Raw genomic sequence first — 57352 nt, 5'->3', positions numbered from 1 at the left:
TTGCTCTGGCCGTCGGCCAGCAAGGCGAGGACTTCGAGCTCCCGGTCGCTGAGGCCCGCGTCGTTGCGCGCCGAGGCATGCGGCCGTTCGTGCGAGCCGGTCTTGAACCGCCGTGCGAGCTCCATCCACTGGCGCAAGGTCGCCAGTCCTTCCGCGGATGCGGCATTCCCCCAGGACGCGAGCGACAGCGCGGTCAGAACCTGCCTGCCCATGAACAGGATCTGGCCCACGTTGCCGGTCGCCGCAACCCTCTCGATCAAGGGCTCCAATGCTCGCCAGGCGGCTGCCGGCGAACCGTCGGCGAGCTCGGCGAGCGCCAGCTGAGTCCTAACGGTCGCATCCAGGGAGTTGGTGTCGAGCATGGCCGATGTTGCTACCAGCTCGCGAAGCATCGCCAGTGCTTCGCAGACCCGTCCTTCCTGCAGAGCGAGTTGAGCCTGGAAGGTGCTCAGAACCTTCTGCATGCCGGGGTTCTCAAGGCTGGCTTCGAGCTCGAGCGCCGACACGTGCATGCGCACGGCCGGCCAGTCCCCGATGGCGGCAGAGACTTTCACGGCGGTGCCACGAAACACCAGGGCCAGATCGCTGTTGCGATCCAAGAGGGTCGTATGTGCGGCGATGGCATCGCGGGTGGCGCACACGGCCTCCTTGTCGTCGCAGATCACCTGGTGGTAGACCTTCAGACTCAGCAGGCGAATGCGCAACGCTGCGGGCTGCCCCAGCCACTGGGAATCTTCTTCGATCCTCTCGAGTGCAGCCTCCGTCTCGGCGACCTTGCCTTGCCATAGCAACAGCCAGGCTTCCATCAGGTTCGCGTTCGCCTGCAGGGACCAGTGCCTGTCGCCTGCGGCCTCCCTGGCGCCGCTGACCAGACGCCCGATCTGTGCGCTTACGCCGGGGCGGCTGATGAACATGTTCACGCGAGACATGCAGCGAAACCAGAGCTCGGCGGCGGCCCCTTGCATGAGCAGGTCGACCACTTTCGCAAGGCGATTGCCGGGCCCGTCGGCCGGGCCGTGGTAGGCCTCGTACCAGAAGTCCAGCAGCTCGGTGAGGGTCTCGGTTTCGAGGTCCATCGGCAGGGCGCGGACCGCCTGGCTCAGGCGGCGGGCATCCTGCATGCGGCCGCAGAAGAGCGTGGCCAGCGCTTGCACCGCCCGCGCCCGATTCGCATCGGCATGCCGTCCCAGCGCGTCGAAGCCGGCCGCGGCTTGCTCCATCGCCGAGCGCACCGCGCTGTACTGGTACTGCGGCCAGGCACACAGGCCGCGGGCATAGGCGAGCGAAGGCGAGCGGGCCTGGATGTCGGGAGGGAACTGCTCGACGATGCGAAGCACCTGGGCGCCTTCATCGCCGGCCAGCATATCCGCGGTGGCGTCGGCCAGGCCCTGCTGCGCCTCGTCCCAGGCGCCCGCGCGCAGGTACATGAGCGTGCGGCGCACGGGGTCTGTCTCGCCCTGGGCGGCAAGGCGCAGCAGCGCCGGCACCTCGTCGGGATGGAGTCGGCGCAGGCGCTCCTCCAGGAAGTCACGGAAGAGATCGTGCAGGCGCAGGGTCAAGTCGTCGCCGTCCAGTACGGAGACGAAGAGGCGACGACGCTCGATGTCCTCCAGCAGCTCGGCTGCGCGCGGATTGCCGCTGAGCTGCTCGCAGCGCGGCACCGTGAGTTCGGGAAGCGGCGAGCAGCGCAGAAGAAACGCTTGCAGTTCGCTCGGCAAGTCTTCGAAGACTTCGCTGGCCAGGTAGTCGAACAAATGGCGCCGGTTGTGCCAGATGCCCTTGGGGACCTTGGAGGTCGACCTCTGCGAGGCCTCGAGGCTCAGGCACAGCCCGGCGGGCCAGCCCTGGGTACGGTCGAGCAGGTGTCCCGCCTGTTCGGGGTCGTCCTGCCCGGTGGCGTGGCGCCACAGGTCCTGCACTTCCTTTCGGGAGAAGCCCAGCGTCGTTTCGTCGAACTCGGCGACTTCCCGTTGTGCACGCCAGCGCGCCAGCGTCAGCGGCGGCTCCACGCGCGTCGCGATGACGAGCGTCCAGCGGTCCGGCAAGCCTTCGAGAAGATGGTTCAGGAACTCGAAGACACGGGCGTCGGCGACGGCGTGCAGGTCGTCCAGCACGATCACGCCGGCGGCCGTGTCCGTGGCTTCGATCGCGCCGTGCAGAGCAGACGCCGCCTCGCGCAGCCGGCCCTGGGCGACCAGGTCCAGCAAGGCCTCGGGGGCCAGGCGCCACGGCGGATCCAGGGGTTCGAGTGCTTCGATCAAGCAGGAGAAGAGCCGGGGGAGATCGTCTTCCTCATCCACGGTGACCCACGCGACGGCGCAGCCGGGCGGCAGCCGCTGCAGCTGGCGCGACAGCGCGGCTGTCTTGCCGTAGCCGGCGGGCGCCACCAGCAGCACGAGGCGACGGCTGCTCATTGCATCGCCGAGCTGCTGTTCGAGCTCGCTGCGTTCGATCAGTCCGCCGCGGAAGCGTGGGGTCTGGATCTTGGCTCTTGCGAGGCTGGCGGACGGCATGGGTGAAGCGGACTATAGACCTGCAAACCACGGCTTGCGATAACGATCGCAGCCCCTGCGATAACGGTTTTCCGCCCGTTCAAAGGCGAGAGAAGCCGATTTCGTTGCCAGCTCGCCAAGGGCTGGCGGGGCCTCGCAGATCCCTGCAGCGCAGCGAACCGCGCGATCCCGGCACATGGGTAATTCCCTGCGTCCGAGGCGATGCGGAATGTGAAACTCGGCGTCCTGCGTCAAGAGGAATCCGAGATGAGACTTCCTTTCCTTGCCTGTCGCCGCACGGCACTTGGCATGGCCGCCGCCGGCGCGTTGCTGGTGGCCGCCGGCCTTGCGAGCGCCCAGGGGACCTGGCCGGACAAGCCAGTGCGGATCGTCGTGCCCTTCGCGCCGGGGGGCACGACCGACATCCTCGCGCGTGCGATGGCGCCAGAGCTGTCGAAGGCCTTCGGTCAACAGTTCATCGTCGAACACCACACGGGCGCCGGCGGCAATGTGGGCGCAGAGATGGTCGCCGAATCGCCCCATGACGGCTATACGCTGTTGATGGGTACCGTCGGCACGCACGGAATCAACCGCGCGCTCTATCGCAAGCTGCCTTACGACCCGATCAAGGACTTCGCGCCGATCACGCTGGTGGCCGTCGTGCCGAACGTGATGGTGATGAACGCCGAGAAAGCGAAAGCGCTCGACATCGACAACGTGGCGAACTTCATCGGGTACGCCAAAGCCCACCCGGGCAAGCTCAACATGGCCTCGGGCGGCAACGGCACCTCGATGCACCTGGCCGGCGAGCTCTTCAAGACCATGAGCGGCACCTTCATGGCGCACATCCCGTACCGCGGCGCGGGGCCGGCGTTGATGGACCTGGTCGGCGGCAATGTCGACGTGATGTTCGACAACCTGCCTTCGTCAATGCCGCAGATCAAGGCCGGCAGGCTCAGGGCGCTGGCCGTGACCACTTCGCAGCGCTCGTCGGCGCTGCCTGATGTGCCGACGGTGGAGGAGGCCGGCGGGCCTGCGCTCAGGGGCTACGACGCCGGTTCGTGGTTCGGCCTGCTGGCGCCCGCCGGCACGCCGCCCGAGATCGTGAATCACCTTCAGCAAGAGGTCGTCCGGATTCTGCGCACCCCGGGCGTCAGCGAGAAGCTGCTGGCCCAGGGCGCCATCCCCAGTGGCATCACGCCGGCCGAGTTCGCCAGGATGATCGCCAGCGAACAAGTGAAGTGGGCGAAGGTGGTGAAGTTCTCTGGGGCGCACGTGGATTAGAGGGCCCGTCGACGCAGGCTAAAGCAGCCACTCGATCGGCAGCAGCGACAGGAAGTCCACCCACAGGCGCCGCAGCCCGCGCGTGTCCGGCTCGCTGCCGTAGCGCATCTCGCCCTCGGGGCCGCGCTCGATCCACTCCATGGTGCCGCCTTGCCGGGACAGGCGCACCTCGTAGGCCAGCGTCGGCACGACCTCGTCGATCTGCACGCTCAGGCGTCGCGCGAGGCTCGGGCTGTCGATCACCACGCCCATCTCGGTGTTGAGGTGCACCGAGCGCGGATCGAGGTTGAGAGAGCCGACGAACACGCGACTGCGGTCCACCGCGAAGGTCTTCGCATGCAGGCTCGCAGCCGAGCTGCCGCCGGGATTGCGGCGCTTTTCCTCATCCGGCCGCGGCGGCGCAGCAGCGCTGGGCTTGAGCTCGTAGAGGATCACGCCGGCGGCCAGCAGGTCCTCGCGGTAGCGGGCGTAGCCGGCATGCACCGCGGCGACGTCGGTCGCGGCCAGCGAGTTGGTCAGCACGCGCACCGTCACGCCGCGCCTGGCCAGCGCGCCGAGTTCCTGCGCGCCTTGCGCGCCGGGCACGAAGTAAGGCGACACCAGGTCGAGCTCGCGCCGGGGTTCGCCCATCGCTTCCTTGAGAAGGGGAAACATGAGCTGCGCCTCGCGCCCGTCCGGCGACGCCTGCACCTTCGACGGCAGGTCGCTCACCACGCGTGCATCGGCCCACTCGAAAGCCAGGCGGCGCGCGGCCACTTCGCGCATCAGCGGCGTCTGGCGCACGGCCTCGAGATAGCGCTGCGTCTCGGGCTGCCCGCGGATTTGCGCCCATTGCGCGAGCAGGCCTGACGCGGCATCGGGCGCCGCCCTGGGGAGCAGGGCGGCCACGGGGTACGCGGCCTCGCTGTTCCAGTACAGGTCGAACTCGCGCGAGACCTCGCGTACCACCGGCCCCACCGTGACGACGTCCAGGTCCTGGAAGCCGAACTGCTGGTCCGCGCCGTAGTACTCGTCGCCCACATTGCGTCCTCCCACGATGGCAGCCTGGTTGTCCGCGGTGAAGGACTTGTTGTGCATCCGGCGGTTGACGCGCGAGAAGTCGAGCGCGAAGTCGCCGGCGCGCAAGCGGCGGTTGGCAAAGGGATTGAAGAGCCGGACCTCCAGATTGGGATGCGCATCGAGCGCGGCCAGGGTGCCATCCAGCCCGGCGGTGTTGTTGTCGTCGATCAGCAGGCGCACCCGCACGCCGCGCTCGGCCGCCGCCCAGGCGGCCTCGAACAGGAGCTGGCCCGTGGTGTCGCCGCGCCAGATGTAGTACTGCATGTCCAGGCTGCGCTCGGCAGCCTGCGCCAGCGCCATGCGCGCCGCGAAGGCCTCCTGCGCGGCGATCAGCGGCAGGATGCCTGAGCGGCCCGGATGCGCGGCCAGCTCCGGCGCAAGCGCCTGACCGAGGCGGGTGTCGTCGGTGCTGGTGAAGGCCGCCGAGGGCGTGCGCTGCACCGTCGCCGGCAGCGTCGCGCAGGCCGCGAGCAGGCAGGCCAGCGAAAGAGCGAGAAGAGCGCGCACGAGCCGCATGCCCGGAGCGTAACCGGGGCGAGGCCGTGCGCCGGCGCTCACAGCTTCGGGATGCGCAAGGTCTTGCTGATCATCAAGGTCCCCGAGAGCGCGAACAGCAGCGTCAAGGGGTGCAGCACCCAGGGCCCGAGCACCCATGCGCCGCCCCAGACCTCATCGCCGAGGCGGCCTTGCCAGGCGGCCCAGGCCAGCACGGCGACCAGCACCACGCTGGTCGGGATCGGCGTGCCCTCGAAGTACTTGACCTTGGCGCCGCCGTCCGAGAGTGCCTCGGCCGTGACGTTGTAACGGGCGAGCCGGCTCACGCCGCAGCACACGAAGTAGGTGAGGATCAGGCAATCCCAGCCGCCCTCCAGTCCGGCCGCGAAGCCGAGGGCGGCGGGCGCGACGCCGAAGGAGATCACGTCGGCCAGCGAGTCGAGCTCGCGCCCGAGGGCCGACTGCGTCTGCCGCCAGCGCGCGATGCGGCCGTCGAAGACGTCGAAGACGAAGGCGGCTGGCGCCAGCGCGGCCGCCCAGAGGAAATACGGGAGCTGCTGGCTGCGGATGTAGGCCATGGCGAGGAAGACGACGCCGACGCCGCAGGCCGCATTGCCCAGCGTGAAGACGTCGGCCAGGTGGAAGCCGCGGATCATCGAGAAATGCTTGCGAGGCCGCGCCGCGATCGGGGAGGGGGTGGACATGGCTGTTCTTCAGTTGGACAGGATGCGACGCACCTTAGCGCAACTGCCGCACCCCGGATGTAGTCGCCGTTCGACGTTGGCGTGGGGGATCAGGCCGGCGCTGCCGCGGTGGCCTGGTGCGCTTCCGCGATGCAGGCGAAGCGCCGCAGGAGGCCGGTCGAAGCCTCGGCGTCCGCGACGCGGGCGCGCAGCGCGTCCGGGTCGGCACCGCGCTCGCGCAGCTCATCTGCCGTGCGGTCGATGTAGTAGCGCATGACTTCGGCGTCGAACTCGGGATGGAACTGCAGGCCCCAGGCGCGTGGCCCGACACGGAAGGCCTGGTGAGGTTCGAAGGCATTGCCTGCCAGGCGCACGGCGCCTGGGGGCAGCCGCACGGCGCTCTGCCAGTGCACCACATGGGCATCGAAGCGCGCGGGCATCTCGCCCAGCAGCGCGTCGCCGGCGGCTTCCGCCGCCAGTGCGATGCCCACGGTGCCGATCTCGGGGCCGCCGGGATGGCCGCCGGCCTCGCCGCCCAGCGCATGCGCGAGCAGCTGATGGCCGAAGCAGATGCCCAGCAACGGCGTGCCGTGCGCGACCAGCTGCGCGAGCCAGGCGCCGGTGGCCTCGGACCAGGGCTCGCGGTGCGACACCATGGCGTGCGAGCCGGTCACGATGGCGCCCGAGATCTGCTGCGGCGCGGGCAGCGTATCGCCTCGGCGCGGATCGAGCACCACCACCGGCAGCCCGATCGGACCCAGGCCGGCCAGCACCCAGTGCTCGAAATCGCCGCGCTGCTCGCGCAGCGGACCAAAGGTGTCGCCGGCCTTGATGATGGCGAGCGGTCGGGGGGTGGCGTCATCCATGGCTGCGATCATGCCGCACCGGGGCCGGCGTTCTCCAGGGCCTGGATGGCCGCGGGCACCTGCTGCGCCACCCGCAGCACCACGTCGCGCCGCTGCGGCGCCTCGCGCCAGCGCAGCCGGGTCTCGCTGTCCCAGTCGGGGTGGCTGCGCGCGGGCTGCGCGGCACGCACCAGTTCGGCCAGCGGGCGCCGGGCGCCTTCCAGCTCGTCCGCCGGCGCGCCCGCGGCAATGCGATCGACGGCCGCATGGCCGCGCTGCTCGAGCGCGCGCAGCAGTTTGAGCTGCCAGGCGGCGAGCACCACCAGCACGCTGTCTTCGACGGTGAGCTCGTGCACGTCGCGCAGCTTGTTGGCGAGCTTGCGGCCCAGCGGCCCGAAGCCCTGCGAGAGCGCGCCGCCGATGGCGCCGCCCAGTGCCGCGCCGGCCCCCAGCGACAGGCCGGCGAGCGCGAGGTCGGCCACCACGCCGACGGCGGCGCCCACGGCCACGCCCTTGCCGAGGAGGATGCCGGCATGCTTCAGCGCCTCGGGATGGAAGAAGTCCATGGTCCAGCGGCCTTCCACCAGCGTCAGCGGCGCCTCGTCGGCATCGTTCTCGCGAAAGCCGTAAAGGGCCAGCAGGTCGGAGGCGCAGCGCTGCGCCTTGTCGAACAAGGCCTTCCGCAGGGCGGCGATCAGTCGCTCGCGGCTGCTCTCGATCTGGAACTCGACGGCGGAGGCCGTGCGCCGCATGGCAGCGGCATCGACCAGCAGCTCGGCGATGCGCTCGCCGGCCGCCTCGCGACGACGGGCGGACTCCGCGTCGAGAAAGGCGGCGATCCGGTCCAGCTGCGGGCGCCGCTCGCGCAGCAGGGTGGCGAGATCGCGGTAGAGCTCGCGCTCGGCGCCGACGAAAGGAGCCGCCGCGTCGAAGCGCACCACGACGTGCAGACCGTAGGCGGAGAGCAGCTCCTTCCACGCGCCTTCGCGGCTGCCGGCTCCGCGCAGGAAGTTCAGCACCGGCAGCAAGGGCCGCGCGCACGCGCCGAGCAGCTCGATCTCGGCGCGGAACTTGGGCAGCACCGGCTCGCGCGCGTCGATCACCAGGAAAGCGGCATCGACCTCCAGCAGCGCGCGCAGCACCTTGGCCTCCTGCTCGAACACACCGTGCGCCTCGGGTCCGGCCAGGAAGCGGCGAATGCGCTCCGGCGGGGTGAGCTCGCCGCGTGCGTCGAAGCCATCGATGTGCTCGCGCAGCGCGACCGCATCTTCCAGCCCCGGCGTGTCGAGAAAGCGCACGGCGGCGCGGCCATCCACCCGCAGCTCGATGGCTTCGACGTGGCGCGTGGTGCCGGGCTGGCGCGACACCTCGCCGAAGTCCACGCGCCGCGTCAGCGTGCGCAGCAGCGAGGTCTTGCCGGCGTTGGTGTGGCCGACCACCGCGATGCGGATGGGTTCTTGTGCGCTCATCCGGCCATCGTCCATCCGCGCAGCGCGTCCTGGGGTTCGTCGCTGGCCTCGATGCGCTCGAGGCCGGCATCGGCGAGCCAGGCATGCCAGCGGTTGCGCGCTTCCGGCGTGGCGCCGCCACCCTGCAGCCAGAGCCGGCATTCGGTACTGAGCGCAGCCACCTCGCGCAGGAAGCGCTCGGTGCCGCGGTCGGGAGTGGCGGCGGCGTTGCAGCCGACCAGCACGCGGCGCGGCCGCAGCCGCGCCAGCAGGTCCAGCGCCTCGCGCCGGCCGCTTGCGCTGCCGTCGGTGCGCAGCGTTTGCGCGCCCGCCGCGTCGAGCGCGGCCGGCGGCCAGGGCAGCTCCTCGGGCAGCTCGAAGCCGATCGCCATCAGCATGTCTCGGGTCTGGTCGGCGGCGAGGCCGGCCAAGGCGCCGCGCCGTGCGCTGCCGGGGTCGTCGTCGACGATCTGCCGTGGCGCCAGCGCTTCGAAGCGCGCCAGCAGCCGCTGTTGGTAGGGCTGCGAAACATCCGGCTGCAGTGCCTTCCGGCGCGCGCGCCAGACGCCCGCGCACAGCAGCGCGAGCACGAGGCGCGGCAACAAGCCGTAAATCAGAATGCAACCCGCGAGCCACAGCGCCCAGTCGCGCTGGCCGGCCGCAGTGGCCTGCGGCGACAGCACGGTTTGCGCATCCGGCACAGGGAAGCCCAGCCACGAGGGCGCCCGGCCCAGCCACTGCACGGCCTGCACGAAGAAGTCCGGTGCGAGGATGGTCGTTTCCCAACTCAGCGTGTAGCGGCGAAAGGCGAGGTCGAACAACAACACCGCCAGCACCACGAAGAAGGACAGCGACCAGATCGCATGGCTCACGAAGCCCAGCGCCCAGGGCGCGAGCCGCGCGCGCACCAGCAGCCGCGTGGCCGCGCGCAGCAACAGCGGTGCCTGCCCCCGGCGCCCGCCGGCGACGCGCGCGGTGAGCGCCAGCCAGAGCCAGCCGAAGGAGAGGTTGAGAGCGCCGAGGGGCAGCACCAGCCCGAGCAGCCACAGCAGCAGGGTCAGCAGATGCAGGCCCAACAGGCTGGCCAGGGCCACCACGACGTTGATGCTGCGTTCGCTGCCGCCGACCACGCTGCCGGCGAGCGTGAGGCCGCCGAGCACGATCAGGGCCACCAGGCCCAGCAGGATCCACGGCGCCCAGGCGCGGGCGCGTGCCAGCTCGTCTTGCAGTCCGATGCGCTGCCCGAGCAGGCGGGCCCGCTCGACGATTCGGCCGGCGCCATCGGTGCGAAGTGCCACTGCCTCGCGCACCGCCTGTGCATCGTCGAGCGGGCCGGCTTCTTCGACCAGCTGCACCGCCTCGGCGATCGTTGCATCCTGAAAAGAATAGGGGAGCGCTCCGGGGTTCAACGGCTTCCTTCAAGGAGAGCGCGGAATTATGCCCGGGGGCCCCTGATGAAAAACGGGGCCGCGAATGGCCCCGAGATACCTGCCCGCAGGGTCAGGAACATGCGGCGCTGGTGGTTTCAGCGCAGCCCGAAGAAAGACAGGACGGCCACCACGACCACGACCAGACCGACGATGTAAATGATGGAATTCACGGCGCAGACTCCTCTTGCATTGAAGACAATTCCAGACTGCCAGCAACGGGGCCGCGTCCTGTAGTCGCCTGACCTCGCGTACTGTAGGACTTGCCAGGGATTGCGGGTCCATGGTCCTCGTCGCCCTCGTCGTCCTCGCCCAGGAAGCCCCCGCTCTGGTGCGCCCAGAGCCGCGCGTAGAGCCCGCCGCGAGCCAGCAGCGTCGCGTGGTCGCCCTGCTCGACGACGCGGCCCTGGTCGAGCACGATCAGCCGGTCCATGGCCGCGATGGTGGACAGCCGATGCGCGATCGCGATCACGGTCTTGCCTTCCATCAGCCGGTACAGGCTGGCCTGGATGGCGGCCTCGACCTCGGAGTCGAGCGCGCTGGTGGCCTCGTCGAGCAGCAGGATCGGCGCGTCCTTCAGCATCACGCGGGCGATGGCGATGCGCTGGCGCTGGCCGCCCGAGAGCTTGACGCCGCGCTCCCCGACGTGCGCTTCGTAAGCACGGCGGCCGGTCGCGTCGCCCAGCGTCTGGATGAAGTCGTGCGCCTCGGCGCGCTCGGCCGCCGCGCGGATCGCCGCCGCGCTCGCATCGGGCCGGCCGTAGGCGATGTTGTCCGAGACCGAGCGGTGCAGCAGCGAGGTGTCCTGCGTCACCATGCCGATGTGCGTGCGCAGCGAGTCCTGCGTGACGTGCGCGATGTCCTGGCCATCCACCAGGATGCGGCCGCTTTCCAGGTCGTGGAAGCGCAGCAGCAGGTTGACCAGCGTGGACTTGCCGGCGCCGGAGCGGCCGACCAGGCCGATCTTCTCGCCGGGCGCGACGGTCAGCGTCAGGTCGTCGATCACGCGGCGGCTGCCTTCGTCCGCGTCCAGCCCGTAATGGAAGCTGACGTGCTCGAAGCGCACCTCGCCGCGCGGCACCGTCAGCGCGACGGCGTCGGGCGCGTCGAGCACGGTGCGTTGGCGCGACAGCGTCTTCATGCCGTCCTGCACGGTGCCGATGCTCTCGAAGAGGCTGGTCATTTCCCACATGATCCAGTGCGACATGCCCTGCAGCCGCAGCGCCATCGCGGTCGCTGCCGCCACCGCGCCGACGCCCACCGCGCCTTGCGACCACAGCCACAGGCCCATGCCCGCCATGCCGGCCGTCAGGCCCATGCTGAGCGTGTGATTGGTGATCTCGAAGGCGCTCACCAGCCGCATCTGGCCGTAGCCGGTGCGCATGAAATCCTGCATCGCCGCGCGCGCGAAGCCGGCCTCGCGGTGCGCATGCGAGAACAGCTTGACGGTGGCGATGTTGGTGTAGGCGTCGGTCACGCGGCCGGTCATCATGGCGCGCGCATCGGCCTGGGCCTTGCCGATCTTGCCCAGCCGGGGGACGAAGAACAGCAGCGCGCCGATGTAGAGCGCAATCCAGATCATGAAGGGCAGCATCAGCTGCCGGTCGAGCACGGCCGCCAGCACGATCATGGTGGCGATGTAGACGGTCATGGCCACCAGCACGTCGGCCAGCACGAAGAGGGTGTCGCGCACCGCCAGCGCGGTCTGCATGACCTTGGCGGTGATGCGGCCGGCGAATTCGTCCTGGTAGAAGGCCATGCTCTGGCCCAGCATCAGGCGGTGGAAGTTCCAGCGCAGCCGCATCGGCAGGTTCACCGCCAGCGTCTGGTGCTTGACGATGGTCTGCAGCGCCACCACCGCGATGCTGGCAACGAGGGCGATGCCCAGCCACATCAGCGTTCCGCCGCGCTCTTCCCACAGCCGCGCCGGGGACTGGTCGCCGAGCCAGTCGACGATGCGCCCCAGCATCGCGAACAGCAGCGCCTCGAAGGCCGACATGGCGGCCGTGAGCAGCGCCATCGCGGCGATCTTGCCGCGCAGCCCGTCGGTGCAGGCCCAGAGAAAGGCGAAGAAGCCGCGCGGGGGCAGGGCGGGTTCGGTGGAGGGGTAGGGGTGGAGGAGTTTTTCGAAGTAGGTGAACAAGAGGGACTGTCTCCAGAGAGGCGTCACTGTAGCGGGGTGCACATGCTTATGCGTCCTGCAAGGGCTTCGCCAGCCGCTCCCCCAGAAAGTCGATGAAGCTGCGCATCTTCGGCGCCATGTACTGCCGGCTCATGTAGACCGCGAACAGCGTGATCGCCGGCGCCGTGTACTCCGGCACCAGCCGCAGCAGCCGGCCCGCTTCCAGGTCCTCGTCCACCAGCCACTCCGGCAGAAAAGCCATCCCCATGCCCGCGCGCACCGCATGCAAGGTGAGCGTGGTGTCGTCGGATTTCATCACCGGCTGCAGCCGCAGCGGCGCCTGGCGTCCGCCTGGGCCCTTGAGCGTCAGGCCCTCGATGTTCACGTAGCTGGGCACGATGGCGTGGAGCTTCGCCAACTCGGCCGGCGTCGCGGGCCGACCGGTGCGCGCGAGGTAATCGGGCGCGGCCACCAGATGGAACTGCAGGCGGATGAGCGGCCGCGCGATCAGCGCAGGCGAGGGCTCCTCCGTGGCACGCAGCGCGAGGTCGTAGCCGTCGGCCGCGAGATCGACCTTGCGGTTCTCCAGGTGCATGTCGACCAGCACCTCCGGAAAGCGCTCGCGGTAGTCGGCCAGCACGCGGGCGATGCGCGGGGTGGCGCACCACACGGGCGCGCTGACCTTGAGCTGGCCGCGCGGCGCCTCGTTGCGGCGGCTGATCGCGGCCTCGGCGGCGTCGAGCAGGTCGAGCGCGCGCCCGCTCTGCGCGTACCACGCCTGGCCGGCCTCGGTCAGGCTCAGGTGCCGGCTCGAGCGGTGCAACAGCCGCGCGCCCAGCGATCGCTCGAGCTGCGCCACATGCTTGCTCGCCATCGGCGCCGAGATCTCGAGGCGGGCGGCAGCGGCGGCGAAGCTGCCCGCCTCGACGACCTCGCGGAAGACGCGAAGGCTGGTCAGTCGGTCCATGGTCGATTTCCCCTGAGGAAAGGATTCGATGCATCCTAGCCTGTCGATTTCTCCATGGGAAATCCCTAGACTGGCAGCCAAGGAGCATTCCATGACCATGAGCATGAGCACGACCACGACGCGCGACACCCTTCCCACCTATTTCATCTCCCACGGAGGTGGCCCCTGGCCGTGGATGAAGAAGGAGATGGGCAATGCCTACGCGCAACTCGAAGCCGCACTGGCCGACATGCCACGCCAGATCGGCCGCACGCCCGAGGCCATCCTGATGGTCTCGGCCCATTGGGAGGCTCCGGCCTTCACCGTGATGAGCAACCCCAAGCCGCCGATGATCTACGACTACGGCGGCTTCCCCGAGCACACTTACCACGTTCACTACGACGCCCCTGGCTCGCCCGCGCTGGCGCGCCGGGTGCAGGGCCTGGTCGAGGCGGCCGGCCTGCCCGCCGCCTTCGACCCCGAGCGCGGCTTCGATCACGGCATGTTCTCGCCGATGGCCGCGATGTACCCGAAGGCCGAGGTCCCGGTCGTGCAGCTGTCGCTGCGGCGCGGGCTCGATCCGGCCGAGCACGTGGCGCTGGGCCGTGCGCTGGCGCCGTTGCGCGACGAGAACGTGCTGATCGTCGGCAGCGGCCTGAGCTACCACAACCTGCGCAACTTCGGCCCGCAGGCGCGTGAGCCGTCGAAGGCGTTCGACGACTGGCTGACGGAGACCGTCGAGGCTGCGCCGGCGCAGCGCATCGAGCGCCTGCTGGCCTGGTCGCAGGCGCCCGCGGCGCGCATCGCGCATCCGCGCGAGGAGCACCTGATCCCGCTGATGGTCGCTGCCGGCGCTGCCGGGCCGGATGCGGGCGTGCGCATCTACCACGAGGACGCCTTCATGGGGGGGCTCGCGGTATCCAGCTATCGCTTCGGCGCCGCGGCGGGCGAAGCGGCCTGAGCTGCAACCGCGCGAGGACTGCACGAGGACTGCAAAATGGGCCGGTGAGCGATCTACTTTCCTCTCCCGACTCGGAAGCCGATGCCGCCGCGCACCGGCTGATCACGCGCATCGCCGCGCTCTCCACCTCGCACGATGTCCTGCACGCCGGCCGGCGCGTGCGCTGGCGCCGCTTCGGGGGCGCCGACACGCAGCCGCCGCTGGTGCTGCTGCATGGCGGCCATGGCAGCTGGATGCATTGGCTGCGCAACATCGGGGCGCTGGCGGCCGCGCGCACGCTGTGGCTGCCGGACCTGCCGGGCTTCAACGATTCCGACACGCCGCCGCCGCCCTCGGGCGGCCAGACCGCGCTGGACTCCTCGCTCGAGGCGCTGGCCGTCACGCTCGACAGCCTGGTCGGCGCCGGCACGCCGATCGACCTGGGCGGCTTCTCCTTCGGCGGGCTGGTGGCCGCGAAGTTCGCGCTGCGGCGTGGCCATGTACGCCGACTGGCGCTGCTCGGCAGCGCGGGCCATGGCACGAAGCGCCGCATGGCGGCGGAAATGATCAACTGGCGCGCCGCGAAGAACCGCGAGGAGGAGCGTGCCGCGCTGCTGCACAACCTCGGCGCGCTGATGCTGCACGACCCGGCCGCGATCGACGCGCTGGCCTTCGCCATCCACGACGCCTCCTGCCACGGCACGCGCTTCCGCAGCAAGGACGTCTCCATGGCCGGCGGACTGCAGCCGGCGCTCGACGCCTTTGCCGGACCGACTCTGCTGCTGTGGGGCGAGCATGACGTGACGGCCGACGCGCGGCCGCTGGTGGCGCAGCTGGCGGCTGGCCATCCGCGGCGCGAGGGCGTCGTGGTCGACGGCGCCGGCCACTGGGTGCAGTACGAGCGCGCGGACGAGGTGAACGCGCGGCTCGCGCGGTTTCTGGCGCAGCCTTAGAGCGGCATCGGAGGTCGGCAGGCGGGGTAAGGGGGAAACCCGCCTGGCTCGCGGGTTTACAAATCAAATGAAGAGGCGGGCTGAGAAAACTGTATAAAAATACAGTTACTCGATCATCATGGGCCTGCCTTCCTTCGACTCCTTTTCCACCGCCGCCCGCCACAAGGTCTGGCGCGGGGACACGCTGGGCCTGGCCGATGGGCAGGTCATCGGCACGGGCCATGCGGCCCTCGATGCGCAGCTGCCCGGTGGCGGCTGGCCGGTGGGCGCGATGACCGAGCTGCTGCAGGCTGCGCCCGAGGCCCATGCCTGGCAGCTTCTGCTGCCGGCGCTGGCGCAGGCCGTGCAGGGGGGCGCCGGGCCCGTCGCGCTGATCGGCCCGCCGCAGGAGCCCTTCGGTCCCGCGCTCGCGGCCCAGGGCTTGCCGGTCGAGGCGCTGCTGTGGGTGCGCAGCGAGGCACCGCCCGCCGCCGAGCCGCCCCAAGGCGGGCGCGGCCTCCTCGGGGGGCAGCGAGGACACGCAGTGCCGAGCGTGGGGGCCCATGTGGCGAGATTGTGGGCCTGCGAACAGGCGCTGCGCTGCGCCGAGGTGGCCGCCGTGCTGGCCTGGCTGCCGCAGGCGCGCGTGGGCGAACTGCGGCGGCTGCAGCTCGCGGCAGCGCAGCACGATCGCCTGCTGTTCGTGTTCCGCCCCGACACGGCGGCCCATTCGGCGTCGCCGGCACGGCTGCGCCTGCGGCTTGCTGCCTGCGCCGCAGACGCCGCGAAGATCGATGTCCATATCCTCAAGCGCCGCGGCCCGCCGCTGGCGGCACCCCTGCAATTGCCGGCGCGCAGCGAGCGCATGACGGCGCTGCTGGCGGCCGGTCAGCTCAGGCGCAAGCTGCGCCAGCAGCAGGAGGGCGGGCTGCCATCCAGGACCGAGGGCGCGAGCGTGCTCCGCCTCGGCCTCCATCCCGAGCAAGGCCATGCACTGGATCGCATTGCGCTGGCCGCCTGAGATCGCGGCCGACGCGAAGGCGCTGCTGCCATCCCCGGAGGCACTCGGCTGGTGGGCCCTGCAGTTCACGCCGCGTGTCGCGTGGGTCGACGACGAAGCCCTGCTGCTCGAAGTCTCGGCCTGCGAGCGGCTGTGGGGCGGGCGCCTGGCCCTGATGCGCGAGATCGCGCGGCTCAATCCGGTGCCGGACGTCCCCGTGCAGCGCGCGCAGGGCGCCACCAGCCTGGTCGCGCTGGCGCGGCTGCGCATGTTCGCGCGCGGCGAGCAACCGCCGTACGAGCTGCCATCCGGCCTGCCGCTCGACACCTTGAGCGCAGCGCGCGACCACCTGGAAGTGCTGGCGCATCTGGGCTGCCGCAGCTGGGGCGATGTCGAAAAGCTGCCACGCGGCGGCCTCACGCGCCGTTTCGGCAAGGCATTGCGCACGGCCCTCGACGTGGCTTACGGCCTCGTGCCCGACAGCCATGAGTGGCTGCAACTGCCCGACGCATTCGAGCAGAAGCTGGAGCTCCCCGCGCTGGCCGAGGGCGCGCCCGAGCTCATGTGGTCGGCCAATCGCCTGCTGGCGGCGCTGCAGATCTGGCTGCGTGCGCGCCAGCGTGGCGTGGTGGCGATCGAGCTGCAATGGACGCTGGACCTGAAGCGCCTCAACGGCGTCACGCTGCCCCCGTATCAGCAGCTCACGGTGCGCACGGCCGAGCCCACGCAGGACATGGCGCATCTGCGGCGCCTCCTGTCCGAGCGGCTCGCGCTCACGACGCTGGCCGCACCCGCGAGCTGGCTGCGCCTGCGCTCGGTCGAGACCGCCCCCTGGGCCGGCGCCAGCACCAGCTTCCTGCCCGAAGACAACCGCAAGGGGGACAAGCTGCACGAACTGGTCGAGCGGCTCAGTGCGCGGCTGGGGCCGCAGCAGGTGCTGCGCGCGGTCGCGTGGGCCGATCACCGGCCTGAATGTCAGCAGGCATGGCAGCCTGCATTGCACAAGCCCCAGGCCGAGGCCTGGCCCCCTGCGGCGGCTTCGAAGTCCGGTGGCCGGCCGACGCCGGGCCGCCCCAAGACGGCCAGCGGTTCTCTGGGGGCGCAGCGAGGACACGAAGTGCCGAGCGCGGGGACTATCTACCCTCCCTGGCTGCTGCGCGAACCCTTGCGGCTGGAAGTGCGCGATGGCCACCCCTTCTTTCGCGGCGTGCTGCGCCAGCGGGTCGGGCCGCAGCGGCTGGAGGCCGGCTGGTGGGGCGGCCAGGGGCAGGGCGCGGAAGAGGGCGGCCATCCGGCCGTGCGCGACTACTACATCGCCGAGAGCCCGGAGGCGGGCCTGGTCTGGATCTTTCGCGAGCGGCCCTCGGCCTTCCTGGCCGACGAGGCGCCGCGCTGGTTCCTGCAGGGGCTCTACGCATGAGCGGGAAGAAGAACATGCCTGAGCTCAGCGACAAGCAGATCCTGAAGCGCAAGCGTGCCGCGGCCAAGGTGCATGCCCTGCCGCCGCGACTGCCGCAGCTCGAAGCCGGGCCGCCGATGCCGCCGATGCCGCCGATGTTGCCGGGGTTGCCGGCCTATGCCGAGCTGCACTGCCTCACCAACTTCAGCTTCCAGCGGGGGGCCTCGCATCCCGAAGAGCTCGTGCAGCGGGCCTACGCGCTGGGCTACGAGGCGCTGGCCATCACCGACGAATGCTCGGTCGCCGGCGTGGTACGGGCGCACGAAGCGCTGCGAGAGCTCCTCGAGACGCTCGACCCCTCGCAGCAGCACCCTTTCCGGCTGCTGTTCGGCAGCGAATTCCGCTTCGAGCGCTTCAAGCTGGTGGCGATCGCGCACGATCTCGAAGGCTGGGGCAACCTCTGCGAGTTCATCACCGCCGCGCGCACCACGGCACCCAAGGGCGACTACCAGGTGAGCTGGGAAGACAGCGACGTGGCCTCGCTGCGTGATTGCGAGATCCTCTTCGTGCCGCTGCGCACGCCCGGCGCCATGCCCGAGCTCGAAGGGCTCCGCGACGATGTGGCCGAGGTCGCGCGCCTCTTCGCGGGCCGCCTCTGGATCGCGGCCGAGCTGCCCAACGAGCTCGACGACGACCTCTGGCTCGTCACGCTGCTGCAGGCCGGCGCACAGGCCGGCGTTCCGCTGGTGGCGGCCGGCGACGTGCACATGCACGTGCGCTCGCGCAAGCCGCTGCAGGACGTGATCACGGCCGTGCGCGAAGGTCGGGCGGTTGCCGAATGCGGCTTCGCGCTGCAGCCCAATGCCGAGCGGCACCTGCGCTCGCGCCTGCGCCTGGCGAACCTCTATCCGGCCGAGCTGCTGGCCAACACGCTCGAGGTCGCGCGCCGCTGCAGCTTCGACCTGAACGTGATCCGCGAGCACTACAAGTACCCGCTCGAGAACGTGGCGAACGGCGAGACGCCGGCGCAGACGCTGGTACGCAAGACCTGGGAGGGGGCGCGCGAGAAGTACCCGCAGGGCCTTCCGGAGAAGGTGCGCAGGCAGATCCAGCACGAGCTCGATCTCGTCATCGAGATGCATTACGAGATGTTCTTCCTCACGGTGGAGGACATCGTTCGCTTCGCGCGTTCCCGCAACATCCTGTGCCAGGGCCGCGGCTCCTCGGCCAATTCGGCGGTCTGCTATTGCCTGGGCATCACCGCCATCGATCCCGAGACCGGCCACCTGCTGTTCGAGCGCTTCCTGAGCCGCGAGCGCCGCGAGCCGCCCGACATCGACGTCGACTTCGAGCACCAGCGGCGCGAGGAGGTGATCCAGTACATCTACCAGAAGTACGGCCGCGACCGCGCCGCCATCGCCGCTGTCGTGATCTGCTATCGCTCCCGCAGTGCGCTGCGCGACGTGGGCAAGGCCCTGGGCATCGATGCCCGCCTGGTCGACGAATTCGCCAAGGACCATTACTGGTTCGACGGCGTGGTGCTCGACCAGCGGCTGCAGGAGGCGATGCAGCGCACCGGCGTGCAGGAAACCATGCCCAGGCTGCTGCAGTGGATCGAGCTCACGCAGCAGCTGCGCGGATTTCCGCGCCACCTGAGCCAGCACGTGGGCGGCTTCGTGCTCACGCAGAGCAAGCTCACGCGCCTGGTGCCGGTCGAGAACGCCTCCATGAAGGACCGCTCCGTCATCCAGTGGGAGAAGGACGATCTCGAGGCCATGGGCATGCTCAAGGTCGACGTGCTGGCGTTGGGCATGCTGAGCGCGATCCGGCGCACGCTGGCCCTGGTCAATGGCTGGCGCCACTCGGCCATCGAGATGCACCACATCCCGAACGACGACGAGGCCGTGTTCGACATGATCTGCGATGCCGACACCATCGGCGTGTTCCAGATCGAGAGCCGGGCGCAGATGTCGATGTTGCCGCGCCTCAAGCCGCGCAGCTACTACGACCTGGTGATCGAGGTCGCCATCGTGCGTCCCGGTCCGATCCAGGGCGGCATGGTGCATCCGTACCTCAAGAACCGCGAGAAGTTTCGCAAAAGCGGCGAGATCGTCTACCCCTATCCCGATCTCATCCCGGCGCTGGGCCGCACGCTCGGCGTGCCGATCTTCCAGGAACAGGTGATGCAGATCGCGATGATCGCGGCGAAGTTCACGCCCGACCAGGCCGATCGCCTGCGCCGCTCGATGGCCGCCTGGAAGCGCAAGGGGGGCGTCGAGAGGTTCCGCGAGCCCTTGATCGAAGGCATGGTCGAGAACGGCTATGACCCCGCTTTCTCCGAAGCCATCTTCAAGCAGGTCCAGGGCTTCGGCGAGTACGGCTTTCCCGAAAGCCATGCCGCCAGCTTCGCGCTGCTGGTGATCGTGAGCAGCTGGCTCAAGCTGCACGAGCCCGCCTGCTTCCTGGCCGCCATGCTCGACTCGCAGCCCATGGGATTTTATTCGCCCTCTCAGCTGGTGCAGGACGCGCGCCGGCATGGCGTCGAGGTGCGGCCGGTGGATGTGACGGCGAGCGCGCTCGACTGCACGCTCGAAGCGCCGGTTTCTTCTTCTTCTGCCTCCAGGGCTGAGGCCAGCCCGGGATGGGAGCAGCAGCCTCCGCAAGCCATCCCGCCCCGCTTCGAGCATCGCCTCGGCCGCCCCCACCAACCCGCAGTGCGTCTCGGCCTGCGCCGCATTGCCACCCTCAGCGAAGCCGGGGCGGCCCGCATCGTCGAGGCCCGCACCCGGTCTCCCTTCACCAGCACCGAGGACCTCGCCCTGCGCGCCGAGCTCGACGCCAAGGACATGGCCGCGCTCGCTGCAGCCGATGCGCTGCTGGCGCTCTCGGGGCACCGGCGCCAGCAGGTCTGGGACGCCACCGCACAGCGGCGCGCGCCGGCGTTGCTCAAGGGCGTGCCCATTCACGAGCAGGCGCTGCAGCTGCCGCTGGCGCCCGAGGGCGAGGAGATCGTCGGCGACTATGCCTCGCTCGGTTTCACGCTGCGCCGCCATCCGCTGGCGCTGCTGCGCCCCCGGCTGGCGCGCCTGAAGCTCAGCAGCGCCGAGCAGCTGCGCGACCTGCCCAGCGGCCGGATCGTGCGCGCCTGCGGCATGGTCATGGGCCGCCAGCGCCCGCAGACCGCCAACGACACCATCTTCGTCACCCTCGAGGACGAGACCGGCAACGTCAACGTGATCGTCTGGAAGCACGTGGTCGATGCCTGGCGCGAGCCGCTGCTCAAGTCGCACCTGCTCGCGGTGCAGGGCACCTGGCAGCGCGACGTGGACAGCGGCGGCGAGGTGCGACACGTGGTGGCCACCGGTTTCCGGGACCTGACGCCGCTGCTGGGACGGCTGGCGAAGAGCAGCCGGAGTCGGGACTTCCACTGACCGGCACCCGGCTTGCCTCGGCGCGCACGAGGACCGGCGTGCCGGGGATCGCTTCAACAGGCGAAGCCCGCGCGCCCGTGGCCGGAACCCCCTTCATCGTCGGTGTCACTCAGTGGGTGCCTCAACGATCCGGAACGTCTTCATGTCTGCATCCCATTCGGTAATGCGCTCTTCCGCACCACGGAAATATCCAGACGAATCGTTGGCGGAGTCTCGCCCCAACACGCCAGTCCACCAGAATCCTCCGAGGCACTTGCGACCCGCCTTTTGGAAGGCGGGCGTGGATCAGATCAAGAACGACCTTCGCAGCCAACGGTGGCAGGCCTATTCGAATGTGCATGCAGTGGTTGCCGATGCCTTGGGCGACATGAAGGGTCTCCCGGAAGACCTGAGGTCGAAATACGAGCAAGCCGCCGCTGAATTGACGGATGAGACCACCGGCCTGGAAAGCGCTCTTCACAACTTCGAAATCGCCACCTCCAGCATCACCCGTTGGGCCGCGAGCCAGCGGGGAGGCGACAGCGGCCCAAACGCGAGATATGGCGGAACGCTGGGACACGCGATTTTTGATGAAGTCATTCGCAGGCACACCATCCCGACTCTCAAGGCATGCCTGGCCAGGTTCTTCGACGATGCATGCGGCCTGAGCTATGACGAACTCAAAGACGCGCTCAGGGTTTTTCTTCCCGTCCTCCTGGATGTCGCGGCCCAGGACAGGCGGGCCGTTGCGACGATGTCCGGCACGGCTGACGCTCACGAATTCGGCGCTCCGCCGCCGGTCAAGGATCTAGGGATGTGTGACTCGATAGGCATGGATTGGAAGCCATGGAGCGGCATCGTTTTCGACAAGGTCTTTTCGCTGCTGGGACCCCACGTGGAACCGTTTTTCTCGAACCATTCGAAGCCCACGTTCAGCGAATTCCTGCGGAGCAGGGAGGTATCGCAAGACGAGCAGGGTCGAAAGGTGGTCGTGTTTGCCGACAGCGACAAAGCGATGCGCCTCACCTTCGACCTCACCAACCCTGAGTCGGGGAGCGCCATGTTGAATTCGATGCCGTACTCCGGCCGAACGGCCTTCTATACATTCGAATGGTCCACCAAGGGAGCTGACGGGAGGTTGAACATGTCCGACCTGAAGTGTTTCCATCCACCGGCGATGGCCATCGACGCACTGCACGAGATCGCGCCCCACGTTCTGTCTGCCCTTGCCTGGACGCCGGCGTGCGGCGTCGATGACCTCCAGGATTCGCTGGCGAAGATCCTCCACACGATGTCGCACTCCTCGACCTTCCACAGAGGACAGGCTTCCATCGTGGAAATGCTCATCCAGTCGATCGCGCTCCTGCACGATTTCCGAGTGGACTTCAGCCCTGCCTGGTCGCGGCCCAATGCACAGCCCGATCAGCATGCGCTTTCCGAATTCGACCTGCATCGATTCGTCCTCGACGCAAGAAACAACCTGCGGGTTCTCGCAACAGGGTAGGAATCGCCGGCGATCAAGTCTGGCTTGGGCATCCGATGCTCCCTTGGACCGGCTCGCGAAGAGCCCGTGTCCGCCGGCGGCCGCACCGCAACGGTGCCGCTCCCCGGTGCAAACCCGGGGGCACGACGCATCGAAATTAAGTATCCTCTACATTTAAGTGTAGAAATCACTTACTTCACTGCTGGCGCGCTTTCTGCAGCGCCCCCGCGTCGTGCAAGCCGCTGCCACCCACGAGGAACGCCATGACCGCCTTTGCCTATAACGCCTGGTACCCGCTCGCCTGGTCGCGGGACATCGGACGCGAGATCGTCACGCGCCGTGTGCTCGAGGAAGACCTCGCGGTCTATCGGACGGAGGAGGGCGTCGTCGCGGCGCTCGAAGACGCCTGCCCGCACCGGCTCGCACCGCTGTCCATCGGCCGGCTGCGCGGCGACGCCATCGAGTGCGGCTACCACGGCCTGACCTTCGATTGCAGCGGCCAGTGCGTGCATGCGCCCGGCATGCCGCGCGTCCCGGAGAGCTTCCGCGTGCGCAGCTATCCCACCGCCGAGAGCATGGGGATGGTCTGGGTGTGGATGGGTGACCCCGAGAAGGCCGATCGCAGCCAGGTGTTCCACCTGCCGCAGTACGACGACCCCGCCTACAGCGTGGTCGAGGGCGATGCGCTCCTCGTGCAGGCCAATTACCTGAGCCTGGCGGACAACCTTTGCGACCCGACCCACGTGGTCTACGTGCACCAGACCACCCTCGCCAGCGCCGGCCGCGAGGAAACGCGTGTGCAGCACGAGCGTCAGGGCAACAAGGTCGTGACCTGGCGCTGGGTGATCGACGGCCCGCTCATCCCCATCTTCGAAGGCCTCAAGGACTTCGGGGGCAATGTGGACCGCTGGCACTACTACCACTACCACGCCCCCAGCATCGCGGTGATCGACTTCGGCTCCGCCCGCACCGGCACCGGCGCGCCCGAGGGCAACCGGGACGACTGCATCCAGATGTACGCCTGCCACTTCATCACGCCCATCGACCAGCGCAGCTGCGTGCAGCACTGGCTGTGCCTGAAGAACTCGCCCGCCGACCCGGCCATCGACGAACGCCTGCGCAGCAACCTGCGCATGGCCTTCCAGGAAGACAAGCGCATGCTCGAGGCGATCCAGCGCAACGAGGACAAGCCGCGCGAGTGGCACCGCATCCACCTCGGCCTCGACGGCTCCTCCATCAAGATGCGGCGCATCGTCGAGGAGATGGCTGCCGGCAACGGCTGAGCCGCCCCTTCCCATCTTTCCCGCTTCCCGCCATCCACCCGAAAGGCCTCCGCCATGAACCGCATGCTTTCCGTGTCCGCCCGCCTGCTGGCGGCCAGCCTCTGCCTCGCCGGCGCGCACGCCGCTGCGCAAGGCACGATCAAGATCGGTGAGATCAACAGCTACAAGGCCCTGCCGCAGAACCTGGTGCCCTACAAGCAGGGCTGGCTGCTGGCGCAGGAAGAAGTCAACGCCGCGGGAGGCGTGCTCGGAAAGAAGCTGGAGACGGTGTTCCGCGACGACAACGGCAACCCCGGCGATGCGGTGCGCATGGCCGAGGAATTGCTCGCGCGCGAGAAGGTCGACATTCTCTCGGGCGTGACGCTGTCGCATGTCGGGCTGGCGCTGACCGACTTCGCCAAGCAGAAGAAGTTCTTCTTCCTCGCCTCGGGCCCCTTGAGCGACAAGGTCGTGTGGGACAACGGCAACCGCTACACCTACCGCCTGCGTTCCGGCACCTACGCGCTCTCGGCCTCGGTGATCGGCGAGGCCGTCAAGCTCAAGAAGAAGCGCTGGGCGCTGGTCTATCCCAATTACGAGTACGGCCAGGCGGCGGTCGCGGCCTTCAAGGAGAACTTGAAGAAGGCGCAGCCCGACGTCGAATTCGTGGCCGAGCAGTCGCCGCCGCTCGGCAAGATCGACGCCGGCGCCGTGGTGCAGGCGCTTGCCGATGCCAAGCCCGACGCCATCTTCAACGTGATGTTCGGCAGCGATCTGACTAGGTTCGCGCGCGAGGGCAAGACCCGCGGCCTGTTCGAGGGCCGCGAGGTGGTGAGCCTGCTGACGGGCGAGCCCGAGTACCTCGATCCGCTGAAGGACGATGCGCCCGCCAACTGGATCGTCACCGGCTATCCCTACGCCAACATCGACACGCCCGAGCACAAGGCGTTCCTCGCCGCCTACCAGAAGAAGTACAACGACTATCCGCGGCTGAACTCGGTGGTGGGCTATGCCACCGTGAAGGCGATCGCCGCGGGCGTGCAGAAGGCCGGCTCGACGGACACCGAGAAGCTGGTCGCGGCCTTCAAGGGCTTGCAGTTCGACTCGCCCTTCGGGCCGGTGGTGTTCCGGCCCCAGGACAACCAGTCGACGCTCGGCATCTTCGTCGGTCGCACCGCGGTGAAGGACGGCAAGGGCGTGATGCCTTCGGGCACCTACCTCGACGGCGCGAAGCTGCAGCCCCCCGAGGAGCAGATCCGCAAGCTGCGCAACCCCTCATGAGCGCGACGCTCCCGCCGATCGGCTGCAACGGCCGCGGGGCGCAGGCCTCCTCGCGCGAACGGCCGGTGTCGCTGGCCGAACCGCCGATCGAGGAGCAGTTCCGGCTGGTGCGCGAGAGCGGCGCTTTCGACTGCTTCGACCGCCTGCCGATGCCGGGCCAGGTCGATACGTACCTGCGCTGCATCGAGCGTTTCGGCCTGCCGGTCCACACGGCGAGCTGGTTCTATGCGCTCGGGCGCGACGAGGCATTGCTGGCCGACAAGCTGCGGCTGGCGGCCGAGGTCGGCGCGAGCACCCACAACGTCATGCTGCACTGGCACGATGCGACGGGGCGGCCCATCGGCGACGACGAGGTGGCGGACTTTTACCTGCGCGCCTACGACGAAGGCATGGCCCGCGGCGTGGAGCCGGCCTTCGAGCTGCACGTCAACATGTGGAGCGAGGACCCGCGACGCGTCGCCCCGGTGGCCGAGGCCGTGCGCCGGCGCGGCATCCCCTTTCATTTCACGCTGGACTACAGCCATGCGATCTTCAAGATGGGCAACGCGCAGGAGCTGGCGATCTGCGGCCTGACGGAGGACGTCGCGTCGGGGCGCGCGGTGCTCGACCCCTTTCAGCCCGGCAACTTCGTCGACCAGTGGCTGGAGATGGGCATCGTGCGCTGGCTGCAGGTGCGCAGCGTGGCGCCGAACGGGCCGCGCAACCGCTGGTCGATGGGCGACTCGGGCGAGGCGGTCGCGGCCGTGCCGGAGCATTCCATCTTTCCCTACGCCAAGGGCGAGCCGGGCCGGGGCATCCTTTATCCCTTCACCGAGCCGGCGCCCGGTGAGTGGCATTCGCCCTGGGACACTGGCGCGCTCGCCTGCACACGCGAGGTGGTGCGCAAAGTGCTGGCCTACCACCGCACGCACGAAGACTCGCCGTTGCGTTGGATCACCACCGAGATGATCAACCTGCCCGACTACGCGCACAACGCGCGCTTCTCGCTGATCGGCCAGAACGCGGCGATCGCGCGCTTCGTGCGGGAGCAGTGGGCGGCCCTGCGGGGCACTGGCCCAGGCTGATCACTTCTTCTTGGCGGCGGCCTTGCGCCGCGGCTTGGGCGCGGCCTGCGCCTCGGCCGCTTCGTCGCGCGTCGCGAGCATGCCCAGCACCACGTCGCAGATGTGCTCGCGCCAGGCCGTGCGCCGCCGCTGGCTCATCAGGTCCGCGCCGATCCAGGTGGCGCAGGTGTACTGGTTCGAGAGATAAAAGAAGCCGAGCGACATGATGGTCATGAGCACATGCTCGGACGACACATCGCGGCGGAACACGCCCCGCGCCTGGCCGCTTTCCAGGAGGGTCGCGACCGTCTGCACCAGCGGCAGGGCGGTGCGCTCCACCACCTGCGGCGCCTGCCGGATGTGCTTGCCGCGCAGCAGGTTCTCGTTCATCAGCAGACGCACCAGGTTCGGATGCGAGAGGTAGTGGTCCCACGAGTGCTGCACCAGCTGGCGCATGCCTTCCACCGGATCTTCCGGCGTCACGAACTCGCGCTGGGCGCCGATCATGTTCTCGTAGATCTTCGCCAGCACCGCCTGGTAGAGACGCTCCTTGTTGCCGTAGTAGTAGTACAGCATGCGGTCCACCGTGCCGGCTGCGGCGCTGACGCGCTCGATGCGCGCGCCGGCGAAGCCATGCTCCGCGAACTCTTCGACGGCCGCTTCGAGAATGCGGGTCTCCAGCAGGTCCGCGCGCTCGCGCCGCAGGCGCCGGCGCGTGGGGCCGCCTTCCGTGGCCGGCGCGGGCTCGTCTGCGCGTGCGGCATGGCGGCCGGTGCGGGGGGCGGAAGAGGATCGTTCAGGCACGGTGGATGCGCTCCTTGTCGTTCTGGCGCGGGCGAGGGATGGTGATGCATTCTCTCGCACGGCGGTCGAGGCATGGACCCCCGATGAGGCGGCCGCTCACTGGATCCTGACCACCTCGGCCTGGGGCCTTGCCTGCGGGTCGACGGTGGTGCCGCGCATCAGCTTCTCGCCCTCGCGGAAGAAATACCAGCAGCCGTCGTCGGGGCTGCGCGCATCGGTGAGCCGGCCGGGCGGGGCCGCGTTGAACTTCGCGCAGAGGGCGCCATCGTCCTTCAGTTCCCAGCGGCCCGAGCCGTTGATCGCGACGCTGGTAGCGCTCTGGCTGTTGAAGTAAACCCTGCCGCCGTCGCGCAGGTCCCAGCGCACCAGGCCGCCGCCGCCGATGTCTTTCAGCGTGTGGGTCTTGCCGACCAGGAGTTGCTGCAGCTCGTTGCGATCGAGGAATTGGCGCGATGGAGAGGAGGGCTGCGCAGCAGAGGGCGCCGGCGCGGGCGCGGAAGGCGTCAGGGCCGCCACGGGCGGTTGCGCCTGCTGCGGTGGTGGCAGGCGCGGCGTGGGCGGCACCGGCTGAGGCGGCGCCACCGACGGCGCCACTGCCGCGGGCGGTGCGGCCGAGGGCGGGGCGGCCGCGACTTCGGTGTCGCGCTCGCGCCGGGCCTGCCCGAGCAAGGTGTCGATGTCCTTGGGCCTGGCATCGCGGCCACCCGGTGCAGGTGCAGGCCCGAATGGCGCTGCCGGTGCCAAGGCCGTGGCGGGCGCGCCGGGGGGCAGGGCTGCGGCAGCCGCGTTCCCGGCCGCCGGCCGCTGGGGTGCCGGATTGAAGCTGAAGTTGGAAGTCAGCGAGGTGTTCACCCAGGGCAGCTGGCGCTGGCGGGTCTCGCTGAGCACCCGCACGCGCACGTTCTTGAACATCTGCTCGACCTCCAGGCCGGGGACCATCATCTCGTCGGCGAGGTTGCGGGTGTAGATGCTGTTGCGGCCTGCCGGTCCGTCCTCGGCCGGCGCGCCCGGCGCCGAGGCGAAGGCGATCAGCGTGCCGCGCGCGCCCATCTCGGCCAGTCCGCCGGCCGAACGGACGTTGCGCGTCTTCGCCGCGAACGGGTTGTCGCGGCAGGCATCGAGGATCACGATGCGCGGGTGGGAGCCCACCTTGTCGATCTTGCTGAGGAACAGCTCCTCGATGTCGACCGACTCGTCCTTCACCTCCTCCTGGTCGCGCAGGTTGATGTCCACCGGCAGCAGGTAGTTGCGCCCGTCGATCTGCACGCCGTGGCCCGCGTAGTACAGCACCGCGATGGCATCGTCCTGCTGGACCTGGCGCGCGAATTCGCGCAACGCCCGCCGGAACTGGAGCACGCCGACGTTGAGCTGCAGGTTGACCTCGAAGCCCAGCTTGCGCAGGTTCGCGGCCATCAGGCGCGCGTCGTTGATGGGGTTGTCGAGCGGCACCTTGGGGTACTGGCCATTGCCGACCACCAGGGCGATGCGCTTTTCCTGGGGACGGTCCTGGGCTTGGCCCGGCAGGGCCGCGACGCACAGCGCACAGGCGAGCACGAGCGAGAGGGCATGACGGAGCCGGCGCGCAAGCGCCTGGCTGGGGCCGTGGGCGGCGCGGGTGGCATCCATGGCGCGGACTATCCACCGGCGCGCCGCAGATCGCAATGCGTATTTGCGGCGCGAACCGATGGGACGGACGACGATGCCCTTCGTACCCGCACGGCCCGAAGGCGTGGGCCCGCGCCGGCCGTACGAAGGGTGCTCCCGCCGCAGCTGATGGCGGAGGTACTCCGGCGAGCATCGCCGTGGCCTGAGCTTTTCGCTAACCTAGCGCCATGACCGCATTCGCCTCGCAGCACGCCAGCGTCGACATCCCCATCGGCCCGCCGCCGCCGGCACCCGACCTGCCGGAGCCGCCTGCGCCGACGCCGGCGCCTTCACCCCCACCCGAGGGCGACCCGCCGCCCGCCGATCCACCCATGACCGAGCCCGGCAGGCCATCGCCGGTGATCGATCCGCCGCCGGGCGCCCTGGCGTTGGGCCGCCTGCACGCGCGGCGATTGCGCGAGGTGTACCGGTCGGCCGGCTGGCCCTGCTGCGATGCGATCGAGGTCGAGCTGCTCGCGGCGGGCCTGCTGGAGCGTGTGCGCTGGCCGCAGGGCCACGAGACGCTGCGCGTCAGCGATGCCGGCATCGCGCAGATCGCGGGCAGCCTGGTCGTCAACCGTGCCGCGCTCTCGCGGCACGAGGCGCTGGTCGAGCAGGTGGCGCGCGCGATGACGCGTGCCGGCCGCGTCGTCTGGCGGGGGCTGAGCCTGCGCGCGCGCTTGCCGGGCGCGAACGATGGCGACAAGGCACGCTGGTGCGTCGCGCGCCCGGACGTGTTCTCGATCCGCAACACCAGCGTCGAGGCTTATGCGCAGCCGATCGTCCACGAAGTGAAGGTCAGCCGCGCCGACCTGCTGGGCGATCTGCGCAAGCCCGACAAGCGTGCCGCCTACCTCGATCTCGGCGGCGAGTGCTGGTATGTGCTGGGCTGCGATGCCAAGGGCCGGCCGATCGCCGAGCCCGAGGAGATCCCGGCCGAGTGCGGCGTGCTGGTCGCGCAGGGGGCGCGCCTGGTGGTGGCGCGGGCGGCCGTGCATCGCGCGCTGCCGCGGCTGCCTTTCAGCGTCTGGATGGCGCTGGCCAAGGCGCAGCCGGTCGCAGGCTTCGACGAGGAATCGCAGGAGCTGCTGGCGGGCTGAGCCCGCTCAGCGGCGGCGCTGCACGGGCACCGGGCGCCCGAGCGGGGCGGTGCCGCTGTCTTGCTCGTCGCTTTCCTCCTCGTCTGCGTCCTCGTTTTCGGCGTCGAGGCTGTCTTCATTCTCCGCAAGCTCGCCGGCCGAAGCCGCCGCGGGATCGTCGACCGCGTCGGTCACCTCGCCCACGTCGAAGGGCACGGTGCCGATGCGGTCGGGCAGGATGTCGGCGTCCTCCTCCGGGGCCGGCGCTTCGGCCGAGGCGCGCTCGCCGGTGCCCGAGGCATCGCTGTCCGTGCCGTGGGCGATGGGCAGCGCGCCTTCGGCGCTTTCGTCGGGCATGGCGGTGCGATGGCGGTCGGTCTGCACGTCGCTGCCGCTGTCGCTGCTGTCGCTGGGACCGAGCGCGTCCACGTCGGTGCCGCGCGGCTTGCGCGGTGCGTGCTCGCCGCCGAGGATGCTGCTGTTGGCCATGAGGATCCTCCTTGCGTTCGATGGCAGGGCCTCACTGTGCGCGCCCGCGCGCGGCGGCCCGTGTGGGCAGCGGCCGACGCCGCTTGTCGGCGAGCGCGAAGGGGCATGCGCTTCAGGCCGGCGGGCGCGGCCGGCTTTGCACGACCACGCGGCGGCGAGTTCGCACCGGCGCCGGCCACCGCCGCCGAGCGCCATCACGTCGTGTAGTCGCCGCTCGCCTCGGGCTGGAACAGGATCTCGGCCACGCGGGCGACGCCCTCCGCGCCCCCGGGCAGGCTCCAGGTCGCCGTGGCGCCCAGACGCAGGCCGATCAGGGCGATGCCCACGGGCGAGAGCACCGAGATGAAACCCGCGGCGGGGTCGGCGTCCAGCGGATAGCACAGGGTCAGCTTGCGGCGCTCGCCGGAACGTGGGTCCTCCAGCATCAGCTGCGAATTCATGGTGACGATGTCGGGCGGGGCCTCGCGCGAGCGGGTCACGTCGGTGGACGCGAGCAGCGCCTCGAGCGCGGGGTGATGCCCCGTCTTGTCGAGCAGCTTGACCAGGCGGGCGTGGTCGAGTTCGGTGAGCATGCGCTCGCCGGGAAGGGGCGTGGTGGACATGAAGCACTCCAATCGAATGCGGGCGCGCTATGCCGGAAGCGGCGCTCGCGAATGCGCGGGGCGGGGGCCCGGCGATCGATGGTTGCGCTACAGAGGAAGGAGGGAGGGGGATCGCCGGGCGGAGGAAGGTGCGGCCGGGCCCGGCTGGCCGCCCGGCTGGGGGGCCTCGACGCGGGCCGCATGCACACGGCGCTCGGCCGCGCTCATGGCGAACGTGGCGGCGTCGGGGAGGGCAAGCGTCGGGAAGCGCATTGGGCCATTCTAGGCCGCAGGCAATCGCCTTATGCCGTCGAGGTGCTGCGCGTCGTCGGCAGTGCGATCGGCAGTCCCGGGATGGTCAGCAGCCGCAGGGCCTCGATTTCCGTGTAGTCCTGGTCGCCGGCCAGGAAGCGCATCGCGCAGCCGCCGATGGAGATGGTGTCGCCGTCGACCAAGTGCTGCGTGTCGATCCTGACGCCGTTGACGAAAACCCCGTTGCTGCTGCCCAGGTCCTTGATCGTCACGAACGGACCGTCGACCGTCAGCAGTGCGTGGAAGCGGCTGACGCGTTCATGCCGGATGACGACGTCGTTGCCCAGGGCTCGCCCGACCCGGGTTTCGGGCTTGCGCAGCGCGACCTGCTTGGTGGCGTTGGGGCTCATCAACAGGAGCAGTTTGGGCATGCGCGTGAGAGGGAGTTGGGGCGTTTTGGAAGTCGGGCGAGGGTAGGGCTTTGGGCCTCGGGCGACCAACGCTTTGGGTAAATGCGGCGTATCGATGGCGCGAATAGGCGGCAGCGGTCGAGGGTGCTCGGGGGCGGGCAGCTGCATGCAAAAAGGCCCGTGATGGGCCTTTCGGAGTTCGAGCAAGAAGGGATGGAGCGGGTGAAGGGATGTGTCACACACTCCTTGCGACGCTGACGTTCCCTGTGCAGCCCAGTGTATCTCGGGGAAGATGCGGGGCAAACAGCATTGCGTGGCACACTGTTGTGTCACACAGCTGTTAGCGGGTGGCCGGGTGCGCCAACACTACGCAGTCGTCGCGTTCGACCAAGCGGCGGGCATCAAGCCTATGAGGTCCACATCGACGCCAAGCCCGCCTATGGCTACTTCGAGGACGTGTTCAGCGGGGGGCGGGGGGGACCTGTGGTTCAGCCACCTGCCCGATGGCACGCTGGAGCTGTGGGACGCCGACGGCTACGCCGTTCTGCCCAGGCGCATGGTCGAGGCCATTGGCCGCTCGGCCAGCAGGAGAAATCCATCATCGAGAAAGACTGAGGCTATGCCCAAGCGCCGGAAACCCCAGCCTCTGAAGGCGCCGGCCTGCGGGCGCCGATCAGGCTTGCCGTGGGGCACGAAGACAAGCGCCGCAAAGGGCGTTGCCGGTGACGCACTCGACGCCGCACAATCTGCGCCGCACAGGCCGAACGATGCTGGCGTCGCTCGGCTGCCGGGAGGAGATCGCCGAGGCGATCCTGGGCCACATGCCCGAGGGGATTGTCGGCACCCACAACTCCTACAGCTACGACAAGGAGCGCCATGATTGGCTGGGCAGGCTGTCGAAGCACCTGCAAACTCTTGCCCATCACACCTCGGCACAGTTTTGGTCTTTATTGAGCTATTTCCAGAAATTTTTTGCGCATTTTTGAGATCGTCTCTTCATACCTCTGCCTGTTGTCAGGTATTTGCTCGAGCATGAAAAAAGAGTTTGCAAATGCCTCATACCCGGATCGATGCGCAGCGATAAGACTTCGTCGCGTCACTTTCAGTGATCTTCGGTTTCCAGCCTTTTTAAGTCGCTTGTAGTTTGATCTTACTCTACGCTCAAATTCAGCAGGGGAGCAGCTCTTGCTAAGGTATCGATTCATTCCCTGAAGAAACAGCTCTTCTGCGGGGCGAGCCAGGAAGCCTCCCTCATCGAGTCGATACGCCTCGCAGCGAGTGAAATGCCCCGCTTGCATCTCGGCTTGCTAAAAGGGTTCTATAGAACTGCCTGAAGCTTCCCAGCAGTTCGGCACCGTTGGTCAGATGAGAGGGAGCAATAAATCCCCAAAAAGGCGATGGCTCTCGAAGTTTGAATTGGGATAGCAGGAAGTGTGCGCCGAAGCAGGCAGCAACGATAACAAGTAGATTGAATTGGGTTGCCTCGTTCAAACTTCTCGTTAGATTCGAAAATTCATCCCAGTTTAATTGCGAAGAATCGCTGAAAACCAGACCACTTTGATCGTCGCTGCCGTGAGTCTCAACGTGCAATACTGGAACCGGTCCACCAGCGAGAACTTGATTCTGCAATTCCCTGGCGATGTCGCGAAATTGGGAAGCACTTTCGCACTCTTGAATCTCCAGGTCGACAGGGATTCCTCGGTCCTGAATCAGAGGATTTAGATAGTCGAAAAGCTCCCGCCCAGATTTCAAATGGTCCTCGGGTCCCAGGGACTGGACTATCACGATGCGACCGAACCGAAAGCCTGCCATGGAATCCTTAACTGTTGCGTTGCGACGTTAAATTATGTAGTCGACACCGGTTTGCCGGCTGGCCGATAGCCGCTGTTCTCCGGCGGCAGCAGATCGAACAATGCTCACCGACAGACTTGCGGCAAGCGGATGATGCGGGGTAAACGGGGGCGAGCCTCTGCTCAATGTCGGCCCAGCTCGTCGGATCCTGGAGCCGAACGACAAAGTCAGAAGCGACGCCTCCAGGCAGCGTGTCGACCTGCTCATTCAAGGCGGGAGCTGGTCGAGGTGCTCAATGGTGTCGCGGAGCCTTTCAAATGCGATCAGCGTGGCCGCGAACTGGTCCTTCCCGATGCCATGCTCATCGAGGACCTTGAAGATGAAAGCCTCGAAGGCATCGCCGACCGTTCCTTCGAGCAACTGGTGCTCTTCCAAGATGACATTGCCGCGGATGAGCAGGTCCGCCATCGCTCCCGCCATGCGTGGATGCGCTGATTCGAAAGCATCCACGAGCGTATTCATCTCTTCGGCGTTGCTGGCATGCTGTGTCCTTTTGAAACTTGGGTGCTCACCCACACGCCAGGGCTGTCGCCATGGCTCAAATGTCCTTCGCGGACGGGGCGGGGGTGCGCGGCTCCTCGCCGTGGGGAAATTCGTTGCGGAATAGGTGCGCATACGTGCTGACGGCCTTCTCCGCATCACGCACGGCCTGCGCCAGTGAGTCCGGCGCTTCAAAATGCTCCAGCCACAGTCGAGTCTGCCCTGCGTGAGCGCTGTCGATCGCCTCGCGAATGTTGTGCAGGTGAGCGTCAAACCAGATGGCGAGGCACGGCGCCGCGGATAGCAAACCGGAATGTTCGAGCCACGGACCCCAGGCATGCGGTTGCTCACCGTTCTCCAGCATCACCAACTGTCCCAGCAAAGGCAATCCGCGCCGAGCGCACGCCCAATCCAGAAGCGCCCTGGCATTGGAGAGCGCCATGCCTGCTCGCCTATCCTTGCCCAGAATCTGCAGGACCGCTGAGGAAGAAATCGGTCGAATCAGGTTGTGCTCATCTCGACGCGCCGCAAGCAGGTCAAGTAGATCATGCGCCCAGTCTGCCTCTGTCATCGTTCGTTCCTTCAGCGGCATTGATGGTGCGCAATGTAGCCGCTATGAAGGGGAGAGGCGCCGGGAGGCTGGGGCCTTATAGTTCGGCGCATGGCAGAACAGTCGATCGCCCAGTCCCTTATCAACGCCGGCTCGGGTCTGGCGGGCGTAGTCATTGGCGCGGCGATCACTTGGTTCCGAGAGGAGCGCAAGGAGGAGCGGGTGCGGCAGGGCGACTCCAAGTACCTCGCGGTCCTTGTCATGGGTCATTTGGAAAATCTCGTCCGCCAGTGCGTCACGATCGCCTCGGACGTGGGATTGGATGATGAGGGCCGCCCAGCCGGCGAGCACAGCGACGGGTACCCGTTCCTCAAGCCGACGACCTTGGCTCCGAAGTTCGAGCCGTTGACCTTGGACGTGAACTGGAAAGCGCTCGACACGGACCTCATGGCGCAAATCCTTGACCTGCCCGGCGAGCTGGCCCACATAAAGCGCAGCGTGGCGGCGAAGATCGTTGACGACATCGACCCTTACGACGGCGAGTATTTCCCGTATCGCCGAGTCTTGTACGCAGGACTGGCGAGGCGCGTCGCTGGCATCTATCGGGACCTGCAGGCCACTCTCGGGACGAATCCCGTCTACTTGTCCAGGTACGCGGAGCTAGGTGCACAAGCGGATGAGGCGCTTCAGACTGCAAACGAAGCGCTGCTGGGCTATGCGCGACAGGCCGAACAGTGGCGCCAGAAACAAGCGGCCCTGGAGGCGAAAGAGGAGGAAGAGGAAGCTCGAAAGAGAGCAGCCGAGCAGGCCCCTACCGCTTGAATCGCTGCACCGGCACCGCGCCCTTGCGCCTCACCGTCATCCAGTCGGCGCTGCGCGCGCCAGGAACGTACACGCTGATCGAGCGCGCGGCAGTGAAGTGCCGCTGTTCACCATGTTTAAAGCTCCTGATGATGGTGACGGCGCCCGTCCCCCGGAGGCAGCGCTGCATGAAGTACCTCGTCTGCGCGTTCGACGGCCTCCACGATCACGACTGCGAGTAGAAAGACAGTGGCGAATCGCCTCGCCGCATGCGGTCTGCGTGAATCGGTCAAATGATATATGCGACGCACCAGCCTATTCCGCCTAGGTTTAGGTCCCCGTATTTCATGAGGAAACCCCAATCCTTAACGATGGGCATGCCACCTCGATTGCTTGATTCGACGCGAATGCTGTAGTGCTGCACATACTCGCCCGTGCTTATGGGTGTGTCGGACTTCTTTTTGCCGACATCAAGTAGTTTATAGTCGCGCACAGCAAACAGGTCGCTGCTCAAACTGGCGCTATCCCTGCACCAACTCGCGGAGATGGGGCGCCCTTGAACTGCGCCGTCCATGATGCGAGAGATGGCTGACATGGATGGCTCCGTTGGCACGGCGTATTGCTTAGGAGGTTGCTGCGGCTTGCTCTGTGCGACCGGAGTGCGCTGCGGAGATCCACAACCGCACAAGATGCAGGAGACTAGCAAGGTAGCAAACGTGCTTGGAACTTTCACTCGATCTCCTTCGCAAATTGTTTGGGTAATTGACTCTCGCGGCGAGCTAAAGTTGATCTTCGACGTAATGTCCGGCTTCAAGCAATTCGAACTCACACTGCCGGCAAGAAGTCGACGTGGCGAACGGTGGCGCTCGTCCGTGGGATCAGCGGACCGAGCAAAGCGCGCGCTTCCAAGACACCCGCCGGTCACACTTCAATTCTGAACTGCCTCTAGACGCCCGTTTCTGAAGTACAAATAGTTCCCATCGCCATACACCCATTGCTCCGTAGTGCCGGCAGTGGTGTGCGTGCTGTTGATGTATTGAGGCTTCCCCCAGCGAGACGACAGAACTTCGTCCTTCGTCATCCCGATTGACACCCCGGGCTTTGCGGCATGCGCCCGTTGCGCTGCTCGTTGCGCAGCCCGCTGCTGCTTCTCTCGTGCTTCCGCCCGTCGCTCAATAATGGCAGGGTCTTCTTCAAAGATTTCGGACCTAGTGGGATCTGCAATCACACTAGCTGGCTCATAAGTATGAATTGCAAAATCCGTGCTCGATAGCCATTTCTGCGTCCCGTCATCAAATTGGACGAGATAATTGCCCAGGTAAGCACCCACACCCGCGACAAGTTCAACAACCTTGAATCTCTGTGCGCTCGTTACGCGCGACCCGTTCCAACTGTGGCCGCCGGGCACATCAGCAAAAGTGACAAATTGGCGACGACCATTCGTGGGTGGTCGCACCCAGTACACCCGCCCGACACGCTCTTCAAGTTTTGCCTTTCTCTGAGCATCCTCTCGACTCCTCACATCTTGCGGCGAATCGAACGCCGCCGCCAAGGCTGTTGGCAGAATAATGACCGTCAGTAACGCGCCAACGAACAGCGCGCGGATAGCTGCAAATTCGTCATATCTTTTGAACAAGATGCCTCCAAGATTCTGCGGCGAAATACATACGCTGATATTTCGTACACGGACGGTAGTTGATCGTCGCCGACCAGGGCAAGGGGCATTTGTCATGTCGTCAGGCGAACACATCGCGCGTGGATCTGAATCTGGTCGTGGCGCGACCTGGCCGCAATGATCGAAGTGGACCCGACCGCGCCGGAGTCCACCGCTCGCCGCAAAATCGTCGAGGAGCTGCGCGGCTCGGCCTTCCTCCACTGCGACGTGAACAAGGAGCACGTCCTGCTTTGCATCAAGCACGGCACGAACCTGATCAAGGCGCAAGAGCTGGAAACGGAGGAGCTGAAGTGGTGCAGCCAGCGCGGGGAGGGCGTCACGACCTTCTGCCGCAGGGATACGGCAACGGAAACGAGTGCTCGTTGGAGCTGTCCACGCTGCCACGAAGGGACAAGTAATCGACGAGGCGCTTGCCGAGTGGACGTGTTTATGAAAAGTTCACCGTAAGCGGTCAGTCGCTCCCACCTTGAGATCTGAGCCAAGCCGGAGACCATGCTGTCCATCTAAGTTAGCTGGACATCCATGGACGTCAATCCAAAACAACGCCGGCGTCACAGCGCAGCGTTCAAGGCGCAGGTTCTGGAGGCATGCGCCGAACCTGGCGCCTCGGTCGCAACGGTTGCGCTGTCGTTCGGGCTGAACGACAACCTCGTGCATCAATGGCGTCGCGGTCGCGGAGCCAGCCCCCGTGCGATCGGCAGCATCGACGATGGTGGCTGACCCTGCGCCGGAGTTCGTTGCGCCTTCGTTGCCGGCGCCGCCTCCTTCACCAACGTCATCACGCGCGGCGGCCGCACCGCATGAAGTACCTCGGCATCGCCTACGACGGTCTGGTGGCGGCGCTGGCGACTATCTTCTGGACGATTGCGTCCTGGGTGTTCGCCGGGCTGTGCGCGCTGGTGATCGTGCTGCTGCTGGTGTTTGGCCTCATCACGCGAACCGCCGTGCGCGAGGCCCTGCGTGATGCCATGCAGGCCCACGTCAGCGGCATCCACGACAACGCCCGCGCGATCGTGGCGATGAGCAAGCACCTGGAGCGCAAGCTCGGCGAGGCCCACCAACGCATCAACGAACTGGAGAACCGATGATTTGCCGGACCTGTCCGTCAGCCTTCCTACGCCGGAAGGGGCTTGTGTCGGGTTCCGCACAGACTGCGCGTATTTTTAAGCGTACAAGAGAAAGCGGGGAGCAATGTTGCAAAAGACTCGCCGACCAGAGGGTCTCAACATTTAAATGGGAAAATATATGAAGCTCCGTGCTTTTTTAATTAACCTTCTCTCTGCGTCGCTGCTTGCTTCCTCTCCTGTCGTGTTGAGTGCGCCGATCATCGTTCAGAAGGTGAAACTCAGGCAAAATTCACTGCAAATCAGCGGCAATACAGCATGCGAAGTGGCATTTTGTGCGACCGTTTACGCGGCTGTCTTTGATGACTACGACGGAGTAAAGAAAGGCCAAGTCTACTCGCAGATTTTCTATTATTCTACAAACACATACGAATATGTTAATTGTATCGGCCCCGAGTTTATCAGTGCGGCGGTTGTGGACACGAAGACTTTTTCGGCAACGATAAATGCCACTCTTAGTAGCGCAAATCCACATTGTGAATACACTTCACAGCAAACAATTGTTGTCAACATGACCGCTGCGTTCGACCCACAGTCGTTCAAAGAGTACACCTCCGTAACCACCACGCACACAGACCCGACAGGTACAACTAAATATAAGCAGGATTACGTGGTCTGGGGTGTGTCGATGACCGGTTCAGGTGGATATTACAATGGAGCGTACTTTGGGTCAGTTAATGTCACCACCGCGAAAATTGCCAGCGGTTCTTAGCCCCCTCCAACAGGTGCAACAGCCGCAGCATCTATACGCAGCCGGAGCCACCTAACTGAGTGTTATCCTTCAGGCCAATCATGCTGGCCCTCAAAGACCTCATGGGCGATTCGTCGATTGGCGATTCGCCCATTTCTCATTCCCCGTTCTGGACGACCTCGGTCGATCCGATCAGCCCCGCACAGCTCGCCAGCTTCCGCGCCCGCATGGCGCTCGACTGATGGTAGCTGACGGTTCAGACTGAAGAACCGCTGGAGATTTCTGCGGGGCATCACACCCACGCGCGCGCCAATGAATCAGGACCAGTAGACGACACCGGTGAGGATCGGCCCCATCAACATCCCGGATTTGATGAACACGCTCGAAACGCTGGTGTTCATCGTCCGGGCGAGTTCAGCAAGCATGAGGCGCATGGACAGGAATAGTGCCAGCGGCATAAGCCAGAGCAAGTGCCAGGGACTGAATGCGGACGCTGATGCCAACGCTATTGCGATCCACCAGTACATCACGGCCACTATGTTGGATTTGATGCGCTGGGCCGGGCTGAGGACCAATCCCAACGTCCAGGCCAAAGCGAAGAAAAACACCACACCCCAGAGCAAGTACTGCATGAATTCCTCAAAAGGGCTTAGTGTAACTAAATGCTGCGCGACGCCTCTTGGCTGCGAGCGAAACCTGGCCGGGACCGAGACGCCACGCATCGGCAGATGTCGGCGACGTCGAGGTTGCTGATGGGGACCCTTGTGAGCAAACTGAAGTCGATAGGCCCAGGCCCAGGGGGAGGGTCAATGTGCTTGACGATTTCCGCCATCATGGCGTCCTGACCCACAAGGCGAGAGGCGTCGAACTGCAAGGTGCCGATTTCCAACCAGGCAAGTATATGGACCCCGTCACCACCGCGCGTCAGGTGCGCGAAGGCAATGCGCAACGCTTGGGCGGCGAAGGAGGGCAGTTGGAGGCCCTCGTGTAGGCCGGGAGACCCTGATTGAGAGGGTAGTTGCGCCAGCCGACGCCAGGCTCATCGATGAGAAACCGGATTGCCGATGGGGCTGCGACATAGGACTTGTTGGAGGGCTTCATGGGAGCGGACATCCTCTCAAGCCACTACGATCGCGAGGACTGCGCCCCGGTCGATCACGACCGGCGTTGCGTCGCTGTCGCCGGTCACCTGACGATAAGCATGCACAAGGTCAAGCTCGTTGGCGGTCAGCACCGTGCTCTTCAGGTTGGTCTCGATCGCTTCCCAAGTTTCGGGTGCGTACTCAAGCATGACCAACCGCAGCAGATGGGCTGGGTCGGCATTGAGAGCCTTTGCCAGCTGCCCCACGCGATTCAAAGGCAGCTTCGTGGCGCCGGTTTTGAACATCGTGATGACGTTCGGATTCTCGAAGCCGCATTGTTCGGCGACTTCCCGTTGCGTGCGGTCGGATTCGGCCAGCTTATCAGCGATGAATTCAGCGACGGTGGTGGTGCGGGGATGGGATCTGGTCATGTCGTAACTCCTTTGAGATCAGGTGAACACTCGACGATCGACTGTCTGATCTAAGTATTACGACATTACAGTTATGTTCATTGGGAAAATACGCGGGAATTCTCATCCAGACGCAGTCTCGACAGTGTCGTGTTAGCGTCCAGCCCCGTGCGCGCTCTGTGTGAGCGTAAGTTGATAATATGTAATCGCATCGCGAGCCGAATGCACTCACATAAGCTCACCAAAGCCAATCCCAACACACGTCGGACGCATCTCCGGTAGGCGCTTGGACCGAAGTCCTAGGGATTCTCGAGGAGCGCGAAGGTTCACCTTTCCTCATTTGGGTGGTCTGTGGCGCGTCCTTATACTTCGGCCGCAGCCCTGTCGCCGGCGTGCACGGATAGACCAATCTTGTCGGCAATCGTTGACTAAAAACCGCCAGACTTAGCGTGCAGCTCGGACTGCACTTATGCGAGAGGCGATACGCGCATCTGGTTCTGCGCGGTATTCAAGCGCCACGGGTTGCCAACGATTTAACACCGCGACATGCTCTTTTGCCAGTTGACGAACGACATCGTCCATGTTTTTGATCTGTGTGCCGCACGAACGACCGAACTCTGGTACGACGTCGTCGCATGAGTAGTGCCAGCCCGTGCGCTGCCCTTCGGAAAGCCATTTCCTGGCTGCCCACCCGTCCAGCTCGCTCAAGGCTTCAGAGGGAACTTGGGCTGTGACGGGATCCCTGCCTTTGTGCCTTGAATGCAGCCGCGGGAACAAGAGGGCATTCAAAAAAATGGCCACCAGCTGTTCCTGCTCCTCGCGGTGTGTCCAGAGGAATTGGATCGTTTTCTTGGGTCCTGTTAGGAACCGAGGATGCGCATCAACAATGCCCGTTGTGCCCGGATGATCGTCCAGATGCATCTGTGCCTTCAGATGAAGGTCATCGAATCCATTTCTCGGCCACCATGCAGGCTGCGATGGACGACCAGTAGGGTTCGCTGGATCGCAAAGTGCTACTGTCCGAAAAAGTGAGGGATATGAAGGGAGAGCGCCTTCCGCTCTTAGTGCGCTGTGCCACACCGCGAGCACGCGGTTCCAGTCTTGATCGCTCAGCCAGAACTCAACCCATTTCTTGTGTTCAGCATGTGTTCTCATTGCTTATTGAATCATAGTATGGTCATGAGTTAGGGGCCACCTCGATGTCGCGATGATGGCGCCGGTCGACTCACTTGGGCGGACGGCAAGGGGCGCTACGCCTTACGTAAGCTACGCGGCGGCAGGACTGGGGTGCTATTTCGTGCAGAACCTCCACGGGCACCAGCGTTGCGAAGCACACGGTGCCGGTCAGTGCCAATACAAAAGCGGCCAAGGCCGTCTCTGTTCGTCGACGACCAGCCGAGAGCATTCCGACCGCCACAGCCTTCCATCATGGACGCCCTCAGTCGGCGGCGCTGGGCCGGCACCGCCACCGAGACGAATATTGCAGGTTCGCGTCTTGGGAATGCGGCGCCGGCGCCCTCATGCCCTCAGGCCCTCAGGGCCTGAGGGGGCACTCGGCGCCAGGCGAACAGCAGGTCGGCGTTGATGCCGTGCTTACATGGCCAGCGCCGCACCGCTGGGCTTCGCCCAGTGGCCGCTATGGACCTCTGTAGAGTCGAATCAACGAAGGCTAAGCCTGTGGAGGGGGACTTCAATCTCTACCGCGGAGGTCCATCAGGCTTTCAGAGCAAGATGGCGGACATTCCCCGCCTTGGACCGCGGTAGAAAAAGTGAAGACATTCGCGGCGCCTGTCCCCGAAGGGGCGGCGCCGAGAAGGACTTGATTCTGTCCTTATTTTGATCACTACTGAGTTATGCTTTATGCCGGTCGCAATATTGCAAGGCGCATGCAAGTCCCTGATACACATGGAGAAATTTTCTCGTTGCAGCACTAGGTCTTCTTCTTACCCCCCGTCTACCCCTCTGACTGCTCCTCCGGGGTCCGAACGCGCACCCGTACTAGACCTCAGCGAATGCGCTCAGGACTGGTACGGCGACGCCCTAACTCCCTGCCAGTACCTCTTGCAAGCGCCGGAGCTTTTCCGACGCAGTCCGCGGGTGTAGAGGAGGGCACCCGCACTGCAGCCCGGCAAACTCCGCGATCTGCGGATGACTTGCCGCAGGCCCCAGAAGCTCACGAGCAACCCAGAGGGCTTGGTACATGTCCTCATGCCCTTGGATCTGGTGTGTTCGGTCTGCCCAATTATTTATCGCCAAGCGAACCGAAGTCACACGCGCCGGTATTCGGGAAACCATGCCGGTGCTTCCGAAATCACGCGAACCTTCGAACAGCGTCCTGCGGGCTTCCTTCTTCGCAGCAGTACACAACTGGGCGAGCTGCATCTGCTGCCGATCGTTCAAGAGGAGGAGGTCATTAGCTCTGAACTCCGTCTTCCAGTTCTTGGCGGCTAAACGCTCAGCTATTTCGGAGCAATTAAACTTGGACCTTGACGAGAAGACTCGCCGAAGCTCATTCCATCTCGGCTGCACCTTTTCACCTCTGGAATGCAGCCAATGGCAATCGATCACAATCTGATCGATGAGCAACTGAGTATGTGAATTGGTGCGCGCCTTTACGACCCGCGGAATTGAAGGCTGCTCTCGAAATGCGGGTGCAAGGAGACCCAGTTGATTCAACAGCAATGAGGTTTCCACGAAGGCCGATCGAACCGTTGCATAGCTGTGGTGAGTTCGATAATGGCTGGTGATTTCGGTGAGCCGGAGGACCAAGTGTTGGTGGTCGACTTCCGAAGTATTGAGCGGAAGAGTCGGCCATTTGATCGCTGCTGAACTGCTTTTCGGTTCGACCTTGTTTTCCGCATCGCTCCATTTGCTGGCTGGCGCGCTTGGGCTGCCCTTTGTGGGTACAGCATCAAAGTCAGCGAGGAGGTCATCGGCGAATTCGTCAGCTTGCAAGGTATCTTGTCGGGTGTCCATGGAGTCCTTTCGTGAAGTGGCAATCCCCGGAAGGTATCCAACGGAGCTAGGCAGTTGTTAGGCAACTTTCGCCTTTGTCGCTCCGACGCGACGGTGCCCAATCGGGCCTCGTGGACACGGTGGTGGCACGGTGGCCATCATCACCCACAAGTTGCACGCCTGCCTAGGCGACCCGACCGTGGCCGGCGTCATCCTCAACCGACTAATGCAGCAATGCCGGCGCTTCAACCCCGACGGCGTGCCGGACAGGCGGCTCGATCAGCGGCCGCGCTAACTGTTCGATGGTTCGATGCCTACTTCTGCAACGTAGACGGCGGCCGGCAAAAGGGGGGCGTGAAGAACGTGCAGGACAGCCATCGTCGTGTCTGGCTGGAGTCTGCCAGGCAAAGCCGAGCATGAGCGCTCCCACCTAATGCCGATGCCCGAACCCTTCGACGGGTATGTCGAGAAGCCGGCGCGCTTCGCGGTCGCAGTCGCGGTCACGCTATCGGGAAGTTACGAGGCTCGCTTGGACGCGCTCCCGCTATGTCAACAGTCTTGGTGTCGGCCCCGCACGGCTGCCGGCCGAACGTGTGCCGCAAGGGCACATCTTGTTGGCGTGCGCAGACGCACAGGCGAGCAGCGACAAGGAGATCAACCGCCTCTTCTTCACCGGTCGATCTTCAATCTTGGCGCTTGAAAAATGCCCTCACGCCGAACATCACGGCATAACCGAGGAGCGCCGACGCGGCGAATCTCAGCAACTCGTGGTCGTGCGTGAAGTAGCTGTAGCCTTGTTCCTGATGCAAGGTCATCGGCATCCACTTCATGCGGTCTAAGAACTCATTCAGGCCATTGAAGATCAGGACGGTGAAAACGACCCAAATAAGGAACAAGCCCACGCGGCGCATCGTCGTGCGCGCGAAACCCGATGCCCTTTTGCTTCTGGCACGCTTCCGAAGATCGTCTTGGAGCGCGAGTTCCTCTCTTTGCAATTGAACGCGCTTCAAAGCCTCGTCGACATCACTCATAGGGTTCTCTCCTCGGAGTTGTGAGTGTAGCAATCTCAGTTGCCGTACCAGAGCAGCTTCAGCGTGCAGATCAGTGACCTTCGGCAGCGGCTCATGCAGCAGGCTGCGCCTGGGCGTGTTGTTCGCGCTGCACCATCAGTTCGATCATGGCGTCATGGTGGCCTGCGTCGTTCGCCCGAACAAGGGCTAAGACGTCCCGAAGCACGGCCGGGGTCTCAGACAGGATAGATGGGTCAGGGTCCGGCTGTGCGACTGCGTCAGCGTGCGAGAAAGTGTGAAGAAAACGCAGGATCCTGGTCTTCGTGGAGACCTCTCCGGCCACGGCATTGAGCTTCTTGTACAGATCACCGGAGTGATGCGGGACGCGATAGGCTAAGAACGTCTCCAGCAGCCGCCGGGCAATGTTCGGCATGCCATAGTGCTGTTCAAGCCCCTGTCCCTGCTGCAGCTGTGAAGCGTCGTAGACCCTCTTGAACAAGTAGTGATACTCCGACTCGAAGTCGCTCAGGAATGGGTCAAGCACGCCGAGCTTGGCCCCGCGTCGGCCGTCCTGCGCCACCGGCGTCAACATGTAGAAGTGCGCCTGTTTCGGCTTCCGGCGACCGTTCAGGCCGTCGAACCAGTTCCGCACCAGGCGGAAGAACGTGAAGTTGTGGGTCAGCACGATGAGCTGCTTCGCGTTGGCGGTGCGATCCTTCATGAAGCCGAAGGCGCTGAACAACGAATTTGCGTCTAGGCTGGAAACCGGATCGTCGATCACGACCACGCCGTCGCTGAGCGCAAAGTCCGTACCCTGCAGCGATTTCAGGAAGTAGAGAAACGCTATGGCCGTCCTTTCTCCGTCGCTGAGATCCATCGCTGGCAGCCCGGCCCGCGTGATTCGGTAGCCGTTCTGCTCGGCCTCGAACTTCAACTCATCGCGCCCAAGATAGGCTGACATCTCCGAGTTCAACTCGTCCGCAGGCCGGTGATGCTGACGAACCTCCGCTTCTAGGGCAGCAATCTGCTTGTCCAGCTCGTCGGATGCATCGCGCGCCTGGTCGCGGGCTTTTTCGGCGGCCTCAACAGCCTGGCACTTGACGTTCCATTCATCGACGGCGGCGATCACTTCATCCTGAGCAAGCGCCTTCCTTGCGTCCTTGACCGCCGTGTCGAACGAGTCGGTCAGCGCGTTGTGCTGGTCGATGATGTCGTTCAGTTTCTCCAGCGATTTTCGGCCGGCGAATGATGCGTGAAACGCGGCGCCTTCTGCGGCGATCGCCAAAACCTTCAGCACCAGCGACCCCAGCCCCTGCACTTCTCCAACCTGACTCAGTAAAGTCTCAAGTTCAATCTTCCTGAAGGGTTCGTCTTGCTTGGCGAAGAGGGCCTGCTTCAACGCCTCCATTGCGCTATGGAGCGAGGTTGAATGGGAACGCAGCTCGGCCAGGGTCTTCGAGTACTCTGCCCGCAAGATTTCGTACAGCGCCTCTTTCGCCGGCGCCGTGAAGCTGTCAGCAAAGGTCTGTGCGTGGGTAACCTCATTCAGCAGCGACTTGATCTCCGCTTTGAAGTGATTGAATTCGTCGTTGAAATGAGCTTCCAGGCGTGCGACCCGATCTTCCGGGAGCGGTTGCGCGCAGAAGCGGCAGGTGTCGGTCAAGTAGTTGCCTCGGTGAAGCGCAAGGCCCTCATTGACCCAGGCAGCCGCAACCGGGTCTCGGGTCAGCTCATCCAATACGAACGAAACGACTGAGACGCTCAACTTCGCCGCAGTCCGCGCCCGAAGGTCGCCCAGATCCGGGAAGAGAACAGAAACCCTAGAGAGCTTGGCAAGTGCGCGGCTGTCCTTGGTCATCAAGTAGGCATCCCGCTGCTCGTCGGTCAACCGCTGCGGTCGCGGGTCCATCTCTGCCAGGCGCTGAGCATCAGCCTTGAAGGTGGCAGCGTTGTAGTTGTTGTAGGGGCCGCCGCCTGCCACAGTAAGCAGGTTCTTGATCCCTTTGGCCTGATCGGAGCAGAAACTCTCTCGCTCGGAAGTCGCCTGGTTGAATGTCGTGGTCTGCCCCGACTGAATGCTGCGCTGACTGTTGCGCAGTTCTGTCAGCTCCGCGATCTGGCGCTGCTTGTCAGCGCTGTCCTCGCCGAAGTAGTAGACAGGCGGGAGTGTCGCGCTCCCCGACTCGAAGATTGCGCGGCTCACGAAGTCGCGGTTGAAGACCCGGACGTTTGGCACCGGTACCTTGTCGAGATCGCTGCCTGGTACGCGGGCTTCACCGAAAACAAACTCAGCAGAACCCTCACCCAGGGGTTGCTGCAATTGAACGTGGCGCAGCAAGGTAGACAGCGTGGTCTTGCCTGCCCCGTTCCAACCGTAGACGACGTTAAAGCGCGCGAAGTCCGGTAGGCTCGCCGGCCAATTGAAGTCAAGGAAGATTCGGTATCCCTTTATCTTGCTAATGCGAGCGAGTGTCATCGTTCAAGCGCTCCACGAATCGGCATCGTCGTCTTGCATCGAGGAAAATTCACGCATCCCCAAAAGTCCTTGCCCCCGCCCTTGGGTGACCGGTTCACCATCTTGACGCCGCAGTTCACGCAGGTAGGTCGCCAATACTCGCCTTCTAAAGCCACTTCCAGGAGCGCCTGCTGCTGATCGGGCAAGCGCTTGTCAATGAGTGCGAGGAGTTGTTCGCCGTCGAGCAGGTGGATGCCGTTCTCCCTGGCAAACGAGACGGCATCGGGCGTGAAGGTCGAGGTGGTCGCGTACTGGCCGCGCGGGACCTTGAACGATGCCATCGCGCCGCGAAACTCTCGAATTTTGTCGACACCAACCTTTTTGCCATACCAGTGCTTGCATTGGATGAGGCTGAGCGGTACTTCGGGCTGTGCGGGAGAGGACAGCCAGATATCCACTCCACCATCGGCGCCGTGCGTTTGAGACCTGGTGTGAAACCCAACCTGTTGAAACAAGGTCTCGACCAGCGCTTCAAAGCGCCGCCACTCAATCGCGTCGAAGACGGCAGCACTCCAGGATGTTGGACGCTGCGGCCCAACGTCTTCGGCGATCCTGACACCTTCCGGAGACCGCTTAGCGATTTTCGGCGAACTGCCCGCGCGGGACGAAGAGTCCGAAACGGAAGAATTCAAGAACGGCTCGGTGCGCGATGGATTCGCCGTCGCCGCGCGGCCGACGCGGCTATTGCGATCGCTTTTTCCTTGACTGTTAAGCCACATGACCAAGCCGCCCGCCGCGATGAGTAGCAGCCCAATCGGCCACAGGCCACTGAGCGCCTTGAACATCGGCGAACTGCTCAGGAACATCGGCATGACGACGAACGCGGCGCCCAGAGCCATCATCTTGATTGCGCCGTCGTTGCGGCGACTCGTGGCCCGCGAACCGCGGCCGTTCCTTCTTGCCATGTCCTTCTCCTCGTTCAAGGGATCATACTGGCCCACTGAGTGGCGGAAGCCTAAGGATTGCGTATAGGGGCGAAGCCAACCTGATGCTGTTCGCTGTCCCCGAGCATCGGTCATCACTCTGTGTCCCTCAACGTGCAGGGAACCGTTCGACACAGCGGTTCAGCTTAGAGGACACTTCATCCTCCGCCTGGCTTGCTTCCTTTTCGACGTCTTGATCCTCTTGACGACGGGCCGCAGGTGCGGCGGCTTGCGCGAGCAGTCGGCCAGCCCTGCGGCGGTGCGGCGGTGCGGCGGTGCGGCGGTGCGGCGGTGCGGCGGCAATTTTGTCGACCCGGTTGTTGGGGTGCATAGGGAGGCGCAAGAGCAGATCCGCCGCCATCCCTCAATCTGCAGCGTCGCGCCTCTTCGGCGGACTGCGAAATAATTCGCACAGCCGCCCTCCCGCTTGCCAGTGAGGGAGGTGCGTCCAGTAAGCCGCATGCTATAAGGGCCGCTCCGATTTGTGGTGGAACGACAAGAATGAGTACGCCTGATGTTCGCAAGTACCCCTTTCACCGTTCGGCGCGGTAGGTCTTGCTCAGGAAACCAGCGTGGGTTTTTTAAGTTCACACGTCGATGCGGCACTCATCGCGAACGAGTCTGCTCACGGCAAGCGACTCAAGTTGAGTTCGACGAAGCCATTCGCATTCTCTCGGAACCAGGCCAGTCGGTGATCAGGCCATCGCCATCTTCGTTCAAAGCCGAAGGGACCTGTTCGAGCCGATGAAGAATTGAAGAGGCGATTGGGGGCGACTGGCGAACTCCACCTGAACCTTCGGTGCCCGGCTGATGCCATTGCGTAGAACTGGCTGTCGTCCAGAAACTCAAGAAATTCTTCCTCCGCCACGCATTCAACCGCAGCCTCAATTCAAACCTACTGGGGTCAGTCCGCAAATGTCCACACAACGCTACTCGGTTACACCACACGCCATCGAAACCTTGTTGACTTGGGTAAAGTCGGGCGAGATCGCAATCCCCGAGATCCAGCGCCCTTTCGTCTGGGACGCTACGAAGGTCCGTAACCTTCTCGACTCGCTCTATCAGGGCTACCCGGTCGGCTACTTGATCGCTTGGCGCAACCCCACGGTCAAGCTCAAGGACGGCACGGCGTCGGCGGGCAAGCGAATCCTCATCGACGGTCAACAGCGCGTGACGGCGCTGATGGCTTCGCTGCTTGGGGTCGAGGTGCTGACCGATGAATACGAGACGGTGCGGATCCGAATTGCGTTCAACCCTCAGGAGGAGACCTTCGAGGTGGCGAACCCAGCCATCCGCAAAAGCGCTGCTTGGATATCGGACGTCGCTGAGGTCTTCAACTCAGCGACAAGCATGTTCAGCCTTGTCAGCAGCTACTGCGCTGCCAACCCTGGATGCTCACAGGACGCGGTTTTTAAGATCCTGGAAAGACTGCGGGGTATCGTTTACAACCATGTCGGCATCATTGAACTCGCGGGCGATCTCGACATAGAAACCGTCACGGAAATCTTCATTCGAGTGAACTCAGCCGGCGCGGCACTTTCGCAGGCGGATTTCGCCATGTCGAAGATCGCAGTCAACGAGACCTACGGAGGTAATTTGCTTCGTAAGGCGATCGACTACTTCTGCCACCTTGCGGTCGCTCCTGGGTTCCTCAACAAGATCCAGAAGGGTGACAAGGCGTTTGTCGAATCCGAGTTCTTTCCGAAGATGCAGTGGATGAGCGACGTCAACGACGATATCTACGACCCCACTTACACGGACATGCTGCGCGTAGCATTCACGTCAGAGTTCGGGCGAGGAAAGCTACAAGACTTGGTGGCGCTGTTGTCTGGCCGCAACTTCGAGACCAAAGAATACGAAGAGGTTATTGCCGAGAATTCCTTTCTCCGCCTGAAGAGCGGGATTCTTGCGTTCATGAACAAGACGCACTTCGACCGGATCACAATGATCCTGCGATCCGCCGGATTTGTGACCAGCAACCTCGTCTTTAGCCAGAACGCGGTCAACTTCGCCTACATCCTTTACTTGCGCGGCCGAGCCGAAAAGATTGGCGCGGACGATCTGGAGCGCCTCGTCCGCAGATGGTATGTGATGTCGCTTCTACGCGGTCGCTACAGCGGGTCGCCTGAGAGCCAATTTGACTTCGATATCCGGCAGATTTCGAGTCAGGGCCTGGTTGCCTATGTGGAGAGTGTGCTTGCGAATGAATTACCCGACAGCTTCTGGACGGGCATGCTGCCGCAGTTCATGGCCACCTCGTCGATCAAGAGTCCGTATTTTCTGTGTTATCAGGCCGCGCAGGTTAAGCTAGGCGACCGCGGATTCTTGTCGCGAGACATCACGGCGGCCGATCTGTTGCTGAACCGCGCCGATGTTCATCATGTCTACCCGCGCAAGCACCTCAAGGATCTCAATCACGCCAGCAGCAGCTACAACCAGATCGCGAATTACGTGATTGCTCAAAGCGAGATCAACATCGCCATCGGGGCGAAGTCTCCTGAGACCTACTTCACGGAGCTTCAAGGTCAGATCAACGGGGGAGACAAGAAGTATGGCGGGATCGTTAACCGCGACGAACTGGTCAAGAATCTACGGATGAACTGTATTCCTGAGTCGATGCTCGACGGCGAGGTGAAAGGCTACGAGGCGTTCCTCGAAGATCGCCGCAAACTGATGGCACTAAAGATCAAGACTTGGTTTGAAGCTCTCGGATGACATCGCGTTGGGATGGGGCAGGGACCGGGGGCCTGACGCGCTCCCCAGTGCGGGAGCTGAGCGGAGCCGCCTTCCAGAGATCAAAATGGCACGTCGTCATCTGCCCAGCCTTCATCCCTCGCCGGCGCCCTGATTCTGGTTTCTAGCGACTTTATGAACCGGATCGATGCTGCGACGTGGTTAAAAATCAGCAGGCTCTCCTCGTAGTTCAGGATTGGGTTGTCATGGGCTAGGCTCTGGTTGTTGCGGACGTCGTTGAAGGACTCCAGCACCGAGATGCCTGACTTCAGAATGCGCTCGGCCATGACTGATTCGAGATGACCGGCAGCACGGAGCGCCCGCACGTATTCGCCGAAGACGCTGTGCAACGGCTTGTCGCGGCTCACGTCGATGCCATGCGGCTCGCAGGCAATGCGGACGAATTTGATGACGAACGTGTGCAGCCGATCAAGCGCAGCCTCGGGCTGATTTTTCTCAATCGCCTCTCGAATGTGCTGGGCGACCACCTCGAAGTCCCGTTCCTCGGCGTTGGCCGAAAGGGCGCCCAGTTCAGGTACGGGTTGATCGACAAGGAGGCGCTGGGCGATAGTCTGGCAGTCCGCGACTTGAGTAGCGTCATCAGGTAGGCAGCGCTTATCGCGTCCGTACTTGATCAGGCCCTCGATCACGCGGCCGACCACGTGGTTGCCATCTATCTCCCAAAAGGTCCGCATCCGGTTCGCTTTCGATGTGCCACGCGCCTTGTAGCGCTCGGCGTCGATGCCTACCCGGTACTCGTCGAAGAACTCTCCGAAGGTGCGGTCCGAGAACGTCAGAACGTAGCCCTGGCCCATTCCCAGCAGCTTTTCCAGCCTTCGGCGCTCGCTACTGGTCAGGTCAGACATTCCTGTTCTGCCGACGTGTCCGATTCCGAATTGCTCGCGTTCTCGAGGATGTGAAGGGGAGGCAAGTTGCGAACGATCTTCATGGTTTCCAGGCTCACCGTGATCACGCGCAAGAAAAGCTCCAGCGGATACTTCGGATTGCCCATGGTCTCGATGGCCCAGTCGTTGGCGTCGTTGACGATCCCGCTGTCCGTGTCGGTCTTCACGCTCTGGCGCTCGACCACCCAATCCAACGCCGGCTTCCCGTTTACAACGTACTCATAGGCTTCCAGTGGGATACCGGTGACGGTTATTTTCCCGTTGTAGATCAGCGTGCTCAGGTCCTTGTCCTTGCCACGCTTGCCGTACTTCATCTTCTCGACACGGTAGTCGCTATCGCTCAGCGGTTTAGAGCCGCTTTCGACGGTGGCGGGGTACATCGCCACGGTCTCATAGTTGAGATGCAAATTGGCCAGATTGCGGCCGGCTTGGTTGAAAGCATGAAAGTCGGCCACCGCTTTCACGCGGGGGATACGCGGCAGTTCCTTCCCCAAGTTGTCGGCATAGCGTTCGCGGTATTCCGGCGAGTGCAGCAGGCCGTAAACGTAGTAGAAGACGTCCTCCCGGCTGATGCACTCGCCGGGGTAGGCGGACTGGAAGTGTGTCAGACCCTCAGTCGTGATGGCCTCACGGCGCCTGGTTGCTAAAGTTGGAGCATGCTGATCCGCTTCGCCGAAGAGGGCGGGCTGCACAACGCTGTTTTCTGCAGCGGCCTCGGAGTCGGAATCGTCGTAGAGGTACAGTGGGAAGCATTGCGACCCGCCGTCAGTTTGCTGCTCTGGAACGCAATCGACCATGAGTGCAAACTGCCCGTGGCCAGACCACCGTAGTTTGACCATGATCGCTCGATTTTCAGCGCTGGAGTGCGGGAAAATTCGGCGCATGTGGTAGAGACTCCAAACGAAGTTCTTGTCGTAGCAGAGCCACTGCTTGGAGTATGGCCGATAGAGGCTAGTGACCATTGACTCTGATTTCGCCTTCAAAGTACGGCCTCGACGTAGGGAATTCTTGAAGTCGTCTGCCCAACTGATTCGGGTGCGATCGACCTTGATGAATGGATCAACGCCACCACGCTTCGCGTCGTCCGGGAGCGCAATATATCGAGCCACTTCTTCGTTGAAGAAGGCAGCTGACTGAGTTAGTTGCTTTTCCAGCTTCGACCGCGAGCTGTTGAATACCCACGCATCCCGATTAGTCTTGATTCCGTTCGAGTACCCGTCGAACAGCTTTGAGCCACTCGACTTCTTGTCCCCCAGCACAACGTATTCGGAGAATCCTGCGGCTCGCTGCCTGAGCCAGTCGCCGTGAGCATCAGGGGTTATAAGTTGCCAAGCGCCCGCGGCTTCAATCCCTGCGATGCTGCCGAACCCCGCCACCTTCTGCAGTTTCTCCTCCCGACTGAGATAGTCACCAACGTCGTGGAAGTGAACCTGGCCAGTAGCCTTCGCTTTCGGATTCTTCACGAGAACTGAGATGGCAATGGGTGCCCGACTACCTCCGCCGAACACCTTGCCCCCTTCCTTACGGGAAAGCTCGCCAACCGTGCGCTGATTCCCTCTGAGGTGGAAAACGTAGATGTTGCTAAACTCATTGACCAAACATCGTCTCATGCCATCGGAGCTGATGGCGTCTAGAAATCCAGCGTTCGTTACGAAACCGATGATCCCGGCGGCCCCAATGCGGTCGCTAGCCCACCTAATCGCGCGGATGTAGCTGTTGTAGAGCGAGCGCACCATGCGAATTTCCGAATGCTCCGCGTAGGTGGTACGGATGCGGGTGTCAAGAGACGGGTACTCGATGTTTTCGTTGATGTCATTTGCGCTTTCCTGGCCATCAGAGTACGGCGGATTTCCAACGATGACTCGAATGTCGAGCTTCTTCTGCCGCTTCCGCCGCGCGCTGTTATTTACCAGCAGCGCGTCGACGAGGTCCTCCTTCTCATACATCTGGAAGGTGTCCGTCAAGCAGATGCCCTCGAACGGCTGATAGTCGCCACCCACGATGCCGTGGTAGACCGCCTCGATGTTAATGGCGGCAATGTAATAGGCCAGCAGCACAATTTCGTTGGCATGGATTTCGTACTTGTACTTGTGAGGCAGGTGCTCGGATGCAATCAGGCCGCTTTGCAGCAGTCTGGTGACGAACGTGCCAGTGCCGACGAATGGGTCGATGATGTGCACCCCCTTGCTGCCAAGCGTTAGGCCGAATTCAGCTTCCAAGATGTGGGCGACGCTATGGATGATGAAGTCCACCACTTCGACCGGCGTGTAGACGATGCCCAAGCGCTCGGTCATACGCGGAAAGGCGTTGCGGAAGAACTTGTCATAAAGCTCTACAACGATCTTCTGTTTACCGGCGGCATTGTCGATTCCTTCGGCTCGCAGCTTTACGCTGTCGTAGAAGCCTTCGAGCGTGTCGGACTCCTTGTCTAATCGGTGCTCCTGCAAGGCATCCAGTACGCCTTGCATGGCCTGGGACATCGGGTTTTTGCTGGCAAAGCTGTATCCCTCGAATAGGGCGTCGAACACTGGTTTGGTGATCAGGTGCTGGGCAAGCATCTCAACGATTTCAGCATCGGTGATGCTGTCGTTGAGGTCGTCGCGCAGTTCCTTCGCGAAACTGTCGAACGCGGTGCGTTCTCGCGTATTGGCAGGGTCTTCGATCAGGGTGGTGATGCGCGTGATGTGTGTGCGAGCAATCTTAGCGATGTCGTTCGCCCAGTCTTCCCAGTGGCTACGGTTGCCGACCTTTTGCACCAGCTTGGCGTAGATCGCGCGCTCGATCTCACCGATCTCGAACGGGAGGTCAAGGTTGTCTTCCTTGCCGGCGCGCTTCGCCGGAATCGCCCCAATAACGCCGCCACCTTTGCCCGCAACTTTGGCACCTCCTGGGGCCTTCTGCTGTCGCTTTTGGATCTTGTCGGTGATGGCGATGACCTCCATCTTTTTCACGTCCTTGCCGATCAGGTCCAGCTTGTTGACCATCGCGTCAAAGCGGTCGTCGTGCGAGCGAAGGGCCTGCAGCACCTGCCAGACAACCTTGTACGTCTTGTTGTCGTTCAACGCCTCGTGCGGCTCGACGCCGGCAGGGATCACCACCGGCAGTACTACATAGCCGAGCTTCTTGCCTGGCGCATTTCGCATCACCCGGCCCACGGACTGAACGACGTCCACCTGGGAGTTACGCGGGGTCAGAAACAACACGGCGTCCAGCGCGGGCACGTCGACACCTTCGGAGAGGCAGCGCACATTGCTGAGAATGCGGCAGGTATCCGCTGGCGGCTCTGACTTGAGCCACGCCAGTTTCGCTTCCTTCTGGCTGGCGCTCATGCTTCCGTCGACGTGCTCTGCCTCGCAGGCTAGATTGGTCATCTCCTCTTCGTCCGCGCTGGCCTGATATGCCTCCACCACGGCCTGAAACATCCCTGCGATATTCTTGGAGCTGACCTTGTGGGTCTTGGCACCTTTCTGGATCTCAATCACTTGACAGAACGCCACCGCGCGACGCATGGCGTCACTGTCGGCCGTCAGGGACTCTGACAAACCCTGCTTCGACAGCGCCTTCCAGCAGCCGACGATCTTCGCCGCGTCGTCCACTTTCAGCTGATTGTTGCCGTCCTTGAATAGACCTTGCAGGCGGCGGCTCACGTGGGCCTCTTCCACTGCCAGCACGATGACCTTGTAGTCCACCAGCAGGCCGCGCTTGACCGCCTCCGAGAAGGTGATGACGTGCAGTTCGGGGCCGTACAGGGCTTCGTCGTCCATTGAACAGAGGGCGACGTTGTCCCGCTCGGCGCTCGCCTTAGCCAGGTCGCCGTAGATTCGCGGCGTAGCCGTCATGTAAAGGCGCTTGGCAGCACGGATAAACGCGCCGTCATGAACCTTGACAAAACTGCTCTCATCGTCGTCGTCGAAGGTGGCGCCCGTGGTGCGGTGGGCCTCATCGCAGACGATCAGGTCGAAGTCCGCTAGCCCTCGCCGCTGCGCCTGGCTGACTACGTCAATGGAGTGGTAGGTGGCAAAGACGACGCTCATGTGCTGCGCGTCATGGCGCTTGGCCATTTCGTCTGCCAGCCGCTGCGGGTTGGTGGTGGCAGGGTAGCGCAGCTCGTGCGTGAAGGTTTGAACGGTGTCATCGTCCTTCTTGCGCTTCTTGCCCACGTCGCTGTCCGAGCACACCGCGAAGCTGTGCAGCGGGACATCGCTCTCTTGTGTCCATTCGGTGAGGCTCTGCGACAAGAGAGCCAAGCTGGGCACAAGAAAAAGCACCCGCTTGCCAGCGCCTGCCTGCCGTTCGGCGATCTTCAGGCTGGTGAAGGTCTTGCCAGTGCCGCAAGCCATGATGAGCTTCCCGCGCTCTTCGGTTTGAAAGCCGTGCTCCACCGCTTCGAGGGCACGAACCTGGTGCTCGCGCAGGGTCTTCTTAGGCTTGAGGGGGATCGCCTTCGTAGGCTGGTACGCCGACCAGTCGATTTGGCTGCTCTCCAGGTCGTTCAGATTGATCGTGATGCAGGGTGGCTGCTGGTCTTGCAGCGCGTCCTTGGCGTGCTCGTTCCAGTTGTCCGTCGTGGTAACGATGACGCGCTGGGAAAACGTCTTCTTCCCAGAGGCGGTGAAGAAGCTGTCCAGATCGCCCTTGGTGACGCGATAGTCCTCGGCGTAGAACTTGCACTGGATCGCGTGAAACTCATCGGTCTTCGCGGTCTTGGCGACTAGATCGATCCCGACGTCGCGCCCGTCCAGCCCCTGGGCAGCAGCCCAGGCGGCATATGTCCAGACATCGCTGTACAGGTCGCGGTAGGTCGCCTCGTTGCGAAGGTAGGCGACGATCAGCTCCTCGAAGTAGCTTCCTTTTTCCCGTTCAGAAACCGCAGCGTGGCGGAAGATGTTGAGCAGATTCGACAGAGCTGACATTTGTTCCTCTTTTTTGCTTGCTGGTGTCGGTTTAGGATCCGACTTGTTTGATCTATGGTGACCGTGGCGAAACCAAATCATGACCGTAACAGGCTGGCAGTCTGCCAGAGGTCAGATTCGACATGTCGCAGATCGCTCCAGTGCGACGTCGTCCTTGGGCAGAGCCATTGCGGGGCGCTCGGATCCGCCGTGGCATGCATGTCGTCACTGACGCGATGAAGCGCGGCGCCCCGTGCGATCTGCCGCCTCCTGCTTGCGCGCTATGGCATCGCGTAAGGACTGAATGCCTTCTTCCACATCGAACGCGACAATGGGCGGCAGGTTGAATCGCAGTGGCGACAAGAAGGGAGCCAGTTCGTCGGCGCTTCGATCCTTGATGTAGGTCGCGTGGCCTTGCCCATCTCCGCGCCCATGGCCGGCAATTTCATTTCGCACGCGGTCGGGCATATCTATGCGGTCGCAGGCGGTGAGGAAGGTGTGCCGAAACGAGTGGAAGGTTTGCGTGCTGTCGCGCCTTATGGAAAGCTGCCGCCCCATCAAGCGCTCGTTGAACCACTGCCCCGCGTACTTGCCATACCCCTTGAGGCGGTCGTGCGTCAGTTCGGGAAAGAGCCTCGCCTCCCGGAGCTTTCGAAGCGCCTGAACATAAGCGGGCAGCCCGAGCCTGACCAGTTCGGGATGCATCGGGATGATGCGAATCGAGTTCAACGTCTTCAGCCGCTTGTCGGTCACACCACGTGGGACGTCGTCCTGTTCGTCGACATCGACCTTTCCCTCGCCGTCAGGGTTGAAGTCGATGAACCAGGTCCCAGCCTCGGTTTGAACCAGATCCTTTAAGTAAAGCTGGCTCAATTCGTTGATTCGGGCGCCGGTATACAGCCCCATCAGCGGCAGCCAGTAGTACAGGGGCTGGAAGCGGTGGTATAGCCCTCGGGCAGTTCTCTGGCCTTTGCCGGTCTGGTACCACTCCAGTCCAAAAATCTGGCCCAAGATCGCATCGGAGAAGGGAAGACGCTTGTCCTGCGCACGTACCGTGGCGCGGGTCTTGACCACAGTGTTCGCTGCCGGATTGCGAACCATGTAGTCGTTCGCAGCGGCCCACACGAACGCCTCTCCGATTTTCATGATGTAGCGCCCAGCTCGGGCTTCATCGTAGGTAGGCAAGCCCGTGCCGGCCGCGAAGTCGATAAGCTCTCTGAGGGTCTTGCCCTTGTTCCTGGCCTTGACAGCACGAAGTTGGCTGGGCACGGTCATAAGGCGCTTACGGTACTCCGCGATCATCTCGCGATCGATGCTGCCAAGGGGTGGGTCGTCCATCAATTCAACAAACATCTGACAGAGTCGTTCGTTCTGCTCGCGGGTTGCCGGCGCCCAGGGCTTCGCAGCGTAGAACTCCTTGAGCATGGTGCTCGTGCGGGTTCCCTTGTGCTTGTATGCCGGCCCGTAGCTGGCCTTTTCGACCACCGCCGCAAGCGACGCCTCAAATACGTTCGGGGCGGCTGGTTCGGGGGCAGAGCGCACTCCGTGGGCTGCGAGCATGCCGACGCTGACCTTGGCGGCCAAGTTGGCTCGAATGGCCTCGGCGTCTGCCTTGTCGATCAGCAGCGAGCCAATTGGAACCGTGGTGCCAGGGTAGGGCGCGACGACGGCTGATCTCCGAAGGGCATCACGGAAGAACAGGCTGTCGGTGAACATGCCGTTTTCAACGAAGGCTAGGGAGTTGAGCCTGAGATGCAAAGCGCCGAACACCGGACCCAGGGGACGGCCAGAGAGGGTTTCGCCCACGTCCAAAACGAGCGAGCGCCCTCTCGGGTCGTCGTTCACCAGCTCCTCGCGCGGCACCTCAGCGCCGAGCCACCCGTCGGCCATCAGGCGGAGCATCGACCTTCTCGCCGACGCTTCGCGAAGCAGGGTCTCGACCTTG

Annotated in this window: 50 protein-coding genes and 1 pseudogene (2 of these 51 running past the window's edge); 22 read left to right on the top strand and 29 right to left on the bottom strand. The window is 64.5% G+C overall.

From position 1 onward, the window contains the following. Positions 1-2513 carry the 5' portion of a helix-turn-helix transcriptional regulator gene (locus tag J2739_RS26445; protein ID WP_309907271.1) on the bottom strand. 160 nt of this gene lie to the left of the window's left edge, so the window shows 2513 of its 2673 coding nt (coding positions 1-2513); it begins with the start codon at positions 2511-2513; its stop codon lies beyond the left edge, outside the window. Positions 2514-2759: 246 nt separating this feature from the next. On the opposite strand from J2739_RS26445, the gene J2739_RS26440 reads away from it, so the two are divergent. Beyond that, positions 2760-3776, top strand: coding sequence for a Bug family tripartite tricarboxylate transporter substrate binding protein (locus tag J2739_RS26440; protein ID WP_309907269.1), 1017 nt, complete (start codon positions 2760-2762; stop codon positions 3774-3776). 18 nt (positions 3777-3794) lie between these two features. On the opposite strand, the gene J2739_RS26435 is transcribed toward J2739_RS26440, so the two are convergent. The 7 genes from J2739_RS26435 to J2739_RS26405 all read right to left on the bottom strand — a co-directional run bounded on the left by J2739_RS26435 (position 3795) and on the right by J2739_RS26405 (position 12822). After that, complete coding sequence (locus tag J2739_RS26435; RefSeq protein ID WP_309907267.1) at positions 3795-5351, bottom strand: phospholipase D family protein; 1557 nt, start codon at positions 5349-5351, stop codon at positions 3795-3797. A gap of 38 nt (positions 5352-5389) precedes the next feature. Then, the gene (locus J2739_RS26430) at positions 5390-6034 is read right to left on the bottom strand and encodes a CDP-alcohol phosphatidyltransferase family protein (RefSeq protein WP_309907265.1); all 645 of its coding nucleotides are present in this window, start codon (positions 6032-6034) and stop codon (positions 5390-5392) included. Positions 6035-6123: 89 nt separating this feature from the next. Continuing rightward, positions 6124-6879 carry a glutamine amidotransferase gene (locus J2739_RS26425; RefSeq protein WP_309907263.1) on the bottom strand — a complete coding sequence of 252 codons (756 nt, stop codon included), beginning with the start codon at positions 6877-6879 and terminating at the stop codon, positions 6124-6126. 8 nt (positions 6880-6887) lie between these two features. Then, complete coding sequence (locus J2739_RS26420) at positions 6888-8327, bottom strand: GTPase/DUF3482 domain-containing protein (protein WP_309907261.1); 1440 nt, start codon at positions 8325-8327, stop codon at positions 6888-6890. Continuing rightward, positions 8324-9715 (bottom strand): DUF2868 domain-containing protein, encoded by a 1392-nt coding sequence (locus tag J2739_RS26415; RefSeq protein ID WP_309907260.1) that lies wholly within the window; start codon positions 9713-9715, stop codon positions 8324-8326. The genes J2739_RS26420 and J2739_RS26415 overlap by 4 nt, the downstream gene beginning before the upstream one ends. A 187-nt stretch (positions 9716-9902) precedes the next feature. Beyond that, positions 9903-11876 carry an ABC transporter ATP-binding protein gene (locus J2739_RS26410; RefSeq protein WP_309907258.1) on the bottom strand — a complete coding sequence of 658 codons (1974 nt, stop codon included), beginning with the start codon at positions 11874-11876 and terminating at the stop codon, positions 9903-9905. 46 nt (positions 11877-11922) lie between these two features. After that, a complete protein-coding gene (locus J2739_RS26405; RefSeq protein WP_309907256.1) occupies positions 11923-12822 on the bottom strand; it encodes a LysR family transcriptional regulator in 900 nt (299 codons plus the stop codon). Between the two features lie 97 nt (positions 12823-12919). On the opposite strand from J2739_RS26405, the gene J2739_RS26400 reads away from it, so the two are divergent. The 9 genes from J2739_RS26400 (at position 12920) to J2739_RS26360 (ending at position 25572) form a co-directional block, all read left to right on the top strand. Further along, positions 12920-13762, top strand: coding sequence for a DODA-type extradiol aromatic ring-opening family dioxygenase (locus J2739_RS26400; RefSeq protein WP_405053961.1), 843 nt, complete (start codon positions 12920-12922; stop codon positions 13760-13762). Between the two features lie 44 nt (positions 13763-13806). After that, entirely contained in the window at positions 13807-14694 is an 888-nt protein-coding gene (locus tag J2739_RS26395) for an alpha/beta fold hydrolase (protein ID WP_309907252.1), read from the top strand. A 118-nt stretch (positions 14695-14812) separates the two neighbouring features. Continuing rightward, entirely contained in the window at positions 14813-15694 is an 882-nt protein-coding gene (locus J2739_RS26390) for a hypothetical protein (protein ID WP_309907250.1), read from the top strand. Beyond that, entirely contained in the window at positions 15663-17093 is a 1431-nt protein-coding gene (locus J2739_RS26385; protein WP_309907248.1) for a DNA polymerase Y subunit UmuC family protein, read from the top strand. Before J2739_RS26390 ends, J2739_RS26385 begins: the two co-directional genes overlap by 32 nt. Before the next feature lie 14 nt (positions 17094-17107). Next, positions 17108-20503 carry an error-prone DNA polymerase gene (locus tag J2739_RS26380; protein ID WP_309907246.1) on the top strand — a complete coding sequence of 1132 codons (3396 nt, stop codon included), beginning with the start codon at positions 17108-17110 and terminating at the stop codon, positions 20501-20503. A 280-nt stretch (positions 20504-20783) separates the two neighbouring features. Then, complete coding sequence (locus J2739_RS26375; protein ID WP_309907244.1) at positions 20784-21986, top strand: hypothetical protein; 1203 nt, start codon at positions 20784-20786, stop codon at positions 21984-21986. A 242-nt stretch (positions 21987-22228) separates the two neighbouring features. Further along, positions 22229-23248, top strand: coding sequence for an aromatic ring-hydroxylating dioxygenase subunit alpha (locus J2739_RS26370; protein WP_309907242.1), 1020 nt, complete (start codon positions 22229-22231; stop codon positions 23246-23248). Between the two features lie 54 nt (positions 23249-23302). Beyond that, entirely contained in the window at positions 23303-24508 is a 1206-nt protein-coding gene (locus J2739_RS26365) for an ABC transporter substrate-binding protein (RefSeq protein WP_309907240.1), read from the top strand. Next, positions 24505-25572 carry a xylose isomerase gene (locus tag J2739_RS26360; RefSeq protein ID WP_309907237.1) on the top strand — a complete coding sequence of 356 codons (1068 nt, stop codon included), beginning with the start codon at positions 24505-24507 and terminating at the stop codon, positions 25570-25572. The genes J2739_RS26365 and J2739_RS26360 overlap by 4 nt, the downstream gene beginning before the upstream one ends. Here the strand turns inward: J2739_RS26360 and J2739_RS26355 are convergent, their stop codons facing one another. Together J2739_RS26355 and J2739_RS26350 are read right to left on the bottom strand one after the other, a co-directional pair. After that, complete coding sequence (locus J2739_RS26355; protein ID WP_309907236.1) at positions 25573-26355, bottom strand: TetR/AcrR family transcriptional regulator; 783 nt, start codon at positions 26353-26355, stop codon at positions 25573-25575. It abuts the gene before it with no gap. Between the two features lie 96 nt (positions 26356-26451). Next, entirely contained in the window at positions 26452-27981 is a 1530-nt protein-coding gene (locus J2739_RS26350; RefSeq protein ID WP_309907234.1) for a caspase family protein, read from the bottom strand. 206 nt (positions 27982-28187) lie between these two features. On the opposite strand from J2739_RS26350, the gene J2739_RS26345 reads away from it, so the two are divergent. Continuing rightward, positions 28188-29099 (top strand): hypothetical protein, encoded by a 912-nt coding sequence (locus J2739_RS26345; RefSeq protein ID WP_309907232.1) that lies wholly within the window; start codon positions 28188-28190, stop codon positions 29097-29099. Positions 29100-29105: 6 nt separating this feature from the next. On the opposite strand, the gene J2739_RS26340 is transcribed toward J2739_RS26345, so the two are convergent. The 3 genes from J2739_RS26340 to J2739_RS26330 form a co-directional block, all read right to left on the bottom strand. Further along, positions 29106-29567, bottom strand: a complete 462-nt coding sequence (locus J2739_RS26340) for a hypothetical protein (protein WP_309907230.1) — start codon at positions 29565-29567, stop codon at positions 29106-29108. A 194-nt stretch (positions 29568-29761) separates the two neighbouring features. Further along, positions 29762-30169, bottom strand: coding sequence for a GreA/GreB family elongation factor (locus J2739_RS26335; RefSeq protein WP_309907228.1), 408 nt, complete (start codon positions 30167-30169; stop codon positions 29762-29764). 281 nt (positions 30170-30450) lie between these two features. Continuing rightward, positions 30451-30831 (bottom strand): FHA domain-containing protein, encoded by a 381-nt coding sequence (locus J2739_RS26330; RefSeq protein ID WP_309907226.1) that lies wholly within the window; start codon positions 30829-30831, stop codon positions 30451-30453. Positions 30832-31577: 746 nt separating this feature from the next. Between J2739_RS26330 and J2739_RS26325 the strand changes: the two genes are divergently transcribed. Then, complete coding sequence (locus J2739_RS26325) at positions 31578-31796, top strand: hypothetical protein (protein WP_309907224.1); 219 nt, start codon at positions 31578-31580, stop codon at positions 31794-31796. Between the two features lie 265 nt (positions 31797-32061). Here the strand turns inward: J2739_RS26325 and J2739_RS26320 are convergent, their stop codons facing one another. The 3 genes from J2739_RS26320 to J2739_RS26310 form a co-directional block, all read right to left on the bottom strand. Further along, on the bottom strand, positions 32062-32622 hold the full coding sequence (locus tag J2739_RS26320; RefSeq protein ID WP_309907222.1) for a hypothetical protein: 561 nt from the start codon (positions 32620-32622) through the stop codon (positions 32062-32064). A gap of 246 nt (positions 32623-32868) precedes the next feature. Next, positions 32869-33123: a hypothetical protein gene (locus tag J2739_RS26315; RefSeq protein ID WP_309907221.1), complete on the bottom strand. Its 255-nt coding sequence runs from the start codon at positions 33121-33123 to the stop codon at positions 32869-32871. Between the two features lie 76 nt (positions 33124-33199). Beyond that, the gene (locus J2739_RS26310; protein WP_309907219.1) at positions 33200-33712 is read right to left on the bottom strand and encodes a hypothetical protein; all 513 of its coding nucleotides are present in this window, start codon (positions 33710-33712) and stop codon (positions 33200-33202) included. Between the two features lie 90 nt (positions 33713-33802). Here J2739_RS26310 and J2739_RS26305 point away from each other — a divergent pair, with 90 nt between their 5' ends. Continuing rightward, positions 33803-34513 carry a hypothetical protein gene (locus J2739_RS26305; protein WP_309907217.1) on the top strand — a complete coding sequence of 237 codons (711 nt, stop codon included), beginning with the start codon at positions 33803-33805 and terminating at the stop codon, positions 34511-34513. Here the strand turns inward: J2739_RS26305 and J2739_RS26300 are convergent. The 3 genes from J2739_RS26300 to J2739_RS26290 all read right to left on the bottom strand — a co-directional run bounded on the left by J2739_RS26300 (position 34503) and on the right by J2739_RS26290 (position 36128). Then, the gene (locus tag J2739_RS26300) at positions 34503-34682 is read right to left on the bottom strand and encodes a hypothetical protein (RefSeq protein WP_309907214.1); all 180 of its coding nucleotides are present in this window, start codon (positions 34680-34682) and stop codon (positions 34503-34505) included. The two genes, J2739_RS26305 and J2739_RS26300, sit on opposite strands and share 11 nt — an antisense overlap. 99 nt (positions 34683-34781) lie before the next feature. Next, the gene (locus J2739_RS26295; protein WP_309907212.1) at positions 34782-35087 is read right to left on the bottom strand and encodes a hypothetical protein; all 306 of its coding nucleotides are present in this window, start codon (positions 35085-35087) and stop codon (positions 34782-34784) included. A 333-nt stretch (positions 35088-35420) separates the two neighbouring features. Next, on the bottom strand, positions 35421-36128 hold the full coding sequence (locus J2739_RS26290) for a hypothetical protein (protein ID WP_309907211.1): 708 nt from the start codon (positions 36126-36128) through the stop codon (positions 35421-35423). Positions 36129-36284: 156 nt separating this feature from the next. On the opposite strand from J2739_RS26290, the gene J2739_RS26285 reads away from it, so the two are divergent. From J2739_RS26285 to J2739_RS26265, 5 genes are all read left to right on the top strand, one after another. Continuing rightward, positions 36285-36614 (top strand): hypothetical protein, encoded by a 330-nt coding sequence (locus tag J2739_RS26285; RefSeq protein WP_309907209.1) that lies wholly within the window; start codon positions 36285-36287, stop codon positions 36612-36614. Positions 36615-36689: 75 nt separating this feature from the next. Further along, positions 36690-36887 carry a transposase gene (locus J2739_RS26280; protein ID WP_309907207.1) on the top strand — a complete coding sequence of 66 codons (198 nt, stop codon included), beginning with the start codon at positions 36690-36692 and terminating at the stop codon, positions 36885-36887. An 80-nt stretch (positions 36888-36967) separates the two neighbouring features. Beyond that, entirely contained in the window at positions 36968-37255 is a 288-nt protein-coding gene (locus J2739_RS26275) for a hypothetical protein (RefSeq protein ID WP_309907205.1), read from the top strand. A 157-nt stretch (positions 37256-37412) separates the two neighbouring features. After that, complete coding sequence (locus tag J2739_RS26270; protein WP_309907203.1) at positions 37413-38003, top strand: hypothetical protein; 591 nt, start codon at positions 37413-37415, stop codon at positions 38001-38003. Positions 38004-38083: 80 nt separating this feature from the next. Then, entirely contained in the window at positions 38084-38224 is a 141-nt protein-coding gene (locus tag J2739_RS26265) for a hypothetical protein (RefSeq protein WP_309907201.1), read from the top strand. A gap of 75 nt (positions 38225-38299) precedes the next feature. Here J2739_RS26265 and J2739_RS26260 read toward each other — a convergent pair whose 3' ends face one another. After that, positions 38300-38614: a hypothetical protein gene (locus tag J2739_RS26260; RefSeq protein ID WP_309907199.1), complete on the bottom strand. Its 315-nt coding sequence runs from the start codon at positions 38612-38614 to the stop codon at positions 38300-38302. Positions 38615-38793: 179 nt separating this feature from the next. Here J2739_RS26260 and J2739_RS26255 point away from each other — a divergent pair, with 179 nt between their 5' ends. After that, positions 38794-38973 carry a hypothetical protein gene (locus J2739_RS26255; RefSeq protein WP_309907197.1) on the top strand — a complete coding sequence of 60 codons (180 nt, stop codon included), beginning with the start codon at positions 38794-38796 and terminating at the stop codon, positions 38971-38973. 126 nt (positions 38974-39099) lie between these two features. Here J2739_RS26255 and J2739_RS26250 read toward each other — a convergent pair whose 3' ends face one another. The 3 genes from J2739_RS26250 to J2739_RS26240 all read right to left on the bottom strand — a co-directional run bounded on the left by J2739_RS26250 (position 39100) and on the right by J2739_RS26240 (position 42450). Beyond that, positions 39100-39495, bottom strand: coding sequence for a hypothetical protein (locus tag J2739_RS26250; protein WP_309907195.1), 396 nt, complete (start codon positions 39493-39495; stop codon positions 39100-39102). Between the two features lie 423 nt (positions 39496-39918). After that, on the bottom strand, positions 39919-40395 hold the full coding sequence (locus J2739_RS26245) for a hypothetical protein (RefSeq protein WP_309907193.1): 477 nt from the start codon (positions 40393-40395) through the stop codon (positions 39919-39921). A 1119-nt stretch (positions 40396-41514) separates the two neighbouring features. Beyond that, on the bottom strand, positions 41515-42450 hold the full coding sequence (locus tag J2739_RS26240; RefSeq protein ID WP_309907191.1) for a hypothetical protein: 936 nt from the start codon (positions 42448-42450) through the stop codon (positions 41515-41517). A 130-nt stretch (positions 42451-42580) separates the two neighbouring features. Here J2739_RS26240 and J2739_RS26235 point away from each other — a divergent pair, with 130 nt between their 5' ends. Beyond that, positions 42581-42724 (top strand): hypothetical protein, encoded by a 144-nt coding sequence (locus J2739_RS26235; RefSeq protein ID WP_309907280.1) that lies wholly within the window; start codon positions 42581-42583, stop codon positions 42722-42724. 11 nt (positions 42725-42735) lie between these two features. Further along, positions 42736-42940, top strand: a pseudogene (locus J2739_RS26230) (IS21 family transposase); the annotation flags it as partial. 172 nt (positions 42941-43112) lie between these two features. Here J2739_RS26230 and J2739_RS26225 read toward each other — a convergent pair. The 3 genes from J2739_RS26225 to J2739_RS26215 form a co-directional block, all read right to left on the bottom strand. Further along, positions 43113-43460, bottom strand: a complete 348-nt coding sequence (locus J2739_RS26225; protein WP_309907189.1) for a hypothetical protein — start codon at positions 43458-43460, stop codon at positions 43113-43115. Positions 43461-43551: 91 nt separating this feature from the next. After that, a complete protein-coding gene (locus J2739_RS26220) occupies positions 43552-45915 on the bottom strand; it encodes an AAA family ATPase (RefSeq protein WP_309907186.1) in 2364 nt (787 codons plus the stop codon). Next, on the bottom strand, positions 45912-46877 hold the full coding sequence (locus J2739_RS26215) for a restriction endonuclease (RefSeq protein WP_309907184.1): 966 nt from the start codon (positions 46875-46877) through the stop codon (positions 45912-45914). Before J2739_RS26215 ends, J2739_RS26220 begins: the two co-directional genes overlap by 4 nt. 915 nt (positions 46878-47792) lie before the next feature. Here J2739_RS26215 and J2739_RS26210 point away from each other — a divergent pair. Next, positions 47793-49592 carry a GmrSD restriction endonuclease domain-containing protein gene (locus J2739_RS26210; RefSeq protein ID WP_309907182.1) on the top strand — a complete coding sequence of 600 codons (1800 nt, stop codon included), beginning with the start codon at positions 47793-47795 and terminating at the stop codon, positions 49590-49592. Between the two features lie 80 nt (positions 49593-49672). Here J2739_RS26210 and J2739_RS26205 read toward each other — a convergent pair whose 3' ends face one another. The 3 genes from J2739_RS26205 to J2739_RS26195 all read right to left on the bottom strand — a co-directional run. Further along, positions 49673-50476: an abortive infection family protein gene (locus J2739_RS26205; RefSeq protein WP_309907180.1), complete on the bottom strand. Its 804-nt coding sequence runs from the start codon at positions 50474-50476 to the stop codon at positions 49673-49675. Further along, entirely contained in the window at positions 50464-55428 is a 4965-nt protein-coding gene (locus J2739_RS26200) for a DEAD/DEAH box helicase (RefSeq protein WP_309907179.1), read from the bottom strand. The genes J2739_RS26205 and J2739_RS26200 overlap by 13 nt, the downstream gene beginning before the upstream one ends. Positions 55429-55632: 204 nt before the next feature. After that, a protein-coding gene (locus J2739_RS26195; RefSeq protein ID WP_309907177.1) for a DUF6538 domain-containing protein crosses the window boundary here: on the bottom strand, positions 55633-57352 show its 3' portion. Its footprint extends 281 nt past the window's final position; 1720 of the gene's 2001 nt are visible here — the last part of the coding sequence; its start codon lies beyond the right edge, outside the window; its stop codon occupies positions 55633-55635.

Origin of the sequence: Variovorax soli (assembly GCF_031454625.1) — a bacterium.
Lineage (GTDB): Bacteria > Pseudomonadota > Gammaproteobacteria > Burkholderiales > Burkholderiaceae_C > Variovorax > Variovorax soli_A.
Note: the sequence above shows the minus strand (reverse complement) of the source record. Positions and strands in the feature narration are given on the sequence as shown.

Bases quoted from the DNA above. Each gene is read 5' to 3' on its own strand.
- J2739_RS26400 (WP_405053961.1), top strand. From the start codon at position 12,920: ATGAGCATGAGCACGACCACGACGCGCGACACCCTTCCCACCTATTTC.
- J2739_RS26440 (WP_309907269.1), top strand. From the start codon at position 2,760: ATGAGACTTCCTTTCCTTGCCTGTCGCCGCACGGCACTTGGCATGGCC.
- J2739_RS26425 (WP_309907263.1), bottom strand. From the start codon at position 6,879: ATGGATGACGCCACCCCCCGACCGCTCGCCATCATCAAGGCCGGCGAC.
- J2739_RS26345 (WP_309907232.1), top strand. From the start codon at position 28,188: ATGACCGCATTCGCCTCGCAGCACGCCAGCGTCGACATCCCCATCGGC.
- J2739_RS26200 (WP_309907179.1), bottom strand. From the start codon at position 55,428: ATGTCAGCTCTGTCGAATCTGCTCAACATCTTCCGCCACGCTGCGGTT.
- J2739_RS26310 (WP_309907219.1), bottom strand. From the start codon at position 33,712: ATGACAGAGGCAGACTGGGCGCATGATCTACTTGACCTGCTTGCGGCG.
- J2739_RS26325 (WP_309907224.1), top strand. From the start codon at position 31,578: ATGCTGGCGTCGCTCGGCTGCCGGGAGGAGATCGCCGAGGCGATCCTG.
- J2739_RS26210 (WP_309907182.1), top strand. From the start codon at position 47,793: ATGTCCACACAACGCTACTCGGTTACACCACACGCCATCGAAACCTTG.
- J2739_RS26205 (WP_309907180.1), bottom strand. From the start codon at position 50,476: ATGTCTGACCTGACCAGTAGCGAGCGCCGAAGGCTGGAAAAGCTGCTG.
- J2739_RS26285 (WP_309907209.1), top strand. From the start codon at position 36,285: ATGATCGAAGTGGACCCGACCGCGCCGGAGTCCACCGCTCGCCGCAAA.
- J2739_RS26350 (WP_309907234.1), bottom strand. From the start codon at position 27,981: ATGGATGCCACCCGCGCCGCCCACGGCCCCAGCCAGGCGCTTGCGCGC.
- J2739_RS26370 (WP_309907242.1), top strand. From the start codon at position 22,229: ATGACCGCCTTTGCCTATAACGCCTGGTACCCGCTCGCCTGGTCGCGG.
- J2739_RS26260 (WP_309907199.1), bottom strand. From the start codon at position 38,614: ATGCAGTACTTGCTCTGGGGTGTGGTGTTTTTCTTCGCTTTGGCCTGG.
- J2739_RS26270 (WP_309907203.1), top strand. From the start codon at position 37,413: ATGAAGCTCCGTGCTTTTTTAATTAACCTTCTCTCTGCGTCGCTGCTT.
- J2739_RS26300 (WP_309907214.1), bottom strand. From the start codon at position 34,682: ATGCAGCGCTGCCTCCGGGGGACGGGCGCCGTCACCATCATCAGGAGC.
- J2739_RS26435 (WP_309907267.1), bottom strand. From the start codon at position 5,351: ATGCGGCTCGTGCGCGCTCTTCTCGCTCTTTCGCTGGCCTGCCTGCTC.
- J2739_RS26240 (WP_309907191.1), bottom strand. From the start codon at position 42,450: ATGGACACCCGACAAGATACCTTGCAAGCTGACGAATTCGCCGATGAC.
- J2739_RS26245 (WP_309907193.1), bottom strand. From the start codon at position 40,395: ATGCATCTGGACGATCATCCGGGCACAACGGGCATTGTTGATGCGCAT.
- J2739_RS26335 (WP_309907228.1), bottom strand. From the start codon at position 30,169: ATGTCCACCACGCCCCTTCCCGGCGAGCGCATGCTCACCGAACTCGAC.
- J2739_RS26280 (WP_309907207.1), top strand. From the start codon at position 36,690: ATGGACGTCAATCCAAAACAACGCCGGCGTCACAGCGCAGCGTTCAAG.
- J2739_RS26320 (WP_309907222.1), bottom strand. From the start codon at position 32,622: ATGGCAGGCTTTCGGTTCGGTCGCATCGTGATAGTCCAGTCCCTGGGA.
- J2739_RS26220 (WP_309907186.1), bottom strand. From the start codon at position 45,915: ATGACACTCGCTCGCATTAGCAAGATAAAGGGATACCGAATCTTCCTT.
- J2739_RS26430 (WP_309907265.1), bottom strand. From the start codon at position 6,034: ATGTCCACCCCCTCCCCGATCGCGGCGCGGCCTCGCAAGCATTTCTCG.
- J2739_RS26250 (WP_309907195.1), bottom strand. From the start codon at position 39,495: ATGACCAGATCCCATCCCCGCACCACCACCGTCGCTGAATTCATCGCT.
- J2739_RS26315 (WP_309907221.1), bottom strand. From the start codon at position 33,123: ATGAATACGCTCGTGGATGCTTTCGAATCAGCGCATCCACGCATGGCG.
- J2739_RS26385 (WP_309907248.1), top strand. From the start codon at position 15,663: ATGCACTGGATCGCATTGCGCTGGCCGCCTGAGATCGCGGCCGACGCG.
- J2739_RS26380 (WP_309907246.1), top strand. From the start codon at position 17,108: ATGCCTGAGCTCAGCGACAAGCAGATCCTGAAGCGCAAGCGTGCCGCG.
- J2739_RS26265 (WP_309907201.1), top strand. From the start codon at position 38,084: ATGCTGGCCCTCAAAGACCTCATGGGCGATTCGTCGATTGGCGATTCG.
- J2739_RS26420 (WP_309907261.1), bottom strand. From the start codon at position 8,327: ATGAGCGCACAAGAACCCATCCGCATCGCGGTGGTCGGCCACACCAAC.
- J2739_RS26305 (WP_309907217.1), top strand. From the start codon at position 33,803: ATGGCAGAACAGTCGATCGCCCAGTCCCTTATCAACGCCGGCTCGGGT.
- J2739_RS26405 (WP_309907256.1), bottom strand. From the start codon at position 12,822: ATGGACCGACTGACCAGCCTTCGCGTCTTCCGCGAGGTCGTCGAGGCG.
- J2739_RS26275 (WP_309907205.1), top strand. From the start codon at position 36,968: ATGAAGTACCTCGGCATCGCCTACGACGGTCTGGTGGCGGCGCTGGCG.
- J2739_RS26225 (WP_309907189.1), bottom strand. From the start codon at position 43,460: ATGAGTGATGTCGACGAGGCTTTGAAGCGCGTTCAATTGCAAAGAGAG.
- J2739_RS26390 (WP_309907250.1), top strand. From the start codon at position 14,813: ATGGGCCTGCCTTCCTTCGACTCCTTTTCCACCGCCGCCCGCCACAAG.
- J2739_RS26365 (WP_309907240.1), top strand. From the start codon at position 23,303: ATGAACCGCATGCTTTCCGTGTCCGCCCGCCTGCTGGCGGCCAGCCTC.
- J2739_RS26340 (WP_309907230.1), bottom strand. From the start codon at position 29,567: ATGGCCAACAGCAGCATCCTCGGCGGCGAGCACGCACCGCGCAAGCCG.
- J2739_RS26295 (WP_309907212.1), bottom strand. From the start codon at position 35,087: ATGTCAGCCATCTCTCGCATCATGGACGGCGCAGTTCAAGGGCGCCCC.
- J2739_RS26360 (WP_309907237.1), top strand. From the start codon at position 24,505: ATGAGCGCGACGCTCCCGCCGATCGGCTGCAACGGCCGCGGGGCGCAG.
- J2739_RS26330 (WP_309907226.1), bottom strand. From the start codon at position 30,831: ATGCCCAAACTGCTCCTGTTGATGAGCCCCAACGCCACCAAGCAGGTC.